At 35.4% G+C, this 45,276-nt stretch carries 37 protein-coding genes; 5 read left to right on the forward strand and 32 right to left on the reverse strand.

Annotated features, from left to right (window positions below):
• From CYJ57_RS04650 to CYJ57_RS04670, 5 genes are all read right to left on the reverse strand, one after another.
• On the reverse strand, positions 1-4,556 hold a 4,556-nt coding region (locus CYJ57_RS04650; protein ID WP_101954268.1), incomplete at its 3' end, for a S8 family serine peptidase.
• A 111-nt stretch (positions 4,557-4,667) separates the two neighbouring features.
• Complete coding sequence (locus CYJ57_RS04655) at positions 4,668-5,072, reverse strand: VOC family protein (protein ID WP_006701281.1); 405 nt, start codon at positions 5,070-5,072, stop codon at positions 4,668-4,670.
• 108 nt (positions 5,073-5,180) lie between these two features.
• Positions 5,181-7,865 (reverse strand): YfhO family protein, encoded by a 2,685-nt coding sequence (locus CYJ57_RS04660; RefSeq protein ID WP_180764394.1) that lies wholly within the window; start codon positions 7,863-7,865, stop codon positions 5,181-5,183.
• Positions 7,846-8,811 carry a glycosyltransferase PgfS gene (gene pgfS, locus CYJ57_RS04665; protein ID WP_006701283.1) on the reverse strand — a complete coding sequence of 322 codons (966 nt, stop codon included), beginning with the start codon at positions 8,809-8,811 and terminating at the stop codon, positions 7,846-7,848. The genes CYJ57_RS04660 and pgfS overlap by 20 nt, the downstream gene beginning before the upstream one ends.
• Before the next feature lie 9 nt (positions 8,812-8,820).
• Entirely contained in the window at positions 8,821-9,234 is a 414-nt protein-coding gene (locus CYJ57_RS04670; protein WP_101954270.1) for a GtrA family protein, read from the reverse strand.
• A gap of 105 nt (positions 9,235-9,339) precedes the next feature.
• Here CYJ57_RS04670 and CYJ57_RS04675 point away from each other — a divergent pair, with 105 nt between their 5' ends.
• Positions 9,340-10,344, forward strand: a complete 1,005-nt coding sequence (locus tag CYJ57_RS04675; RefSeq protein WP_180764395.1) for a DUF697 domain-containing protein — start codon at positions 9,340-9,342, stop codon at positions 10,342-10,344.
• Positions 10,345-10,405: 61 nt separating this feature from the next.
• Here CYJ57_RS04675 and CYJ57_RS04680 read toward each other — a convergent pair whose 3' ends face one another.
• From CYJ57_RS04680 to CYJ57_RS04690, 3 genes are read right to left on the reverse strand one after another with little or no spacing between them, the layout of a single operon-like run.
• Positions 10,406-11,239, reverse strand: a complete 834-nt coding sequence (locus tag CYJ57_RS04680; protein ID WP_101954272.1) for a MetQ/NlpA family ABC transporter substrate-binding protein — start codon at positions 11,237-11,239, stop codon at positions 10,406-10,408.
• Positions 11,240-11,268: 29 nt separating this feature from the next.
• Complete coding sequence (locus CYJ57_RS04685; protein ID WP_006701287.1) at positions 11,269-11,961, reverse strand: methionine ABC transporter permease; 693 nt, start codon at positions 11,959-11,961, stop codon at positions 11,269-11,271.
• Positions 11,943-12,692, reverse strand: a complete 750-nt coding sequence (locus CYJ57_RS04690; protein WP_101954273.1) for a methionine ABC transporter ATP-binding protein — start codon at positions 12,690-12,692, stop codon at positions 11,943-11,945. The genes CYJ57_RS04685 and CYJ57_RS04690 overlap by 19 nt, the downstream gene beginning before the upstream one ends.
• A 129-nt stretch (positions 12,693-12,821) precedes the next feature.
• Between CYJ57_RS04690 and nth the strand changes: the two genes are divergently transcribed.
• Entirely contained in the window at positions 12,822-13,472 is a 651-nt protein-coding gene (nth, locus tag CYJ57_RS04695) for an endonuclease III (protein WP_101954274.1), read from the forward strand.
• Positions 13,473-13,521: 49 nt separating this feature from the next.
• On the opposite strand, the gene CYJ57_RS04700 is transcribed toward nth, so the two are convergent.
• The 5 genes from CYJ57_RS04700 to lspA are packed head-to-tail and all read right to left on the reverse strand — an operon-like array spanning position 13,522 to position 16,670.
• A complete protein-coding gene (locus CYJ57_RS04700; RefSeq protein WP_101954275.1) occupies positions 13,522-13,803 on the reverse strand; it encodes a DUF503 family protein in 282 nt (93 codons plus the stop codon).
• 4 nt (positions 13,804-13,807) lie between these two features.
• Entirely contained in the window at positions 13,808-14,503 is a 696-nt protein-coding gene (locus tag CYJ57_RS04705) for a hypothetical protein (protein WP_101954276.1), read from the reverse strand.
• On the reverse strand, positions 14,503-15,222 hold the full coding sequence (locus CYJ57_RS04710) for a DUF2786 domain-containing protein (protein ID WP_101954277.1): 720 nt from the start codon (positions 15,220-15,222) through the stop codon (positions 14,503-14,505). Before CYJ57_RS04710 ends, CYJ57_RS04705 begins: the two co-directional genes overlap by 1 nt.
• 42 nt (positions 15,223-15,264) lie before the next feature.
• On the reverse strand, positions 15,265-16,212 hold the full coding sequence (locus CYJ57_RS04715; RefSeq protein ID WP_101954278.1) for an RluA family pseudouridine synthase: 948 nt from the start codon (positions 16,210-16,212) through the stop codon (positions 15,265-15,267).
• Positions 16,212-16,670: a signal peptidase II gene (gene lspA, locus CYJ57_RS04720; protein WP_101954279.1), complete on the reverse strand. Its 459-nt coding sequence runs from the start codon at positions 16,668-16,670 to the stop codon at positions 16,212-16,214. The genes CYJ57_RS04715 and lspA overlap by 1 nt, the downstream gene beginning before the upstream one ends.
• Before the next feature lie 138 nt (positions 16,671-16,808).
• Here lspA and CYJ57_RS04725 point away from each other — a divergent pair, with 138 nt between their 5' ends.
• Complete coding sequence (locus CYJ57_RS04725) at positions 16,809-17,450, forward strand: hypothetical protein (RefSeq protein WP_101954280.1); 642 nt, start codon at positions 16,809-16,811, stop codon at positions 17,448-17,450.
• 14 nt (positions 17,451-17,464) lie between these two features.
• Complete coding sequence (locus CYJ57_RS04730) at positions 17,465-18,805, forward strand: putative glycoside hydrolase (protein WP_101954281.1); 1,341 nt, start codon at positions 17,465-17,467, stop codon at positions 18,803-18,805.
• Between the two features lie 59 nt (positions 18,806-18,864).
• On the opposite strand, the gene addA is transcribed toward CYJ57_RS04730, so the two are convergent.
• From addA to tig, 10 genes are all read right to left on the reverse strand, one after another.
• Complete coding sequence (addA, locus tag CYJ57_RS04735; RefSeq protein ID WP_101954282.1) at positions 18,865-22,677, reverse strand: helicase-exonuclease AddAB subunit AddA; 3,813 nt, start codon at positions 22,675-22,677, stop codon at positions 18,865-18,867.
• Positions 22,674-26,255, reverse strand: a complete 3,582-nt coding sequence (locus tag CYJ57_RS04740; protein ID WP_101954283.1) for a PD-(D/E)XK nuclease family protein — start codon at positions 26,253-26,255, stop codon at positions 22,674-22,676. The genes addA and CYJ57_RS04740 overlap by 4 nt, the downstream gene beginning before the upstream one ends.
• Positions 26,256-26,276: 21 nt before the next feature.
• A complete protein-coding gene (pepT, locus tag CYJ57_RS04745; protein ID WP_101954284.1) occupies positions 26,277-27,512 on the reverse strand; it encodes a peptidase T in 1,236 nt (411 codons plus the stop codon).
• A 7-nt stretch (positions 27,513-27,519) separates the two neighbouring features.
• Positions 27,520-28,332 carry a Nif3-like dinuclear metal center hexameric protein gene (locus tag CYJ57_RS04750; RefSeq protein WP_006701302.1) on the reverse strand — a complete coding sequence of 271 codons (813 nt, stop codon included), beginning with the start codon at positions 28,330-28,332 and terminating at the stop codon, positions 27,520-27,522.
• A complete protein-coding gene (locus CYJ57_RS04755) occupies positions 28,332-29,042 on the reverse strand; it encodes a tRNA (adenine(22)-N(1))-methyltransferase (protein WP_101954285.1) in 711 nt (236 codons plus the stop codon). Before CYJ57_RS04755 ends, CYJ57_RS04750 begins: the two co-directional genes overlap by 1 nt.
• Before the next feature lie 89 nt (positions 29,043-29,131).
• Positions 29,132-30,289 (reverse strand): RNA polymerase sigma factor RpoD, encoded by a 1,158-nt coding sequence (gene rpoD / locus CYJ57_RS04760; RefSeq protein ID WP_006701304.1) that lies wholly within the window; start codon positions 30,287-30,289, stop codon positions 29,132-29,134.
• Positions 30,290-30,305: 16 nt separating this feature from the next.
• Positions 30,306-32,129, reverse strand: coding sequence for a DNA primase (gene dnaG, locus CYJ57_RS04765; RefSeq protein WP_101954286.1), 1,824 nt, complete (start codon positions 32,127-32,129; stop codon positions 30,306-30,308).
• A 41-nt stretch (positions 32,130-32,170) separates the two neighbouring features.
• Positions 32,171-32,755: a ribosome biogenesis GTP-binding protein YihA/YsxC gene (yihA, locus tag CYJ57_RS04770; RefSeq protein WP_101954287.1), complete on the reverse strand. Its 585-nt coding sequence runs from the start codon at positions 32,753-32,755 to the stop codon at positions 32,171-32,173.
• Between the two features lie 11 nt (positions 32,756-32,766).
• Positions 32,767-34,011 (reverse strand): ATP-dependent Clp protease ATP-binding subunit ClpX, encoded by a 1,245-nt coding sequence (clpX, locus tag CYJ57_RS04775; protein WP_101954288.1) that lies wholly within the window; start codon positions 34,009-34,011, stop codon positions 32,767-32,769.
• A 106-nt stretch (positions 34,012-34,117) separates the two neighbouring features.
• Positions 34,118-35,401 carry a trigger factor gene (gene tig, locus CYJ57_RS04780; protein WP_006701308.1) on the reverse strand — a complete coding sequence of 428 codons (1,284 nt, stop codon included), beginning with the start codon at positions 35,399-35,401 and terminating at the stop codon, positions 34,118-34,120.
• Positions 35,402-35,539: 138 nt separating this feature from the next.
• Between tig and recU the strand changes: the two genes are divergently transcribed.
• A complete protein-coding gene (gene recU, locus CYJ57_RS04785) occupies positions 35,540-36,139 on the forward strand; it encodes a Holliday junction resolvase RecU (RefSeq protein ID WP_101954289.1) in 600 nt (199 codons plus the stop codon).
• Positions 36,140-36,195: 56 nt separating this feature from the next.
• On the opposite strand, the gene CYJ57_RS04790 is transcribed toward recU, so the two are convergent.
• The 9 genes from CYJ57_RS04790 to CYJ57_RS04830 form a co-directional block, all read right to left on the reverse strand.
• A complete protein-coding gene (locus CYJ57_RS04790) occupies positions 36,196-36,873 on the reverse strand; it encodes a hypothetical protein (protein ID WP_101954290.1) in 678 nt (225 codons plus the stop codon).
• Positions 36,874-36,885: 12 nt separating this feature from the next.
• Positions 36,886-37,596, reverse strand: coding sequence for a DnaD domain-containing protein (locus CYJ57_RS04795; protein ID WP_006701311.1), 711 nt, complete (start codon positions 37,594-37,596; stop codon positions 36,886-36,888).
• Positions 37,597-37,635: 39 nt separating this feature from the next.
• Entirely contained in the window at positions 37,636-38,934 is a 1,299-nt protein-coding gene (asnS, locus tag CYJ57_RS04800) for an asparagine--tRNA ligase (protein ID WP_101954291.1), read from the reverse strand.
• Positions 38,935-38,949: 15 nt separating this feature from the next.
• Positions 38,950-39,426 (reverse strand): hypothetical protein, encoded by a 477-nt coding sequence (locus CYJ57_RS04805; protein ID WP_101954292.1) that lies wholly within the window; start codon positions 39,424-39,426, stop codon positions 38,950-38,952.
• A gap of 72 nt (positions 39,427-39,498) precedes the next feature.
• Positions 39,499-42,009: an exonuclease domain-containing protein gene (locus tag CYJ57_RS04810; RefSeq protein WP_101954293.1), complete on the reverse strand. Its 2,511-nt coding sequence runs from the start codon at positions 42,007-42,009 to the stop codon at positions 39,499-39,501.
• Complete coding sequence (locus CYJ57_RS04815; RefSeq protein WP_180764396.1) at positions 41,999-43,243, reverse strand: CCA tRNA nucleotidyltransferase; 1,245 nt, start codon at positions 43,241-43,243, stop codon at positions 41,999-42,001. The genes CYJ57_RS04810 and CYJ57_RS04815 overlap by 11 nt, the downstream gene beginning before the upstream one ends.
• The gene (locus CYJ57_RS04820) at positions 43,240-43,779 is read right to left on the reverse strand and encodes a YpiB family protein (RefSeq protein ID WP_101954295.1); all 540 of its coding nucleotides are present in this window, start codon (positions 43,777-43,779) and stop codon (positions 43,240-43,242) included. Before CYJ57_RS04820 ends, CYJ57_RS04815 begins: the two co-directional genes overlap by 4 nt.
• A gap of 1 nt (position 43,780) precedes the next feature.
• Positions 43,781-44,878 (reverse strand): tetratricopeptide repeat protein, encoded by a 1,098-nt coding sequence (locus CYJ57_RS04825; protein ID WP_101954296.1) that lies wholly within the window; start codon positions 44,876-44,878, stop codon positions 43,781-43,783.
• 23 nt (positions 44,879-44,901) lie between these two features.
• Complete coding sequence (locus CYJ57_RS04830) at positions 44,902-45,105, reverse strand: hypothetical protein (RefSeq protein WP_101954297.1); 204 nt, start codon at positions 45,103-45,105, stop codon at positions 44,902-44,904.
• Between the last annotated feature and the right edge of the window lie 171 nt (positions 45,106-45,276).

Here is a 45,276-nt window from a genome sequence, read left to right on the forward strand (position 1 = left end):
GTAGTTGTTTCACTCTCTTGAGTCGTTTCTTCCGAAGTTACTTCTTCGGTTGTTTCTTCGGTAGTTGTTTCACTCTCTTGAGTTGTTTCTTCCGAAGTTACTTCTTCCGTAGTTTCTTCAGTAGTTGTTTCACTCTCTTGAGTTGTTTCTTCCGAAGTTACTTCTTCCGTAGTTTCTTCGGTAGTTGTTTCACTCTCTTGAGTTGTTTCTTCCGAAGTTACTTCTTCGGTTGTTTCTTCGGTAGTTGTTTCACTCTCTTGAGTCGTTTCATCAGTAGTTGTTTCACTCTCTTGGGTCGTTTCTTCTGGTTGAGTTGGATCTTTCAACTCCATTTCAAAAATAGTCTGGTTTGCATCATCGTATGCACGAATTTGTACGGTTTTACCAATCAATACTTTAGGTAACTCAAATACTTTTTTACCTTTAATCATCTTAGGTAATAATGTATCATATGTAACATCTTCCCTGAGGATTTGATGATTATTGACAAAGATTTCGATATAGTTCATATCTTCTTCATAATCTACTTCAATCAATAAGCGTCCGTCTTGACTTTCAATTTGTTGAATATTAACTTTCGGTGCTTGACGATCAATTCTAAATGGACGTGAAATTTGTTGCTTCACAAGCTTATCATTATCAGATAAAGTGTAAACAATCAATTCTAAATTATATTGATCAGATTCTTGAATATCTTTAATATCATATTCACCGTAGACTTTTGTTAAGTCACCTAACTTTGATATTTCAGCAGGTGTAAGTTCTTTAATTACCTCACCTTTTGAGTTCCGAATTATGTATTCAGCTCGATGAATTTCCTTGAAGTTTTTCACTTCTGCATTGAAGCCAGCAATTTCATCATTTTCACCATAAATACCATAAACACCTGGGTGATTGATGGTAATGAGTGGCAATTCTTTCGTTGTTGCTCCCATCTCAAAAGTATAATCTTCAGGATCAATTTGCTGATTTTCAATTATAATGGGTTTATCTTCCGCTTCTTCAGAAGGATTCTCAGGTTGTTCTGGATTTTCAGGATTTTCTGGTTGATTCGGCTCTTCCGATTCCTCTGGTTGCTCATTTTCTTCAGTTTCATCTTGATTCTGATCTTCAGGCTGTTCCTCTGGAAGTTGACCACGAATTACTTTGCGCGTTACTTGACCTGAATTATCTCTTAAGTAGAGCATCAATACTTTTGCTTCTTGTAAATAATCTGGTAATTCAATGATTTGTTCAGTTTTTAACAACATTGGGGTTGCTTTGCGATCAATCGCAGGCCCTGAAATCCAGCCTCCTTCAGGGTTGTAAATTTCTATATAATCTATTCCTGATAAATTATCCGTTGCTTTTATGGTAACACGATGATCCTCAATTGTTACTTCTGCTTCAGGTGGTGTATTATCGACCACAATTTGATATTCATAGCGTTGGCGTTGTGCACCTTGGTAGTCGATTTCAGCTTCGATAACATATTTGTAAATACCATCTGCCACGTATTCGTTGTTCGCATCGCGCATATCCCAAGTAGCATTTCTCATTTGTTGAAGGAAATTATAGCGTCCATTATCCATATAGAGTTTACCAACTTTAACAATGCGATTTTCATGCATTAGGTTGCGAATGATTTGGTTATTCGCATCTTCAATTCTAAAATCAACATTGACTGCATCACGTAAGAAAGATAATACAGGTGTCAAATTATTTGTTTGTCCTTCAATATTGACTTGTGACACAAACACAGTTGGTTTATTGTCAACATTATAGGCTGTCCAATAGTTCCATCCATTGCCTTCATTTAAACGAACGAAAGCCGATTTATCAACACCAGTCAACTCCCCTTGTTCATTGAAATATTCCATAATTGGATAATTAACTTTATCCGGTCCTTCAAAATCGATCATATGGTCGATAATTCGAGGTTGATCCCATTGCCCTTTATAACCTAAGAATGGAACAGTAAGATTTGGTGTATCTTCCCCTTGAGCCTCTAAGATGAAGAAGCCATGGATATATTGATCTGCTGGAATACCATAAGTATTTAAGATTTTTTCAATACTCAATGTCTCGCCTGCTTTGACAGTAATTTCCCCTAAAGCAACGCGTTGAACATTTCGTGTTGTTTCTGTATAACGATTTGAATCTTGATCAACAGTTGAATGAATTAATTCATATTTTAGTTGATAGGTTTGATCGACATCCCCGTAGTTCTTAAGTTCGAGTTGAACATTAAATTCTTCGCCTACTTCGCGTAACTCTAGCTTACCATCTTTAAGCGTGTCACGTTCATTTGTAGCGGTTACCGTAACTTTATTCTTCATCGCATTAGCGATATTAACTAACCCAGCACCTTGCACAGTAGGACTATAGTATGTTTGGTCTTCACTATTAGGGTCTACCATCGGTACGGCAGTATTCATTAACATTAGCATCGTTAAGTCGTCTTGTTTTGGATCGGCCTTGCCATCTTCTTGACGCGTTAAGAAGTTATTTTCATATAGGTATTGCATTAATAGAACAGCAAGACCTGACATATGAGGTGTAGCCATCGAAGTTCCAGACATATCTTGGTAACGATTATCACTCATTAAGCTATAGATATGGCCACCTGGCGCTGTAATATCTGGTTTTAACCGTAAATCTGTTGTAGGGCCCCAAGATGAAAATTCACTAATATGCTTGAATTGTGGGTTTTCAAAGTATTCTTTACCGTGAGGAATTTTAACTTGCACAGGATTTCGATCCGATTGATTAATTAATTGTAAAATCTTTTCGCCATCTTTTTTACGAATAAACATGACTGGAACGTTAGGATTCTCTTCAATTCCTGTCATATTCATTGGGTAATCTTGTTCAATATTGTCAACGATAATTACCCCAGCTGCACCATGTTCTACCGCTCGGGCATATTTTTCACCAAAAGATATATCTCCACGATGTATCAATACATATTTGCCAGATAAATCTTCATTTTCGTTGTAATCACTTTGCAGACCTTTCCCTTTATCAACAATGGAATGATAATTTTCTGAGAAATTATCTTCAAATGGCGTCTTACCTAGTACATTGACGGTAACTTCTTCTTCACCGGTCTTAATTGACACGTAAGTTTCCATATACTGTCTATTTTCACTTGATGCAACGGCCATTGAGTCTTCTAATACTGCAGGATATCCGAGTACACCTTGGTCTGGATTGGCAGCAAGGTTAGGTGCATCTTGTCCCCATGCCGTATTTCGGTCATTCCCAGCGGCAACCATCGGAATAATTCCTGCTTCTCGTGCTTTTTTAAAGGCTAATGCGGTAGGTGAATTTCCATCAAGGGTAAATCCAGAGGCACTACCTAACGACATATTAATAACATCTGCTCCCAGTTTGATGGAGTCGTCGAAAGCTTTAAGCCAAGTATCTTCAAACACAGAACTATGAGCTTGGTCATTGGTAAATGCTTTCATAATTAGAAGTTGAACATGCGGTGCGACACCTTGAATTCCACCTTCTTCAATGTTCCCATTGGCTCCAATGGTTCCTGCAACGTGAAGCCCATGTTCATCGACGTCTTTAATCGTTTGAACATTATCTGCATAGTTAAATCCATAAGGAATTTTCGATGAGTAATATTTTCCTGGAAGTTTTAATAGTTCGATTAACGCTTGCATGGCTGCTTCATTGTAACGAACAGGTACGTCCGGATCTAAGTTAAAATCGCGGTGTTCTGGATCCGCACCAGTATCAATCACAGAGACAACCATCCCATCCCCTTTGTAACCAAATTGTTCGTAGTACGCTGGATCAAGGCCAACTAGACTACCACTCGAATGCATTTGAGGCGAAGCAGGTTGCTTGAATTGTTGCTGAATATTGACACTTTGAACTTGGTGATGCTTTAACAAAGCTTGATAAGTTGCTGAATCAACTTTAGCTGAAAATCCTGTGAAGGAAGCAGAAAAATATTGATTTGTCTGGATATCAAACCCTTGTTCTTTTAAGGAAGCGATAATTTCATCAACTGTTGACTGAACTTCATTCTCAGCCTCGATTAATGATTCTTTAAATCTTGCGTCATGGCGATCAATTCCACGTTGAAGCGCTGCAATGTTTTTTGTTTGAACAATAATTGAAATAAGATCTTCTGATGCTTCATTTTGTGAAGATTCATCGCTTATTCGTGAGTTTACTTCAGTCGTTTCAGTTGAAATCTTATCATCATCAACTTCAATTTCATTATTATTCACGTCTTTATCAAGATTGTTTGTCACTTCCCCTGAAACTTCTTCTGTTTCAACATCAAAAATTTCGGTTTCAGTGCTTTCTGAAAAGTCATGGAAACCTTCTTCAATATTTTCATCCAATGCATCGACTTGTGCTTCATCCGAATCAATTTCTGAGTGTTCCTCGATATTTTCAAGGGTGCTCTCTTCAATCGAATCTATCACATGCGATATGACTTGTGATGTATCACCAGTTTCATTTGATAGCTCTGTAGCCATCGCAACGGATGGGCTTAATACTCCTGCAAGAAGCAGCCAAATTAATAACCAATTGCGTAACTTTTTCAAGTTAATTTCCTCCTCAATATTTTAATTTAATAATATAATTCTAATATTAATCACTTATTAAAACGCTGTCAATACAAAAATGAAAAAGACCTGAAAATTTCAGGTCAAAAATTAAATATGGATTAATATTTCCCAAGTGATTCCAAATTTGTCAATAAATTTACTATATTGTACACCATCGATGAGCGTATCTAAAGGTTCAATAATGGTGCCACCGTCGGATAAATCTTGGTATAGTGCCTCCCCTACTAAAGAGCTGTCGAAATCTAAATTAATTATCGTATTCGTCCGGTCTAAGAAACTTCCGGAAAGTGCTTCATCCTGTCCTCTTAAAGTAAAGTCGCCAAATGATAACTCAGTATAGTAAATTTTGTCTTTCAGTTCATCGGATATTTCAGGATCAATTTCTCCATATGTAATCGTTGGATTAAATGCTTCCCCACCTAATATCTGATGGTAAAATTCAAAAGCTTCTTGACAATTTCCATTAAATAGTAAATTAATATTAAAAAACATATTAGCCCCCTTCTCACATCAATTAATTATTTATAGTAAGTATACAAAATATTACTGAATAAGAAAAATTATCGCCTCTAACCTAAACAGTTAAAGGCGAATTGAGGATTATTTGGCTTTGATAAAATGTCGATTGTAATACATAATCCACACCACTAATGCAATAATAGATACAATAGATATCCCAATTCCAGCTATTAATCCTACCGGTCGATATACCATTTTAATTTGATGTTCTCCGGATTGAATCGGAAATGCGAGCAACCCTTCCCATATTTCACGAGTATCAACGGATTTTCCGTCTACTTGAATGCGCCATCCTCGATCATATGGAATTGAAGTAAACATCCATGATGAGTCATCGGTAATATTTACATTTCCTTCAATTGAGTTACTACTGCTATGTTTTACTTGAAGTCCGCTTGGTTGACGCTCTGCGACCAGTTTTTCGACCAAACTTTCATCCAATCTAGCAAAGCGTAATTGACTTAAATCAATCGGATGATTAGCTTCAGTCCGAATTGAAAAAGTTTGTTCAATTCCTTTCGCATGACTAGCAATGTTGACTAATTGTGTTTCACTATAACTTGAAATCATCGGTAACCGCTGACCATTTAATAGGAATCGATTGTTATTACTATCCATAAAGCGAATGGAATCAGGTAATTGTACATAATAATCATCATCAGTAGTTGGAGTGAACCGATATGTGATCACACCTTCTTCATAATCATTTTGACGTTTAACCGTAAAATTATTTTGATCTTCTGTGATGACTTCGAGGTTTTCCATCGAATCAAGCTCAGCTTCAATATCTTGTAGAAAGATATCATCTCTTTCTATTATTGCTTGGCCAATGGCATTATGATTATTCATTGGTCGATTTTTGATCAATTCGAGTTGAATAACGGATTCATTCACACCAAAAGCAATCGGTAAGACGTTTGGATTACGGTAAATTTCAAATCGATCGGTAGAGTCGATTAAGTTTTCACTTGTTAAGACACCTGGACGCGAAAAATCTTCTCTGAAATGATATTGTGGTTGGTCGGAATCACCTGTGTACGGTAAATCCTTAATATGATATTGAATATTAAAGATGGCATCCGTAATTTTACTACCATTATAGGTTGTAGCAGCATTAATTCCATTACTTCCAATACGATAAAATAAATTACGGGTATTATTTTCTAAGTTCGAGCTAAAGTTTGTAAAACCAGCGAAGTCTTGCATAAAGGGATCATTTTTATCCCGATAGAATAAAGGATTAATTCGGTAAAACTCATCGTCATCTGGTCGAATTTTATCAACATATTCTTGGGAAATTGCGATTGAATTTTTAAACAAGCTTAAACTAGGATAATTCATACGTGATTGGGATAAATACATATTAGATCCTAACTCAGCAGCTAGAATCACGGCGATGGCAGCCCATTTATATCGATGTTTTGAAACTAATAAAATCCCTACTAAGGCAAAACAAAAAGCAGAAGCTTGAAGCTGAGCCGATGTTAAGAACGTATGATCTTGTAACATCACAAAACTCAACACAAATAATAATACCGCTGCAATAAAGAATAATTCTGTTGTTTTAATTCGATTATTTTTCTCAAAGTAGCGGTACGCTAATAAAATAATGAAAAATGAGATTAACCAAGAAAAACGATAGAAGAATCCTGCTGGAGATTGTCCCATATGCCACAGTTGGTTGGTAAATTTATGGACAATCGAAATAAGGAAAATTATAAAGATGCCTGTTGCTCCAATTTTTTCATATTTAGTAATACGGGGTTCAAAGAAATATAATATTAAACCGATTAAAGGTAATGAGCTGACAAAAATATTTGGTAGATTAGGCCCGGCAGACCAGGAATTATTATCAAAAGAACCAATCATAAACTTCGAAAATATTTCTAATGGGTTGATTTGTAATTCCCAAGCGAAACGCATTCCCGAGTTTAATTCCCCTTTACTATAAAGTAAGTTGAAAAATAATGGGACGATAAAAAATGCAATTAATCCAACCGATAAGATTCCACTCAAAGCAACTGGATAAAGTCGCTTCCATAAAATTTCAAAACGTTTTTCACGAGATTCACTGACTTGCCATTGATGCGCCATAATGTAGTAAATCGCGTAAAAGACAATAAAAATACAAATCATAAATGACATATAGAAGTTGATAAAAATCGTAAATGCGAGTAGTCCAATAAACTTAAATGGTCTTCCGCCATCGAGCAATTCTTCCAGTCCAATTAAGATAAGCGGAAGCATAATTAAAGCATCCATAAATAGAGGATTCATTTGATAGGATACGCTAAATCCACATAATGCGTATGCAGTACTGAATAAAACAATCTTTAAATTAGCATTATCTTTACTTTGGCGTTTTGATAAATAATAAGCCATGGCTAAGCTCATACAGCCATATCTTAAGAAGATTCCTAAATGTGCCGCGCTGACAATTTCTAATTTTGGAAATAATAAATAAATTAAATTGAATGGACTTAATAAGTAATAAGCCCAAATCCCAACGGTTGAACCGCCCATTGATTTATTGAATGAATAGACCAACGCGCCAAAATCACGTTCTAAAATGGTTCGACGCATAAATGCAAATAAATCAATGTATTGGTTACCAAAGTCAATTGCCATTACAGTATTATCCCCGAACGGATAGAATTCATTGAAATACCAAGTAATCGTTACAATCGAAAGTGGCATTAAAAAGCTGAGCAGTAGCATCATACTGTGTTGAGGATTAAAAGATTTTTTAGTTTGTCTCTTCAACATATGGCTCCCCTTTCTCCGACGGATAACAATTCGTCTCATCCACAATGTAATGCGGTCGGTGTTTCGTTTCATAATAGATTTTACCGATATATTCTCCTAATACTCCTAGTGATAAAAGCTGAATTCCTCCAAAGAATATAATTGTAAAAATTGTCGTGAAATAACCACTGACGATTCGATCTTTAAACATAAAGAATTCAATTAATAGCCAAATTAAATAACAGATTGAAAGTCCAACCAATCCGATTCCAATATGGATAATAAGTCTCAACGGTTGACTATTAAATGAAATCAAACCTTGAATCGCATAGTTCATGGACTTTGAAAAATTAAACTTCGTTTGACCTTGTTTACGAATTTCATTTTTATAGGGAATCACTTTCTCTTTAAACCCTACCCAACTGAAAATGCCTTTTGAAAATCGATTGTATTCTCTTAAAGATAAGATCGCGTTAAGTGCTTTACGGCTAAAACCTCTAAAATCCGAGACCCCGTCTTGAAGTGAAATATCCATCGACTGGTTTGCCACGCGATAGAACATCCGGGCAAAAAACGAAGGGATTTTCTTCTCTCCTTCTCTCGTCCGCTTTGCACTTATAATATCGTAACCCTCATGATAGGCTTCAATCATTTGTTTTACGACATAGGGAGGATGTTGTAAATCTCCATCCATTAAGACAGTTAAATCTCCCGTTGCGTGTTCAAGTCCAGCAAGAATCGCAGCTTCTTTGCCAAAATTTCGACTAAAACTAATATACTTTACACGTGAGTCTAACTCGGCAAAATGTTGAATATATTGGAGTGTTTTATCTGAACTGCCATCATTAACATAGACTAATTCTAATTCAATTGAACTCAATTCTCCTAATTCTTGAGCAATTGTATCGTGGGTTAACTCGATAGCTTCTGCTTCATTATAAAATGGAATGACAATGGATAACTTCATAGTTTACTCCTACTCTGCTTGCTCTAAAAATATTTTTCGTGTAACAAAATTAAAAATCATCACAAAAACCCCTACAATTATTTTGGATAGCATCACCGGTTGCTGGAAACCATCGACTAAGATAGCTAAACCGATAATTGTTAGTATGAGACCACACACACTTAAAGTATAAAAAATAATCATTTCTTTGCGCTTACCTGTTTCATCGTATCGACTTTTAAAAACAAAACGCATGGATAAGTAATAATTATAAAATGTTGCTATGATAAAAGCGATTGTTGCAGCAATCAAATGGTGGATTCCTAATACACTATTAGCAATATACAAAATCACCATATCTACTAACGTGGCGCTTCCACCCACTAAAACAAATTTTGATAATTGTAGTATTAATTCCTTATTTAATGTGAAACATTTATTCAATTCTAAACTCCTTCAATCTTATTAGATGAGCTATACGCTATTATTATGCTATAATAAAACAAGTTTTTCAAACACCGTAAGCTAACAAATGAAAGGATGGATAGTATGTCAAGTTGGTTACAAGATATACAGCGTTTATTTCGATTAATAACCCATATCTTTGGCGTCATTGCCACACTATTTTTAATCAATCAATTTATGTTATTCTACCGATTATTGGCTTCAATTCATACGTATCTTGCTTTGGCAGTGACTTTGATTATTTTACTCTTACTTAGTTATTTATTTTATCGTGTTTGGCGAATTTATCACGGACCCAAAGCAATGAAAACTTTACCGCACAATTATACACGTCAGGAGTTGTTAAAATATTTAATTCAAATGGAGCGAATTTTACGTCATAACCCGAATATCAGTGTTGTACCTGAAAAGTTACCTGAAGTTGAGATTGCTTCAATTATCGATGAGGATGAAGTTGAACAACAGATTCAACTTTATCAAACACAGATTGAATCGATGTTATCGCAATTAGAATCGGAATCTAATCAAATTATTCAAGAAAATGCGAATGCGTTATTTATAAGTACTGCGATCAGTCAAAATGGTGTTTTAGATAGTGCAATGGTCTTGTATACATTAGGGCGTATGATCTATCAATTAGCTAGGTTATATGAGACCTATCCGACCTTACAGAGCTTGTTTCGCCTATATAGTCAGGTAATTACAGCTGTTTTAGCAGCACGTTCCATTGAGGATTATGATCTTATTGAATCACAGCTTGAGCCGGTCATTACATCGGTTGTTGGTGAGAGCTTAGCTTCAATGATTCCTGGGATGGTTCCGATAACGAATTTAATTATTAGTTCAGTTCTAGAAGGCTCGATTAATGCATTCTTAACTTTACGTGTTGGCTATATTACCCAATCATACTTAGGACAATATGAAGAGCGTGAGCAACGACAGCTTCGTACATTTGCTTCTAATTATGCGATTAAACAGATGACGGCGATTTTAAATAAAAATTCAAAATATATTGTCAAATCGCTTGCGAAAGCTACAAAAAATGCGAGTATCAATTCTGCTCGCAAGTGGTTTAACTTTGATTCATAAATAAAAATAAAAGATGAATTATCATTATGAGGTGAGAATTCATCTTTTTTAATATAATAAATTATTCTGCGGTCGTTTCGTCGCTTTCAAGCTCGAATGCTGGACGAAGGTGTCCTTCTTCGGATAATTTTTCTAAAAATTCATAGACTTCTGGAGAAGTGAATGCATCTTTTAATGCTTTCGTAGCTTCACTATCAACGTTTTCTTTACGAACAACTACTGTAATTGCAAAAGTATTGTCTTCTTCATCTTCTAAGAAAAGTGCATCTTCTGGTGTTAAGTCAATTTTTGCAATATAAGTTGGATAGTTAAATACTAATTCTACTCCATCTTCATAAGCTCCAGTTAAATTTAGTAGATCGACTGAAGTAAATTTAAGGTTTTTAGGGTTTTCTTTAATATCATCCACTGTTGGTAATGCATCTTTTTCTTCAAGTGTAATTAGACCTTGTTGTGCTAAAACTAATAGTGCACGAGCTTCGTTGGTTGGATCTGATGGAATGGCAACTTCAGCCCCGTCTTCAATATCTTCAATTGATTGATAAACCGGTGAATAAAAACCTACAACCGCATTATAGATAGGCTGAATTGCTTCTAAATCAGCATCACGTTCTTCGTTAAACATTGCCATAAATGGTTGATGTTGAGCAAAACTTGCATAAGCTTCATCATGGAATACTGCTTCGTTATATTGAATGTTATCAGAAACTTCTACTAACTCAATTGAATAAGGCTCTGCGATGTTTTTAGCTGCTAATTCGACAATATCTGTCATTGGTGGTAAGTGTGAAGCAACGCGTAATACATGCTCTTCTTCTGCTTGGGCTGTTAGTAAGCTAGAAGCAGTCGATAATGCAAGTGCTGAAATAGATAAAGTTTTTACTAATTTTTTCATTACTAAAAAATCTCCTTTTCGAATGTGTTTTATCGTTTATCAATTTTTTGAGCGAGCTTTAACCCAAAGTATTGAAAAATTTGTACTAGAATAATAATTAGTACAATTGCAAAGTACATGATATCTGATTCGTATCGCTGATAGCCGTAACGAATCGCAAAGTCGCCAATACCACCTCCCCCAATAACGCCCATAATCGTTGAATATGATAAGAAGCTAACAAATGCAGTTGTAAATCCAATAATTAATGAACTGCGAGCTTCTACGTATAAAAATTTAAACACAATTTGCCAGATCGTTGCTCCCATGGCTTGAGCTGTCTCGATAATTCCGATCGGGACATCAAATAAGGACTGTTCTACAAAACGAGCGTATAAAGCTGATGCAATCACCATCATTGAAAATGATGCTGCAACCGGATTTCCAGTAGCCCGTCCATAAAGCATCCGAACTACGGGTTGTAGCGCTACAACGAGTAGTAAGAATGGGAATGAGCGAATGATATTAATAACTAAACTCAAGAGAGAATGAGCTATTCGTGCCCAACGTTTTTGACCAAGTAAATCTTGTTTGGCTGCTAAAAATAAGAAAGTGCCTAAAGGTAATCCAACACCAACTGCAGCTAAGGTACTAAATCCCATCATAATCATTGTTTCTTTTAAACTGATAAATAATTTCGGCCAATATTCAGTAATTCGTTCGATTAGATATGACCATTCCATTGACCTAACTCCTCTCTAACACGTTGACGATAGTTATGTCGAGGCATTTTATGTTCCACATTTTGATGGTGAAATTGATCCACAATTTGTCCACGTTCCATAACGACTACGCGAGAGCTCAATTGTTTAATCACATCCAACTCATGCGTTACAATCACCATTGTCGTATCAAATTGCTTTTGAGCTTGTCTAAGTAAATCAACAATCTCTTCTGTCGTTGTTTGATCTAAGGCAGAAGTGGGTTCGTCACACAATAATATTTTAGGTTGATTAATTAAAGCACGTGCAATACCTACTCGCTGCTTTTGCCCGCCGGATAATTGACTTGGATACGCATGTCGATAATCGGATAATCCAACGAACTCAAGCAATTCTTCTAGCGGTGTATAATGTTTAGAATGGGCAATATGAACAGGCAATAAAATATTTTCAGCAACGGTTTTATTTGCTAAAAGATTAAATTGTTGGAAGATCATCCCAATCTGTTGTCTCAATAGACGTAACTCCTGATGCTTAAGTGACATGACATCTTGTTGATTTACTTTAATGGTTCCTTGATCAGGTTTTTCTAATAAATTGATGCACCGGAGTAAAGTTGATTTACCTGCCCCACTCTCACCTACAATTCCTACAATTTCTGAAGGATTAATAGTTAAAGATACATCATCGAGCGCTTTGATATGTCGATGTTTTGTGCGATAAGATTTTGTAAGATGACTTAGTTCAATCAATTTACTTCCCCCATCATTATGATATAGTAGATGTATCTATTTAATGACCTAAAAAATAATTATAGCCACAAATTATTATATCAGACTCAAAAGATGTGTCTAGTATTAAGTTAGTGAAGGAGCAAAATAATGTTAACACAAGATAGTGCTTGTTATGTTATCCAAGAGATTATTAAGTTATATCCCGATGTTGAAACTATTTTAGAGTATGACACCCCTTTTCAACTATTAATTGCTGTCATGCTGAGTGCTCAGACGACGGATATCGCAGTTAACAAAGTGACACGAAAATTATTCAAAGATTATCCAACCGCTTTAGATTTATCCAAAGCAACCCCAAAAGAAATCGAACCTTACTTGAAATCAATTGGATTGTTTCGGAATAAATCAAAATTTATCGTTGAGTGTAGTCAACAAATTATGTCTGATTTTGATGGAGTGGTGCCCAAAGAGCGGAAAGAACTTGAAAGTCTTTCTGGAGTAGGTCGTAAAACTGCCAATGTTGTCATGAGCATTGCCTTTGATATCCCAGCCTTTGCGGTAGATACCCATGTGAGTCGTGTATGTAAACACCATGAAATCGTTCCGGAAAATGCGACCGTACGACAAATTGAAGACTATATTGTATCAATCTTACCTGCGGAAGATTTAACACAGGCACATCAATCCATCATCTATTTTGGCCGAAATGTTTGTCACCCACGTAATCCAATTTGTCATCAGTATCCTCAACTCTACCAGAATCTAGAATATATGGATAATCAAAATTTTTATGCATAAAAATAAGGTTAAAGTCTGTTGGATAAACAAACTTTAACCTTTTAATTTATTATCGCTCTTCAATAATATAGTGTTGCAATTGAACAGGATAGTATGAAATGATACGTTCAAGCCATTGCTCTAGCATATCTTTAGCTAAATTTCGTTGATTACTGATCGTGACAAATCCTAAACGAGTTAGATTATAAGTATCATGATTGGATATTTCACAACTAGAAATTTTGAGTTGATCACGGGCATAATCTAAAATTGAACGAATTATGCGACGCTTATCTTTTAATGAATAACAATCTTCTAATAATAGCTCGACTTCAAGTAAATAAATAAACATACTTCTACCAAATCCGATGTCCGATATTCGTAATTAATAGGCCTAATTCAATGTCCCAGCGGCAATATTGAATATAGACTAATTCTTCCCCTGTCCCATTATAAGCCATCTGTGGCATATAATAATCACCATAAAATTGCTGACCTTGATTGGCATGAAGAAATTCAATGGTTTGCGTAATATAGTACCCTTTACTTAATCCTTCTTCATTCGTCACAATTACTTCAGAACCAATATGTAACAAATCTTGATCGTGGAGTGGATTAAAAACGCCATTATCTGATAAATTATAATAATGCCCAAAAAAAGTTTCAATCCCGCGCTTACCGACTCGGACAGCTTCATTACGTCCAAGTGCTTCATTAAGGGTTTCAAAATCTTCTCCATATCCGCGATTCCCTTTTAAGTCAGTATAGTAAAAGGGATGACCGTTCACGACCAATGTATTGGGTTCAAATCCTCTCGCTTCTCCTACGGGATACTTAATATTTACCTCGCCTTGATAAACATTTTCCAGAGGAATCGGTTGATGGATTACTGCACCTTCAATCAAACTTGGATCTGGGAATCGATAGACATCATTCCAATGCAGATAGCTATAAGTAGCCAGCTCCGCTATCGGTTCGATTGTTTCACTGACAGAGGGTGGCATCATGTTCAACAAGCCAGCTAAGAGCGAGAAAATGAATAACAATGACATTATGAATTCCTCCGAGGTTCACTTGAATTTTGTTCAATATGACGTGCCATCAAATCAACTGTATTTCCCTTATGATATCCATCACTATACGCTTGACTCGATTCGTTATACTCAGGCGCTTTAAATTTCAAACGGCCATTAATCTCATGTTCAAATTTTTCTTTCACGGCAGAAGGTGTTTGAATCACTAAATCATAAATTGGATTATCTTCTGAAAACTCATGACGTTGGCGATCAAACTTATCTTTCAGGCCATCTAAGAACCCTTGGTAATAAGATCTTCGTGTAATTGCAATTGTTGTATCAGAATCAATTTCTTTTAATGCTATAGACGCATAGTGTTTCATCATTTGTGCTGCCAAATGATAAACTTCGTACGCTAATTCAACGTCTTCCTCAAACCCCATAAGGACTAATTTGCGCTGAACACTTTCTTGGTGAGGTAGACGATGACTTTGGATGTAAAACATTACACGGAAATTTTTAGCAATAATCTTTACCAAAACTTTTTCCCACCAATAAATCCGTTTATAAACCGATAGGGATTTAATAACAATCTCTTGAGGATTTGATGCATCCACTTCTTGTTGTGAAATTTTATATTTTAGCATTAATTTTTGAGCCATGAGTAAGGCAGTCTGACCTTCAGTATCCGAGGCATCTTCGGCTAAAGTTAATAAATTTCGAATTTTATCAAGAATTTTTTGATTGTTTGACATTCGCACCCCTCCTCAGATAATACTTATTTATTATATCATAAATCATGGATTAAGGGGTGTTAAGCTGCCTAACAGGTGGCGCATCGAATCTGGCATGGGTGCTTCGAACTTCATTTCTTGCTGAGTGACCGGATGAATTAAATGTAATCTCGAGGCATGTAAGTATTGGCCATCCTTTAAAGAATTTAGCGATGTGGCGCTGCCGTGTATTGCAGATCGATATAAAGGGTCACCAACAATGGGATGTCCGATATAATCAAAATGAGCTCGAATTTGGTGCGTTCGCCCAGTATCGAGTTTTGCTTCTACAAGTGTGGCTCCCACATACCGTTCAATTACTTTGAAATGCGTGATGGCTTCCTTCCCTGCTGCATCGCCCGTATATTTCAAACGGTTCTTAGGATCGCGCCGCAATGGAATATCGATAATTCCGGTTTGAGGACCAATTTCACCGAGAACTAACGCTGTATAAATTCGCCCCATCGTCCGATCCATTAATTGCTGCGCAAGAACTCGGTGTGCTGAGTTATTTTTAGCAATTGCTATTAATCCAGAAGTTTCTTTATCAATTCGATGAACAATTCCCGGTCGAAATAATCCCGCCTCATCACTCAATGCGTTTTGAAAATGATAGACTAGACGGTTTACTAAAGTTCCATTCGGATGTCCTTTTGAAGGGTGAACCACCAATCCTTGCGGTTTATTAACAATAATCAGCTCAGAATCTTCAAAAATGATATCAAGCGGCGAATTATCAGGTGTAAGCTCAATTGGGTCCTCATTATCAATCGGAATTTGAATTGTGACTGTCTCATCTCCGTTGGTCACATAATTTGCCTTTACTTGTTTACCGTTCACGGTTACTTGTTGGTCTTTAATCCATTTTTGAATGGTTGAGCGACTCTCTTTCGGAAAATAATTTAAAAGTACTCGATCTAGTCGATCTTGTTCGCCGTCTAGCACATAAGTGAATTCTTCATATTTTATCATTATAGATAATCCTTTCCTTCTTGATCGGTAAAAATGATGAGTATTAAAGCGATACACCCTAGTGTTAAGGCCGCATCAGCAATATTAAAAACCGGAAAATTTATAAAGTCTAATTGAATCATATCAATGACATAACCTAATCGTACGCGATCAATCAAATTACCTACTGCTCCACCAAGTAACAATCCATAGGTGCATCGAACGATTAGCGAATCATTTTGATGTTTATAAATTAAATAACATAAATATCCAACAACAAACATCGTGATAAAAATAAAAAATAATGTTCTCCCTTGCATCATTCCCCACCCAGCGCCGTAGTTATGAAGATACGTCAAATTTATAAAGTTGGGTATGAAGACTTGAGGCTGTTGGAATGGTAAATTCATCACACACCAATATTTAATCAATTGATCAAATATGATGACAAATATTGCGATTAAAAAAGAAAATAACATCTTCGTTTCCTCTCATATTTATGATTTGACTCGTTTGAATCTGTCCTTTAGATATTATATACTAAACTATGTTATAAAGAAATTTCCAATGATATTAAGGGCCCCTTAATATCTATTTTTAAAAATTAGGAGAAAACCATGAAAAAAATAACAAAATATCTATCAATTTTATTGATTTCAACCCTATTATTTGGTTGTGACAATTCACTCGAACGCTCAAAACGAACAATTGATGCCTTGCAAGATAATATGACTCAAATCATCAATATTTTAAATGAGATTCAAAATGAAGAAGAGAATATCCAGCGTGACTTTGAAGCAACGCTTAATTCTGAAGATGGACTCACAGCATTTGGTGATGAAAATTCTGCTATTCAAATCAATGTTTCGGAACGTGAATATCAATTAGGTCTTTTATCAGAACAAGTTGGTGCTTTAGAAAAGTATATTGAAGAATTTACGACATTTACAGATGCAGAATTACTTGATCGTCAAGAAGTGATTCAACAGATTGATTTGTTGAATCAGCTACAAGAAAATTTAGCGGTTTATAGCAAGGACTATCAAGCGAATATCCAAAGCGAACAACAAATCTATCATTCGCTATCTGACCCAGAAATTGATTACAATCGCTTTTATCAAATTTTTGAACAAGTTGAAACATTAATGACAACAAACCATATTAACTTAGAGAAAATTTTAGGTTATTTTGAACCAATCAATACTCAATTAATTAATTTCAAAATCTACCTAGTCAATTTATCGGAATCTAAAGAATAGTTTGTGAGGGAAATATGACGTTAAAAATTTTAAAGCGTTGCTTACTTTTATTGGGTGCCATGGCAATTATCGTTGGATGCGATACCTTATTATCATCTCAAAATAATAGCGACAATTCTGAATCCACCGAATCGCTCTCGGAAGTTACCTATTCTCCAGAAGAATTGAAAGAATTTCAAGATCGCGTTCAAAAAAATGCTGTCAATCGTTATAAAGATTTACAAATACCAACCGAACCTTTGCTCGTAAAACCAGATAGTCTCCCGGCTGATTTATTATATGTTAGTCAAATCGATATCCCCTACCCAGTAGATGGAGTTAAGGGTATCTACTTAACAGAGTCAAATGTTTCCAATCCAGAATATTTTGACGAAATCATTAATTATATTGATCAAACAGAACTTAATGCTGTCGTCTTAAACTTTAAAGATGATTGGGGAAATATTTTACAATCTTTTGAGACAGATAATCCAAATATTGAGGCAAATATTACTGCTACAGTGGATTACCATAAGATTTTAGAAAAGTTAGCATCGAAGCAAATTTATCCAATTGCACGAATTGTTACCTTTAAAGATTCAAGATTAGCCGAACTCAGACCGGATTTATCATTCCATGACATTTCAACCGGAGAAATTTGGTCGGACGGTGGCGGATCTAAATTCATTAATCCTTTTTTGCAAGAAACATGGGATTATATTATTTCAATTGCTGAGGAAGCGGCAAAACTAGGATTTAAAGAAATTCAATTTGACTATATTCGATTTCCAGAAGGTTTTCATGTTTTTAGTCAAGATTTGGAATATGAACTGGGAGGATATGCCGCTTATGTCAGTGAAGATCCAGAATTAGAAGGACAAGAAAGAACTCAAGCGATTGCAGATTTTTTAGATTATGCACGTGAAAAGTTAGCGCCTTACGATGTAGAGATTAGTGCCGATGTCTTCGGTTACACTGCAGTTGCGGGAAATGCCCCAGATGTACGTGGTATTGGGCAAGACTTCAAAATGATGGCTGAACGAGTAGATGTGGTCTCATCAATGATTTATCCGTCACATTGGAGTGAAGGATTCTTTGGTTTTAACTATCCGGATTTATATCCTTATGACTTTACTAAAGCCTATATGCACGAAGAAGCGAATGTGCTCGCAGAAGTAGTGAACCCTGTGAAAACACGCCCTTGGTTGCAAGATTTTACAGCAGATTACCTTCCTGAAGGAACCTATATGTACTACGGACCTCAAGAAGTCGAAGACCAAATTCGTGCCTTGAAAGAATTAGGGGTCCATGAATTCCTATTATGGAATGCAGCTGGAAATTACAGTCGCCCGGTTAATTATGACCCTCCCCTATAAAATAAATTCAAAAGAACGTCCACTTCCATCTTCAAGATTGGATTGGACGTTCTTTATATTTAAAATTGATATAAATCTGTTAAAAGGACCACTTCTTCAAAATCAATTAATACTAAATAAACTTCTGTAACATCAATTGAATGAACGAGTGATAGCGCATGTGCATAAAGACTTAGTTGGAAACGATAAGTATTAGACAAGTGTTCAATTTGTTCTCGTTTACTTTGGTTAGAGTACGCTTGATATCGGTTGGTTTTATAATCTAATAGAATAACTCGTTGATCCACAATTAGATAGGCATCAATGACTCCGTGAATTAGAATTTGATCTTCTGGGTGATATTTCAAATAATCTTCCTGGCCCTTTGATGAAAGATATAATTTTGATGCAGGAATAATCATTGAAAATGCTTGTTCCACCTTCACCTTGTCATAATGTTGAATAGTGAATTGTCCTAACTCAGAAGTTAGATAAGAAATAATTTTATTTAACATTTCTAAATCAATTAATGAAAATTTTGAATCAATCGTTTGGCTTAATATTTGAACTTGTCGCACTAACTCTGTGGAATAGTGTGTAATCTCAATATCACTAAAGGATTGATAGCTCAAGGATTGCATTAAATGATGAATCAATGTCCCCTTTTCCGTTGGAGTTAAAGATTGACTTTTATTCGATTGAATTAGTTTTGGTTCATTAAAAGTTCCTTGCGTATATCGAATTCCAGCTAACTCACTTTCAATATCAGATAAATTCAAAGTTGTTGGATTTTCCGTTAAGTAATTGGCTTTATCAATCAAAGGTTCTTCAAATAGACGTTTTAATTCAGAAACTGATTGGTAACTAGCTGTTTTGGTACTGAGTGGAAATGAATATTGAAATAGCATTGACTCCATTAATGTATCATCTGGTGTCTCATGCGCTGTTGACGCAAAGTTTTTCTGATAATATTGCATCAAATTATCTTTCTGATCATTATTTTCTTCTACCATCTTTGAAAGCAATTGGTCCATCGTATAAATATGAATAGCATGGGATGAATTTGAGGACCGATAATAGAGAGCTTGTTGCAGCCAATCTAACCAACTTGAAGCTTTAAGCCGATGCATTAAGGGGATGGTTTTTGATTGATCATCAAGATCTAATAAAAGCTGCTGCATTTCTTCCCATTTATTTTGACTTGCAATGGTTCCAACGATATATATCTTTTGTTCCGCTCGGGTCAAAGCGACATAAAGTTTCCGCATTTCTTCAGATTTTAATTGACGTTCCCTAATTTTTTTAATTGCTTCTTTATGAATGGTCGGATACTTTAAATGATACTCCGTGTCAATATAGTCTATCCCAATACCGTGTTCCTTGGAAAGCACCATCGTCTCACGCAATTCTTTGAGATTCATTTTTTGTCCAGTATTCATTAAAAACACAATTGGAAACTCCAACCCTTTACTTGCATGAACAGTCATCATGCGAACGTAATTTTGGCCATGATCTAATAAGACCGGTTCTTGAAGATCCTTATCTCGATCGATTACCTTCTCAATATAGCGAATGAATCCAAAGATACCGCGGAAATAATGTGATTCAAAATCTGAAGCCCGTTGATATAATCCGTGTAAATTAGACGTACGCTGCAGACCATTGCTTAATCCAGCGTTATAACTGAGAAAATCTGTTTCCATATATATTTGCCAGATTAATTCTGCTAATGAAATTTCATCAGCTAGACGCTGCCAATGTCTTAATTGACTTAAGAATTCTTGTATTTTACCTTGTAGAGTTTGATCAATCGTGGTCGTATCTTCTGCATTCGCATACGCAAGGACTGCTTGAAAATAACTTGTTGTTTGACTATAAATTCGAATCAAACTTAATTGTTCATCGGATAAACCGACAAAATAAGAGCGTAGAATGGCGACCAGCGGAATATCTTGATGCGGATTATCAATAATCTTAAGTAAAGCTAACATCAGTTGGATTTCTTGACGTTGGAAATAACTTTCAATTTTTTGAGATAACAAAGGAATCTCATAATGATCAAAAATACGCTGAAGTGTCAAGAAAGAATTTTTTGTGGATGATAAGATAACAATGTCATTGTACTCAATCTTACGGTAAAATCCGCCATTAGATTTATCATAAATTTGCTGATTTGAATCAATTAAATAGCGAATTTTTTGAGCAATTAGATGGGCTTCTGCTTCTCGACTGGTGTCGAATTCCCCTTCTAAATCTTCATTTGACTCCATCATAGTGTCTTTATTAAAGAGTAAAAATTCAGCATTATAATCGGAATCAGCTTGTTGCTCAATAAAATAAGGAAAGCCCGTCTTGAGTGATTCTGCTTCAGCATATATCATCTCGCCAAGATTTTTATCCATGATTCGTTCAAAAACGTCATTCGTATACCCCAAAACATTATCCCTTGAACGATAATTTGTATCTAAAATAATCAATTGTTGATCTGTGGATGTTTGATAGCGTTCGTATTTTGAAAGAAAAAGACTTGGATCGGCCATGCGGAATCCATAGATTGATTGTTTCACATCCCCTACCATGAAAAGATTACCCGTTGATTTCGTTTCATGTGATAAATAATGTAAGATTAATCCTTGTAATTCGTTAATATCTTGATATTCATCGACCATTACTTCTTTAAATTGATTTTGATAGAAATGAGCTGCAATGCTCGGCTGACGTTCTCTTGTCTTCGGATCCATTGGTGCTAATAATTGCAGCGTAATATGTTCTAAATCATTATAATCGATCAATTTATTTTGACGTTTTAAGCGTTGAAACTGATGGTAGAATCCGATGGCTAAATGAGATAACGAATTGACAATGACTTGACTTCCCTCTAGATGTGTTTGCATCTGTGAGTAGGAGTAAGGGAAAACATTTGTTAATTCTTTAATTCGTTGGACTGCTTGATCACGATATTTTTTAGCGAGTTGAATAATTTCTTTGTCTTCATCATCACGCCGGTAACTCGCCCAACGTTTCCATGAATGTTGATGAATAAGGTTGATGGCTTCTTCATATTGGTTATTTTCAAAATGTTGTATCAATGATTCTGCAATATGTGCATCTTCTTGAATAAACGTCGCATACTTTTCAAGGGTAGCTTCACTTAACGATTCTGTCAATTGCAGTGCCAGTTGCCATTGATGTTTTGCCTCTTTGATTAGTTGCATCGAATATTCAATAAGACTGCTTTGATAGAATGGGGTTGAAAAATCTAGCAAGAAATGATCTGGATGACTTATATTTTCCATCCAGCCGAGTGGATCAGGATTACTTCGAGCGAACTCACAGAGTTGATTGATCATTTGATACAGACGATCATCATTACGCCCTTTGCTAAATGACCTTAGGAGTGTTAAATATTCATCTGAACTCACTTTAATCGAAGGTGAATCATCGATAATTAATTCAAGTAATGCCGCCCAGGCTTCTTCTTTTAACAATTCAATTTGGGTTGCGTCTGTGAGTAACGTAAATTCTGGATCAATATCATCTAGATAGAAAAATTGTTGTATTACCGTCAAGCAAAATGAATGTAACGTACGAATATGTGCTTCAGGTAAAATACTCAGTTGTCTCATTAAATTACGTTTGAGTTCCGGATCTTTTGAATGATTAATTTGTTGTTTTAAGGCCATTTCTAGCCGTTCTTTCATCTCATTCGCTGCCATCTCAGTAAAAGTGACCACTAATAGTTGATCCAAACTCGCATAATCAGAGAGTACGTGACGAATGATTCGTTCAATTAAAACGGTTGTTTTACCTGAGCCGGCTGATGCGGATACTAGAATATTTGACCCCTTCGCTTCAATTGCTGCTAATTGTTGTTGATTAAATTGACGGCTCATTCGCTCACCTCCTCTTGTTGAGATTGTAATATTTGTTCAATTTTCTGAATGATATCTTTTTTCCGTAATTGTTTGTGACGGTACAGATGGTAATGTTTAGTGGCGTCAAAACCAGTAATTGTTCTAAATCCAGGTTGTAATGAGGTCGTAAAGCGCTCATCACGATATGGAGTGAGTGCAATATTTCCTGATTGAATTTGGTTTGCAGCTTCAACAAATAAATAATCAACATAGTTCGACAGCAACTGAAAGTCAGTTTCATTAAAACAATTTGAGTAGGCATCATATGAACCATCTTTCTTTAATTTAACAGGATAAATTAAACTTGCTGTCTGTGGCTCTAAAGTTGAGTCGATTTGTTGCATCTTCACTTCTGGTAGCGTAATAAAACCACGATATGTATAATCCGCTAAACTTTGCTCTTTTTCATCTTTTACGTCATGTGTTGCTAACTCATTTATATGGGTAATCGGTTGATAGAAAGCACCTAACGGGAAAGCGTTCGGATAATTTTGGTGAATCACTTTTAAATACGTTAATATTTGCATATCTAATCCGTAAAATAGCTCAACTAAGTTAAATTCTTTTTGTGACGATTTATAATCGACAACTTGATAATAAGTATCCTCCCCTAATTGAAGACGGTCAATTCGGTCAATCTTTCCTGTCACTTGCAGTGTCCGTTGAGAATCAAGTTGATAGTACAGCCCTCTAAGAGGTAGTATTGGATTCAAGCCAAAAATTGCTTCTGTCAGGACTGGTTCTAATTGGGTTATTTGAACTTTTTTGATTAAATTGTTCAACACTTGACGCATCTCCTGGTTCATCAATTGATGAATAAATTTCATACGTGCCGAACTATGTAAAATTTGAAATTTGAAATGATGACTTAATTGATTTTCAATCAAGTGAATGATATCCAACAGCGCCGCGTCATCTAAGGTCAATAGCGACCGTTGATAGTGATTTGTTGCCTGTTGGGTCACTTGATCTAAATATTCGTGGAAGAAGTCTCCCGTTCGAGCTGGATCTAATTCAAACTCAATGCGTTCTTTTAATTTCAATCCATAAAGTAGAAAGTGCGAATAAGCATCTCGATAATATTCTTCAATTTTCGAGACAGATAATGAAAGTTGATCTCCATATAATTGACGAGCCGTTTCAGGATTAATTGACACGGGTTGGATAAAATCTTCAACTGATCTTTTCACCAAATTATCGATTCGTCCAGCATCAGGAATGCTATGTTGCAATTCATATTCTTTCATACTTGCAATTAATTTACGCAAAGGTGGTAAATAATTAACCGATTGTTGCCAATAGAACCGATTTAAATACATCACTTTACTTCGTTCAATAGAATAACGCCCATATGAACTTGGATGGGGTTGAGTCAATTCTTCAGTCGGATCTACTTTAAAATGATAAGTAGGCAATTCAACCCAATTTAACAATTCTTGTATATATGGACTTCGTTCGACCGTTTGGTCCTCGACGACTTGAGCATAGCTTAAATATAATCGTTCGGTACTAGCTAAAAGTAATTTATAAAATAAAAATGATTCTGCTTGATACTGAACAGCTGGTGTATGTTGAATGGATTGATGCGGCATTAAATCCATAGAAAGTAGTAACTCACGTTCTTGTCGAGTCATTAATGAGTCCTCTTGAATGGATTGTGGTAAGGTTTGATGGTTCATTCCAATAACAAATGTGATTTTGGTTGGCTGAGTGCGTGGACTAATCATACTTGAAATCATCACTTGATCCATTGTCGGTGGAATAATGAGGAAACTCGCTTCATTCATTCCAGCCAATAAAATTTGGACAAATGTTTCATAACTTTCAGTTTGGTTTTGATAAATTAAACAAAATTCATCGAGTAAATCAACCATTGTATTCCACACTTGTTCTTCTTCCATTGACTGTTCAATTCGGCCCTGTTGGATTAAATAATCTCTTTCAAAAATTAACTGTTCTTTTAGTTTCAGATGGTCCATCACTTGATAGACCCATTTTGCAAATGATTCGCCAGTTAATTCTGCGGGACGTTTTAGTATTTGCGAGAGTTGATGGAGCCAGTTACGCCAAGGTTGTACCATCTCTTCAATCGTTTGCTCCGTTTTCTCGCCTTTCGCATTATAGTAAGGTAAAGATTCATTACTATAATGCCATGGATAGTCGATTTGGTATAATCGGTAACCAAACAACCCATTTTCAATTAAAATATTTTCTAATTGATTGACTTGATGTTGTTTTTCAATCCGTAATTCTTCTGGACTTAACTGATCATTTTGCAAAAATGAGGGTAAAATAAAACTTGAATTTAAAACGGCCATAATTGAGGTATAATTCCATTGTTGAATGGATAAGTTTAATAATCCCTCTAATAATAATACAAAGGGATGATGTTGCATTTCTTGTGTATTATCAATAAAACAAGGAATATCATTCATATTAAAATAAGGTTCGATTAAAGAGCCATAACAATCAAAATTTCGTGTTAATACGCGTATATCACGGTAACGATATTTTTTTTGACTGACTAAATAATGAATTTGATTGACCACGTGCTTCATTTCCGTCTGGATTGTATCGTTATTCCATAATTCAATGTGTTCGGATTGCACTAACCTCAATTTTTCAACCGGTTTAAATTCATTCAAGGCTTGATAAGTTTTCGCAACGACTAAAATATCTGAATGATATGGATATATTGGTTCATTGATGTGCCAATCATCCAACTGATTCAGCCCATTAACCTGACATAAACGTTTTAATTGAAAATAGGTATTTTTTGCAACTTGTTCAAATGAATAATGAGATGTATTTAAAAGGTGATTCGAATCAATCGGTAATTGAATCCATACTGTATGTGCTACACGGATTAATTGATTTATAATATAAAGCTGTTCCCCCGTAAAATACTCATAATGATCAATGATAATGTATAAGTTATCTCGAGGATGTAAATTTTCTAAATAATCGATTAATTCGAAGTAATCATTACGGTAGTTAATATTTAATTGATTAAGTTTATCAATATAAGTCGTATAAATTGTGTTAATTTCATTTAATCTTTGGCTGGATTGATATTGGTTGAGCGTTCCGATTTCTTCCTCATCTATTGCCTCAATCAATTTTTCGAGTGTTACTTGATCAATATTTCCTTGAATAAACTCCTCGAATTGGTTATAAAGCTTATCTATAAAACCTTGATAAGTGACTTGAGTGCGATATATGACAAGTTGAGATTTCAATTCGCTCAAAACACTTCTTAAAATCATCTTTTTACCCACACTAGATATAGAAGGAGCCTCATTATGATAATGAGGCATCATAAACCAGCTAATTCGCGAAAAACTGGCAACTTGTATATTTAGCATCGCGGCTTGATTTCCACCTTGAATTTGCTTTAATTGATCCAGCATCGTTGTTTCCATATCAAATTTAATATGATCTGGAATAATATAGTAAATCTCAGCAGATGGATTGTGGGTAAAAATTTGATGCAAATGGTTGATCATCACAGCTTTTTTATTAATAGCGTGATCCCCTGTAATAATTTGAAGTGCCATCTTTCGCTCCTTCTATAGCTTTTAAGCTTTGGCGTTTAACTCAATGATATTTAAAATTGTTTCTGTGGCTTTCACCATTACTTCAACGGCTACATACTCATAGCGTCCATGCATATTCTCGCCGCCCGCAAAAATGTTTGGCGTTGGAATCCCCATAAAGCTAATTTTTGAGCCATCGGTACCACCTCGAATTGGTTTAATATCTGGGGTGATATTGGCTTTTTCCATGGCTGCTTTCGCTAAATTTACCGGTGCCATATCTTTTTCGATGACTTCTGCCATATTATAGTATTGATCAAATTGATTTAACGCAATCGGTTGAGTAGGATATTGACCATTAATTGATTCTACTAGTTGTTTGACATGTTCTTTACGTGCTTCAAATGATGTTCGATCAAAGTCACGAATAATTAACTTAACTTGCGCTTCATCTACAGAGCCTTCGAGTAACAACACATGATAAAATCCTTCACGATCACTTGTATATTCAGGAACCTCTTCTTGTGGTAAGCCATTCATAAATTCATTCGCAATCGTAATCGCATTGATCATTTTTCCTTTGGCGGTACCTGGATGGATGTTTCGACCTGTTATTGTTAATTCCGCTTGAGCAGCGTTAAAGCTTTCATATTGCAGTTCTCCGAGTGGACCCCCATCCATTGTATAGGCAAAATCTGCACCAAATCCTTCTGCATCAAAATGATCAGCGCCTCGTCCTATTTCCTCATCTGGACCAAAAGCAACTCGAACTTTTCCATGCGGAATTTCCGGATGTTGAATGAAATACTCCATTGCGGTCATAATTTCAGCAATTCCTGATTTATCATCTGCACCTAGTAAGGTAGTTCCATCTGTTGTAATCAATGTTTGCCCCAGATAATTTTTCAAACTTGGGAAGTCTTCTGGTGTCATAACAATATTTTCTGCTTCATTTAAAACAACCGTTGATCCGTCGTAGTTTTCATGAATTAGCGGTGTAACATTTTCTGAATTAAAATCAGCTGTATCAACATGGGCAATAAAACCAATCGTTGGAACGTCGTGTTCAACATTTGATGGTAACGTTGCTGTGACAAAAGCATTCTCTGGATTCAATTCGACTTCTGACATCCCGATTTCTTTCAATTCTTCTACTAATAGATTCAATAAATCGAATTGAATCTCCGTGGAAGGAATCGTTGGCGAGCTTTCATCGGAACAAGTATTAATCTTAGCGTAACGAATTAGTCTCTCTTGAGTTTTAGCAAATAAATCCATAATAAAATTAGACATCCTTTCTGATTATAAGTTGACGAGGGTCCCGATTTGTTTGACTCTCTATTATTGTAACATGTTCAGGAACAAGATGATGGAGTATTTGAGCCATTTCTTTAATAAAACACTGTTCAATAAAATGACCTGCATCAATCGTTGTAATCGGTAGTGTTGAAGCTTCTAATACTTTATGATAAGTCACATCTCCTGTAATAAATGCATCCGCACCACATTTTATTGCAGCTTCAATTGATTCATAAGCAGAGCCACCTACGATTGCAATGCGGTGATATAAATCGGTAGACGGATTTACAACTTGTAAGTAAGGTGCGCCAAGTTGTTTTAAAATATGTTGATATAATTCATTATGGGATAATGCTTCTGGAAGGTCTCCTACTCTTCCTAGTTCTGGAGTCATTTCTGTATTGAGAGGTTGATTAGCTAAGTCTCTTACATTGATTAATCCTAGTCGGTTCGCTAACCAGTCATTCATTCCATTTTGCTGACGATCTACATTCGTATGCATTGCATAAACATTGATACGATTTGATAAAAGCGTCCGATACAATTCGATATTCATTTGTCCATCGTCTAAACGTTTAATCGATGAAAAAATCAATGGATGATGTGCTACAATCGTATCGACATTTTGCGAGATAGCCTCTTCAACGACTGATTCAGTGACATCCAAGGTAGTCATAATTCTAGAAACAGTTGAATTTAAATTTCCAAAATGTAAGCCAACAGGATCCCATTCCTCTGCTAAGTCTAAAGGATAAATAGCTTCAATTTGATGGATAAAATTTGATAATAAAAATTCCATTAAGAAATCACCTCTTCGATTGCTTTAATTGTTTGTTTGACTTCTAATTCTTTAGTATGGTCACCCTTTTTACTCAACTGCAAGGAGGTTAAGATATATTTCATTTTCTCTAATTCATTGCGCCATTTTTCGATAAAGGTATCATTTCGTTCCTGTAAAAGAAATGGACCAAACATTAATTCTTTGTCTGATATAGTTATTTTAGTATTCGGATTAGATTGGGCGATAATCATCTCATAAAAGTGCCCTTTTTCTTCAATAATGTATTCATCAATGATTTGATAATGATGATCCTTTAGCCATTGGCGAACGATTTTTTCGCCCACATTAGGTTGAAGTGCTAATAGCTTAGGTTGATGACCGGTTTGTTGTCCTCGTGTTAAAATATCTACAATGAGCCCACCGCCCATCCCGCATATACTAACCGTATTAATCTTATCCTCAAAATGAATGACATCATAGCCATCACCTAATCTTACATCAATTCGATCATTTAATTGGTGTTGATTCACTTCTTGGATGGCTGATTGATAGGGACCTTTAACCACCTCTCCTGCAATAGCAAACTCGATGTAGTTTCCTTGAGCTAAGTAAGATGGTAAATAAGCGTGGTCACTACCGATATCTGCTAAACGGGTTGGTTTAGGTGCATATTTAATAATACTATCTGCAATCCATTGCAACCGCTTAGATAATTGTTTTGAATTCATAACGTCATCCTTTATTAATAATATGACTTTATTTTACCTGATAAAAAAACAACATCAAGTGATGTAGTCTACTTGATGTTGTCAAATAATTATTCTAAAAAATCTTTTAATTGTTTAGAACGACTTGGATGGCGTAATTTACGAAGAGCTTTAGCTTCAATTTGACGAATGCGTTCACGAGTTACACCAAATACTTTTCCAACTTGTTCTAAAGTGCGAATATTGCCATCATCCAGTCCGAAGCGTAATCTTAAAACATTTTCTTCTCGGTCTGTTAATGTATCTAAAACTTCCTCTAACTGTTCTCTTAAAAGAGAACCTGCTGTAAATGCTTCGGGACTTAAAGCTCCTTCATCTTCAATGAAGTCTCCTAAATGAGAATCATCCTCTTCACCGATTGGCGTTTCGAGTGAGACAGGCTCTTGAGCAATCTTTAAGATTTCACGCACTTTTTCTGCAGGTAAATCCATCTCTGCTCCAATTTCTTCAGGTGTCGGTTCTCGTCCAAGCTCTTGTAATAGTGTACGTTGAATACGAACTAATTTGTTAATTGTCTCAACCATATGAACCGGAATCCGAATCGTACGTGCTTGGTCGGCAATCGCACGTGTAATGGCTTGTCGAATCCACCAAGTAGCATAAGTCGAGAATTTAAACCCTTTATGATAATCGAACTTTTCGACGGCTTTCATCAGGCCCATATTTCCTTCTTGGATCAAGTCAAGAAATGATAGCCCCCGTCCGACATAGCGTTTAGCTATCGAAACAACTAAACGCAAGTTTGCTTCTGCGAGTTCTTGTTTAGCTATTTCATCTCCTGCTTCAATTCGTTTTGCGATTTCCACTTCTTCTTCAGCTGTTAGTAAGTCAACTCGACCGATTTCCTTCAAATACATCCGAACTGGATCGCTAACTTTCATTTTAGTTGGATCTTCGTCTGGTTCTTCTACTTCCTGAAGTTCCGATGAACGTTCATCTTCTTTAACCATTTGCGCTTTCGTAGGACCGCCGTCGTCCCCTACAACCGCAATGCCATTATCTTCAATTTTTTGAATTAACAAATCAATCTGATCTGAATCTAGTTCATATGGACTGGCAATTCGTTTTGTAAGCTCGTCATAATGAATTTGACCGAGTCCAGATTTTTCAGCAATAATTTGTTCCGTTGCTTGATTTACCGTCACTTTTAATTCTTTGGTAGATTTTTCTGACCCTTTATCTGAAGATGTTGCTTTATCTTTTGTCATACATATCCACTCCTTCTTATTTATATTCTTTCATTAATAGAAAAATTTGTTGGAAAATTTCTTGACTCGTTGTTTGATTATTTTCTTGTTTGGCTTGTTTTAACTTTGTTCGTAGTTCATCAATTTTTTGACCGATAAATTCCTTTTTTAAAATTCCAAAACAATCTGCCATCTCTTGTTCATTAAAATCAAACACCTCATCTGACCACATAATATCTTGAAGCCACTGATTTAATTCACCGTCATCAATTTGATGGACAATTTGCGTCATGGGAAAATGATTTCCTTCATAATAATATCGATCTAGCGCTAAGAATGCCCGATTACTTAAATCATGGTACATAATCGGTATTTCATCTAGTTGCTGGATATATTTCCATGCTGCTTCGTGATAGATAAGATTGAATAAAATTGTGCGTTCTGCCTGATATGCTTTTTTAGATTCGACCGTTATTTTTGAAGTCACAAAAGATTCAGCAGGTATATCTGTTTTGGTTATTTTTGACGAATGGGATTGTTGTTTAATTTCCTTTTCATGATATCGCGTTGCTCGAGTTAATTGCTCTTGGACAATCGCTTCATTTAACTGAAATTCTGCAACAATCTCTTGGACTCTCAACTGTTGTTCGATTGAAGATGGAATGAGCGCCACCGTTTTAATGAGTTGCTCGATGTATTGGGCTTTTTCATTATCTAAAGACAAATTATATGAGTATGCTAAGTACGCTTTTTTAAAATCATAGTATGATTTACTCTTATCTAAGAGAGTCTGAAAACCAGCCTTTCCAGAGCGCTTAATCCAATCATCGGGATCTCTTCCTTCCGGAATGATTACCGCTTCTGTGGATAGAGATGATTCGTCAATTAAACGATCCATTGCACGACTCATCGCATCTTGACCCGCACGGTCACCATCAAAAACTAATTTTACGTGACGAGTGATTCGTTTAATTTGTCGGAGATGATCTGAGGTAAAAGCCGTCCCCATCGTAGCAACACTATTGAGAAACCCTGCTTGACTTAATGAAATCACATCCATATAGCCTTCTGTTATTAATAATTCTTCACTTTGTCGTACCGCTTGTCGAGCTAAATCCATATTAAATAGAAAGCGACTTTTCACAAATATATCTGTCTCGGGTGAATTAATATACTTTGCTAAGGATGGATTGTCTTCAATCAAGCGACCCGATAAAGCGATGGTTCGCCCTTGTTCATCTCTCAATGGAATAATTAATCGATTTTTAAACCGATCAATCATTTGTTTTCGATCATTTTGATAGAAAATCCCAGATTGAATCAACTGTTCATCCGTGAAATCTTCATTTTGTAATATTTGGTAGATCAACTCAGAATTATTTGGAGCATACCCGATATTAAACCGTTCAATTGTTTCTGCATTTATGCCGCGTTGTGTTAAATAATCTAGCGCTTTCTCCCCGTGATGTGTCTGTGTTAAATAATAATGATAAAATTCAACGACTTTTTGGTGAATTTGATATAAAATTTCTATTTTAGGATTTACCTTCGTTGATTGGGTTACTATATCCGGTAGTTTGATATTAGCAAATTCAGCTGCTTTGATGACCGCATCGACAAAGCCAACGTGTTCGTATTCTTGAATAAAACTGTAAATATTTCCTGCCCGTCCGCAACTAAAGCATTTAAAAATTTGTTTTGTTTCTGACACGGAAAAGGAAGGATTATTATCTTCATGGAAAGGACAAGCGCATAAATAGTTATTTCCTCGTTTTTGTAATGGAATATAAGAATTAATCAAATCGACAATATTCACTTCAGACAAAATTTGATTCACGATTTCATTTGGAATACGTGCCATAAGATCCCCTTCTTAATTATAAAAATCTTTTCAAGTCACTATCACTCAACTAGTGAGTAGACTACATCCCAAAGGTCTGCAGCACCTGTTCGGTCTTCCGATGAAAATAAAAATAATGCTTCATCACTTGGTAAATCTAACAATTGAACGAAAGAATGAATATGTTTTGAATATTGACTACGTTTAATTTTGTCAATTTTTGTTGTCACAATCGCGTAGGGGATTTCAAGTTCATCCGCAAATTCCTTCATGCCAAGGTCTAAAACTGTAGGCGGATGACGAAAATCCATTAATAATAGTAAAGCAACTAGATTCTCACGTTGATGTAAATAGTCCGAGATAAATTGGTTAAACCGTTCGCGTTCTCGTTTCGAAACACGAGCATAACCATAACCAGGCAAGTCAACAAAACGGAATTGGTGATCAATTTCATAAAAATTTAATGTTTGAGTTTTACCAGGTTGACTTGATGTACGAGCCACGCCTTGTCGCCCGACCATTGCGTTAATAAAGGATGATTTCCCGACATTGGATCGACCAGCTAAAGCTATTTCAGGCAAATTTGGCGCCGGATACTGAGCGGGTGATACCGCACTGGTCAACATTTCAATTGTATGATATTTCATAAGATCCCCCTTTATGAAGAGAGTTTTTTATTGTTTTCGTCATAATATTCAGGTAATGAAATTCCTTCGACATTTTCTTTTGTAATAATGATTTTATGTACGTCATCACGACTCGGGACTTCATACATAACTTCAAGCATCACATGCTCAATAATTGATCGGAGTCCACGTGCACCTGTACCACGCTCATTTGCCATTTGAGCAATCAACTTCAATGCTTCCGGTTCAAATTCTAATTCAACATCATCTAATGCCAGTTGCTTTTTATATTGCTTCACTAAAGCATTTTTTGGTTCAACTAAAATTTTCACAAGATCATCGACTGTTAACTGTTCAAGGGCGGCTGTTAAGGGGATTCGACCAATAAATTCTGGGATTAATCCAAATTTAAGTAAGTCTTCTGACGTCACTTGTTGCATGAGACTCTTATCTGGATCTAAGTGTCCTGAGTTAGAACCAAAACCAATCACTTTGCTTCCTAACCGTTCTTTAACAATTGTTTCGATACCCGCAAAGGCACCTCCAACAATAAATAAAATATTTGAAGTATCCAGTTTAATAAACTCTTGATTCGGATGTTTTCTACCACCTTGAGGCGGGATATTCGCCTCTGTCCCCTCAAGAATTTTAAGCAAAGCTTGTTGGACTCCTTCACCACTGACATCTCGAGTAATCGAAACATTTTCACTTTTACGAGAAATTTTATCGATTTCATCAATATAAATAATTCCTTTTTCCGCCATGTCAATATCATAGTCTGCTGCTTGAACAAGTTTTAGTAGAACATTTTCTACGTCCTCTCCAACATAACCTGCTTCGGTTAACGTGGTTGCATCAGCAATTGCAAATGGAACATTTAAAATACGTGCTAAAGTCTGAGCTAAAAAGGTCTTTCCTGAGCCAGTTGGCCCAATCAGAGCGATATTTGTTTTTTGTAATTCGACACCATCGTCATCAACTTCTTGCTGAATGCGCTTATAATGATTGTAGACTGCGACAGCTAAAGTTTTTTTCGCTTGTTCTTGACCAATCACGTATTCATCTAAAATTGCCTTGATTTCATGTGGTGTATGAATCGTAATTTCAGTTGATGAATAATTTTGATTAATATCTTCTTTAATAATCATTCGACATAATTCCACGCATTCATCACAAATATAGACATCTGGGCCGGCTACGATTTTATTAACTTCATCTTGAGATTTTCCACAAAAAGAACAAAAAAATTCTTCTTGATCATGTATGTTTCGGCTCATATAATAAAGAACTCCTTTCCAAATTGATAGATATAAAAGAGGACGCAATAAAGTCATCGTTTAATTGACTTTTGCATCCCCTTATCTATATTACAATTGCCTTTAATTATTTTTCTTCAACAGAATCAATAATTAAATTCATTGCTTTCTTCATCTTGATATCATTTGATAGCATTTCTTCTGTTACAAATTGACGAACTTTGCTTGTTTCCATACCATATTGAGCTGCTAAGCTTTCAATTTCTTCGTTAATTTCGTCTTCGTTGACATCTAATTCTTCAACGTTCACAATTTCTTCGAGGACTAAGTTCGTCTTAGTACGTAATTCAGCCTCTTCAGCAAATTGATTACGTAAATCTTCCTCAGTTGATCCAGTAATTTGGTAGTACATTTCTGGATTAATGCCTTGACGACTTAAATTATTCAAGAAGTATTCTACTTGACGATTGATTTCTTCGTCAATCATTGCTTGTGGAATACCTCCATCAATTTCAGCATTCTCAACAGCTTGACGAAGTGCTAAATCTTCAACGACTTCTTTGGCAGCTTCTTCTTTTGATTCTTGAAGTTCTTGACGAACTTTCTCTTCCCATTCTTTAAATGATTCAACTTCATCATCGATATCTTTCGCGAATTCATCATCTAATTCTGGAAGTTGTTTTGTCTTAACTTCATGCACTTTTACTTTGAAGATAGCTTCCTTACCAGCTAAATCTTCAGCGTGGTATTGTTCAGGGAAAGTAACCTTGACTTCCACATCTTCGCCAGGTTTTGCACCAATTAATTGGTCTTCAAATCCAGGAATAAATTGGCCAGATCCTAATTCAAGTGAATAATTTTCATCTTTACCACCATCAAATGCAACTTCATCAACGAAACCTTCATAATCGATGACAACCGTGTCTCCTGACTCAGCGGCATCTTCCTTAACTACAAGTTCAGCTAAACTTTCACGACGTGTCTCGATATATTGATTTACTTCATCGTCGGTTAATTCACGATCTTGTTTTTCAACGGTTAAGCCTTTATAGTCCCCTAATTTAACCGCAGGTTTTGTTTGAACTTGTGCTTTAATAACCCAAGGCTTCCCTTTTTCTAATGATTCAATATCAAATTTAGGTTGTCCTACTGCATCTACTTCTACTTCTTCAAGAGCTTCTGCATAGGCTGATGGAATTAATGCATTAAGCACGTCGTCGTATAATGCTTCTTCACCATATAGATTATTAAAGATTTGACGTGGCACTTTGCCCTTACGAAATCCAGGTACATTGATGTTTTTACGAGCCTTTTTAAATGCGCTGTCAAGGGCAGTGTTAACGGCCTCAATCGGTAATTCAAATGTTAATGTTCCTTCATTCGTTGATGTTTTTTCAAATTTTGCAGTCATATATAACCTCCGAAATTTATCTTGTTTAGTACATACTCTATTATTTTATATGATTTTATTGTATTTGTAAACATAAGTGGACTATAATATAGACAAAATCAATATTTGTTTAATATTTTTAAGAAGAGGAATGATTGAATGATCCAATATCCATCCGGGCATGGACCGAAAACATCCTCCCCTAATAATTTAAATCAGCGAATACGCTATGGCAATCGCGGGATGTCTCTGGAAGAAATGCTCAATCAAAGTAATACATACTATTTACAACGTAATCTTGCTGTCATCCATAAAAAGCCTACCCCCATTCAAGTTGTTAAGGTAGATTACCCTCGTCGCAGCGCTGCACGCATTACGGAAGCATATTATCGTCGAGCTTCAACTACTGACTATAATGGTGTCTATCAAGGAAAATACATTGATTTTGAAGCAAAAGAAACCAATCATTTGAGATTTCCCTTGGCCAACTTACCTGAACATCAAGTTCAACATATGCAACAATGCGTTAAACAATGTGGGATAATTTTCCTGCTCGTCTTTTTTAAGCAAGTCAATGAAGTGTACTTGTTACCTTTTGTCACTGCATATGACTTTATTAAAAATACCCAGCGTAAAAGTATTCCATATGATTTTTTTCATGAAAATGGCTATCTTTGCCCGATTTCATATAATCCACCCATCGATTATCTTAAAGCAGTCGATGATTGGTTAGCTAGCGGTACTTCTTCTGAAAATTAAATTGAATGCATTAAAAAAAATCTGTAATCGCTCAGACGTTACAGATTTTTTCATTTTTAAGGCGTTAACCACCCTGAAATATTATCACGGGATTGATAGATTGCTTTGGATTTTATTTCATCATCAATAGTTAAACCTTTCATTTTTTCAGGGACAGCATAGTATCTAAAATATTTTCGCGACTCTGGTACAAACCCAATTTGCTCAAATTGACTATCTGTTAATGTAAAATAAGCACCGATACGATATGTTTCATCCGTGGATAGGAATTCAACAAACCGATTCCCAACGTAATAAATAATCCCATTATCATATTCAAAATAATAATATTGGCCATCCGTTCCCCGATAGGTCACATTCGATTGCTGAAGTTCGTTTTCATTATACATCGGTAATCGATGGTAGGAATTATATAAATAACTACTCCGATAAAAACTTCGCTCTACGGAACCGTAGGCAAAATCATTAAAAATTTTCTTTTGGTAATCTCGTGTTCCTGGATTTGTTAAAAAAGAAGTTTCAATCATTTCTCCATATTGCTGATAACCATTTCTGGCAAATACAACCGTGTAGCCAATTAGAAGTATTGAGATAAAAATATAAAATTGTACGATTCGTTTTTTGTAATAAGAAATAGAAGCAAATAAAATCACGGCTGCGATACAAGATAAAATTACTCGTATCCACAAATCATGATAATAAAATTGTTCCATTGCTAGCCATTTTTGATACATTGGTATCCTCCGCTATGAAGATGACGATGAATTCCAATAATCCATCGGTATCTGGATATGTTCGTATTGTTTGGATTGTTGAGATACATCGGTTGTTTGAGTTCGATTTCGTTCAAATTGTTCAATTTCTCGTTCTGCTTCTTGGGCAGTTAGAATGTTCTTTTTGGACCAATTGAGTAAAATACGATCGATATATTTCAAATTATACGCTCGGTTTAACACAGCTTGTCTTAAGGCAACAATAATCAAATCTTCATCGTATCCATCTTTGACTAGCCAATTTTGTAAATATTCAATCTCGATGGGCGATAAAGGTCGACCAAATTCAAGCTCAAAGATTTGATAAAGTGATTTTTCGTTCGTATTACTTTGGGTATCAGCAGAAGGTTCTGCAGTTCTTGTTACTTCTAACTTAGCAAAGAGAGGACGTATCGTGTAATGATCCGTCTTTTTTCCATAATCATTTTCAACAAGTTCAATTTCCATATAGTCTTTCTGGACTAATTGATTAATCGTCTCTAACACAAGATGGTCGCTCCAGCCCAAGTGCTGACTTATCCTTTGGATATCTTCAACCCGATTCCCTTGAGATATTTGCGATAAAATATAAAGAAGAATTACCATTTCATCACTTGAAATATCAAATTCATGATAATGATTGAATAAATAATTCGGAATACTCGTAAATCCATCTTTATACCAATCATAAAATGATTCATACATTAACGTCCCCTCCTTCCTTTAATGATTCATTCTCTCAAATTATGGGTATAGGCGATTCAATAGACGTGGGAATGGTGAAGTTTCTCGAATATGTTCAATACCACTTAACCAAGCTACACAACGCTCTAATCCCATTCCAAAACCACTATGGACTACTGCACCATATTTATTCGTATCTAAGTACCAAGCGTAAGCGTCTAAGTCTAAATTGAAATCAATAATATTTTGTTTCATAATTTCGTAATTATCTTCACGCTGCGATCCGCCAATAATTTCACCATATCCCTCAGGTGCAATCATGTCTGCACATAGAACAGTGCGTGGGTCTTCCGGATTTACCTTCATATAGAATGGCTTAATTGATTTTGGATAATTTACGATAAAGATGGGTTGTTCGTATTGGCTTGCGATAAACGTTTCATGCGGTGATCCAAAGTCATCACCCCACTCAATATCATCAAAACCATTATTATTTAATAAAGTAATCGCATCGGTATATGAAATTCGTGGATATGGTGTTTCAGTATATTTTTCAAGTAAGGATACATCACGGCCTAAACGCTCTAAGGCTTGAGGACAATGATCGATGACATTACGCACTAAGTATGCTACGTATTCTTCTTGAACTTTTAAACTTTGCTCATGATCTGTATGGGCCATCTCAGGTTCCATCATCCAGAACTCAATTAAATGGCGACGTGTCTTAGATTTTTCCGCACGGAAAGTCGGTCCGAAAGAAAATACTTTGCCAAAAGCCATTGCTGCAGCTTCTAGATAAAGTTGACCACTTTGTGATAAGTAAGCTTCTTCATCAAAATATTCTGTATGGAATAATTCAGTCGTTCCTTCTGGTGCACTGCCTGTTAAAATCGGTGGATCAATCTTAATAAATCCACGGTCATTAAAGAATTCAAACGTTGCGCGAATAATTTCGTTACGGATTAACATAATCGCATGTTGTCTTGACGTTCTTAACCATAAGTGACGGTGATCCATTAAGAAATCAGTTCCATGTTCTTTCGGTGTAATCGGATAATCGTGACTTTCACCTAATACTTTAATATCTTTAACTAATAATTCGTACCCCAGACTTGAACGGGTATCCTCTTGAACAACCCCAGTTAATTCGACACTACTTTCTTGAGAAAGATGTTTTGTAATGTCAAAAACTTCTTCACTTACATCTGATTTTAAAACGACACCTTGGAAGTAAGCTGTTCCGTCTCTTAATTGAATAAAAGCGATTTTACCACTGTTTCTTGTATTTGTAACCCAAGCTTTTACGGTCACAGTTTGATCAACGTAATCTTTAGCTTGATTCATTGTAATGATATCCATCTTTATTCCTCTTTCTTATAAATTCGCAATCGTTTGAATCCATTCCCCATCGGTCGCATCCAAATAATAATATGACATAATACCAGATTGATCTTTAAAAGTAACTTCCCAAACAGGTCGATTATCCATTTTTCCTAGACGAGCCTGCATAACCTTATCAATCTCATTATCATATTTTGTAATTCCAATGGCATCTTCGCGTGAGATAATATCTTCGTTCGTATAATAATCCGTATCGCCCCCATCTTGTTTAATAATGGCATACCGTTCTACTCCTTCATTATCGGTAAAGAACATAGAAAAATACGATTCTTTCATCGTAACCATATTAAATTGATGGACTTGTTCAATCGGATAATCAACTTCAATAATATCCTTTGCTTCCACTTCAGCTTGTGCTAATCTGCTGACACTACTTGCATAAATGAAAATAAAAAACATCATTAATGACAAGAGTATCATGGATGTAACAGGAATCCATTTTTGACTCAAAATGATTGCCCTCCTTTTAGTATAACAACATAATAATACCATAAACTGGCAGAAGATAAACCTATTATTCCTCTATTCAATTTCAAATTGAGCTAATTTATTTAACTGGGCAAAGACTGTTTGGCTGTACTCTTTAGTCATAATTCGTTGATCCCATAAATAAATAGCATACTCAGGGTAGTCTTCATTGAACCGCATCAATAATCTTTTCATATTTAGGATCATTTGAGGTAGTTGTACCGCTTTGAAATTATCATAATTTTGATTTGGGTGTTGTGCATTAAATAGCGATATTTGACCTTGTAACCAAACATGATTCATTGCTACAAATGGAAGATTAAATAAGATAATTACACCCTCATGATTGAACTGCTGCCATTCTTCACTTAAGAATCCTTTGCGCGTTAGAATAATAATATTTTTATCTTGCTCGATCATTCGCCGACGAATTTTATGTCGATTACTCGTAACGGACTGAGCTTGGATTAAATAGGAATCCAGAGAAGGTCGATCCATCAATATATGATATAAAGATTTCGCTTGTTGTTTATTACTAACAATAATGATGATTGTTGCATGATCCATAAGATGCTTACTCATATATTCTGCTAAGTCTTCCATTCGTTCTATGTCTTGCACTCTTGCTAAATATTCGATTGGAAGTGAGACACGCACCCCTGGTGGATAGAATGAGAGCGGAAGCTTCAAGTAATCGAAACCATCGAGATCAACCCAGCGATGGTATCCCCGTTGTTGTTGATAATCTTGATATCCCCCCAAACTAATTAACAATACTTGGTTGAATTGGTTCAAATATTTTAAATATTTGGACTGGAGAATGAGAGGTTTCTTTCGTAAAACTAAGCGATAAAACTCATTTCGAATTCGAGTCGCTGTTAAATACAACAACTGATTAGAATCCTTCATGATAAAACCAGTTAATCGTTGTTGCCATTGATTAATCACTTCGTTGGCATCTTGATCTATTATTGAAAGACTATCAAGCTGAATAAGCTCATTAACGATTCGGACCATCCTCTGAACTGTCTGATGAATTTTTTCTACCAAGTGATCTGTAGCATCAATCGTTAAGCTCACTGATTCTTGCTGTTTCGAACTTGAATCGAATTGCTTTAAGACTCTAATAAGCGAATCTGTCAATTGATATCCAGATTGGATTAATTGATCTAATAATTGATAACTATAATCTAGCCCCGCTTCTGAAAACAAATGGAGCCAACGAGACCACAAAGTTAAACCTTCACTGATGGGTAATTTCAGTTCTGAATAATCAGAAATCGAATTAAAATAGTCGAAAGCATCTAAAATAATTACAGAACGATCCATAAATGATTCATATAAATCTGATGGGCTACTAAATAAAAAATGAAAATCAACGGGTGTCATCATAATAATGTCTGCTTTTTTGGCTTTTTCAATCGCATCGTAGTACGAATTAGAAAAAATTGAGGATTCACTCTTATGGTAACGTTGTAACACACCAACGATATCCAGTTCTTGATTCAACGTTGTAAGATCTAATATGGTTCGTGTCGTTTGCCAATAGTAGGTAGCAGCTACAATCGTGAGATCATGTGAATTAATTTTGATTTGATCTAACAGATGTACCAACTTTATTAATTGTTCTCGACAAAGATATCTTCGTGGATGTCTTAAATGGACAACATTACATTGCTGGTGACACGCAATCATCTTAATTTTTAATTGGGTTGATTCTTGTTCTGTCACGATGATTGTTGCTTGATGTTCCAAAAATCGATCAATCAATGTCATCAATGTAGCTGTGTCGATGGGTCGAATTGGATCTTCTAAAATGGAATGCGGATTTTGATTCCATTGATTCAGAATATAATCAACTTTCGATGACGACAACGCATCATGATGAATAATATCTAAAGATTCTGTTGGCTCTAACTCAGGCAGTTGTGTAACTTCTAAATTTGGTTTAATGATAAAGTGCTCAGGTTCACTCACGAAAAAACTGGTACCAAAATCAATTTTTTGGGTAATTGATTGTAATATTGATCTTTCAGTAGGCTCAAGGTTAAGACATCTTTGCGCAAGCTCTGTTATTAAATACCGTGTCATTCTTGCATCTTCAATGGCTTGATGAGCATCTGTGAATGGAATCCCTAATTCCATCGATAATTCCATTAAGTTAAATCCCTTAGCTTCAGGTAAAAATATTTTAGACAATTTTACGGTATCGATTGATTTCGGATTAAACGTTAAATGATATTTCGCAAATTCTTCTTGCAATACTTTTAAATCAAATGCTGTATTATGAGCCACAAAATAACAGTCGTACAGTAAGTCATACCATTCTTTAGCAATCTCTTCAAAGGATGGACACCCTGCTACATCTTGGTCCGTAATTCCTGTTAGCTTTTGAATGGGTTCAGGAATCGAGCGTCCAGGGTTTATGGTTTGGGAATGTTCTTCAACGACCTGATTGTTTTCAATAATTAAAGCGGCAAGCTGAATAATTTCATCTCCATCTTCAATATTGGGGCCGGTTGCCTCTAAATCAACAATCGCAATTCGTGGATATTTATTTGACATTCATATCACCTACTACTGAATAATGTTGTCTTACATAATCTTCAAGTACTCGGCTTTTATTTTCAAGTTGTCTATTAATAACGCGCATTTCAAGGTTGGCTAATATATCGCCAATCATCGGTCCTCCACGATTCAAATTAAACATGTCCATCAAACGCTTACCATCGATTGCTAATTCTTTACGTGTTTGGATGGGCAATTGCTCTTTTTGTAAAAGATAATTTTCTACACTTAGATGATGTGCATCAAGATAATCTTGAACTTGTCGAATCACACCCGTATCAAGCGTATAGATTGCCATTGCAGTCACTTGATTCTTTTGTATCAAATCTAGGAATTCACGGATTTGAAGAACTAGACGAATAAAATCATTACTATGTGTCCAATCTTTCAAATAGCGCATCGTCTCCTGTTCACTATATCCCAATAACTGTGTAATAAAAGCCCAGATGAGTTCGCGGTATTGAGATCTTGGTGTTAGGAGAGGTTCTACTTTTTCAATTAGTCGATCGAGTAATCGTTTTACATTGACCTGATTGAATCCAGGTAATTGAGCTGATAAGTGTGTTGTTTCTAGCAAATGCGCAGTTTGCGTAAAATAATCCCCTTCTAAAAACTTAATAAACTCAATCCGAATTCGTTCGATCGCAATATGCGCTAAACTTGGACTTAACGATTCAATGGCTAGCAGTGTATTATCTTCAATCTTAAAACCTAATTGACTGGCAAAACGGATAGCTCGCATCATTCGAAGCGCATCTTCATTAAATCGTTCATAAGGTTGCCCCACACAACGAATTATTTTTTGCTGAAGATCATCTAATCCACCATGATAATCGTACAGATTCCCCTGTCCATCAAATGCTAATGCATTAATCGTGAAGTCACGTCTTAAGGTGTCTTCTTCCAAACTTCGGATAAAAGTTACTTCATCCGGACGACGGTGATCCGTATACGTTGATTCGCTTCGAAAGGTAGTAACTTCATACAATTCACCATGATAGACGATTCCAATCGTCCCATGTTCGATGCCTACGTCAACGGTATGCGAAAATATTTCTGCAATCTCTTGCGGAAACGCACTGGTCGCAATATCAATATCATTAATTGGGCGATTTAACAATGTATCCCGCACACAGCCACCAATAAAATAAGCCTCATAACCATGAGACTCAATTTGTTGAATAAGTGGCAATGCACTTTGAAATAAAGGATGATTTAGCGTTAATTTCACGATAATTCACCCCTTATGGCATGGATTTGTTTCAGTAATACTTCCGCCTCTTCGAAAGAAGAACGTTCGATTGCCTGATCAAATTGTTGTTCTAAATCTTTTAACTTAGTCTGAGAACTTAATTGCGATAAATAATGATCGAGTTGATCCAGTTGATGATCTTCTGCTGGGATATATGGATTATTTTTATAAATATCAAATGAAAAAACTTCCTGATAATAATTAGGTATATCGAGTTCAATATAATAGGTAATATCATCCCGTAACTGATTTAACCGAATATCATGGAATGCTTGATTACTATCCGTATATTTATGGGGCCCTTTGTAATAGACAAACGGGTTCATTGGATTTTCCTGATATGAGATAAATAAGCCATTTGGGGCATATTTCGATGCATCTGAAAATTCAATCCGATCCAATAATTCTGGATGAGAAGCCAAATATTTCATTAAGAAATTTACCGTTGGGTGTACATGCTTGAAATTTTTAATGAGCCATTCAATAAATTGACGTTTATTTTCATTTGACGCCATTCTATCCCCCCTTTTCGCTGGTACATCTTTTAGTATACTGCATTTGATTCAAAATATCTTCATAAATCCGTTCAAATTCAAGTCGATCATAATAAGTTAGACGATAACGGTCAATTGTTTCAAGTACTTTATCATATATTTCAAGTTTTTGGTAGCAATTCACTAATCGTAACACTGCATCTTGATGTGGTGTTTGTTGATTGATTGCATTGTTAAAATATTCTGCGGTTTGTTCAATATTTGGATGATCAAAAGCTTGGTAAAGTATACCATAAAGATAATCAAAAGTTCCTTCAGGCATGCTGCCATCATCCATACAGCGTAAATAGTGTAAACCGTCCTTTGGCTTTTTAAGTCGACAACATAAATGGATTAAGTGACTCGCAATTTGATAAGCTAAGCTATCTGAATTCGCAACTTGATAACTCTTTAGTAAGATGGGAATAAAATCAGGATGGTCAAAAGAGATATATTCAAAATAAGTTGCCACCTCAATTATAAGTTTTGAATACTGATAATCATTAGGCTCGATGGCTTCTAAAAGTAGTTCCGGGTTTGGTTTTAATGCTTTACCATTCAAGAGTTGATGCTTCAACAACTCTACCTCAAGTGAATGATCCTTAGTGATCAATCGATTTAAAGTTAACAAACCATTATCATACTGATGTTGTAAGTAATAAATTTTTGCGAGATTTAAGATATCGGTTGGATGATTGACATTTTTTATTAATGGGTGATTTAATAACAACTCATTTAAAGAAAAGGACGAAGTAAGAGTATCTGCTGCAAAATTTAATAATTTTTGGTAAATAAATTTTTGTTTTGGCGAATTGATCAAAAGTTGAGTGTAACAAATCACTGATTGTTTGTAATCACCCATCCTGTCGTATAATTGTGCTAATTCTAATTTGATTGAAAAGTTATTGGGATAATCATTGATGCTTTTTATTAAAACTTGAATAGCTTTTTCGTATTGAAGCTGTTTAAGATATAACTCATATTCTACGAGTCGATATTTTAAAATGGGTGGCTGATTGGCTGGGGCAAATAATTTTGAAAGCCAGTAATTTTCAATCTCTGCATAATTTTCAAGCGTCAATAAACATTGACAGATATTATAAATTATTTTTTTGATGGGTATGCTTGATAAGCAAGTTGTGCTAAATCTAAACATTTTTCTGGATTAAGATACTGATGTATTACAAGGTAATCCCGTACTTGTTTACGTAACTGCGTATTCTGACGATAATACCTTATAAATTCATTGCGTTTTGATGATTCATCTAACGCATTCGACTCAATAATATCTTCCAACAGGGTTTTCATATTACCACCTCCATTTATATTATACTATATAGCCATTTACAAAAACACTCAAAAGACGAACATTCGATTAAATTTTTAAATATCTTGAGTTGTAAAGTTAAATGCAACACTTTCTGTTACATGATTCGATGAACTTAAAATCTCTTTACTTCTTCCCCTAGGAGAAGAAAA

The organism is Falseniella ignava, from assembly GCF_002847645.1.
GTDB classification, from domain to species: domain Bacteria; phylum Bacillota; class Bacilli; order Lactobacillales; family Aerococcaceae; genus Falseniella; species Falseniella ignava.

Excerpts from the sequence above, each read along its gene's own strand:
- CYJ57_RS04655 (WP_006701281.1), bottom strand. The coding sequence starts at position 5,072 with ATGTTTTTTAATATTAATTTACTATTTAATGGAAATTGTCAAGAAGCT.
- CYJ57_RS04660 (WP_180764394.1), bottom strand. The coding sequence starts at position 7,865 with ATGTTGAAGAGACAAACTAAAAAATCTTTTAATCCTCAACACAGTATG.
- pgfS (WP_006701283.1), bottom strand. The coding sequence starts at position 8,811 with ATGAAGTTATCCATTGTCATTCCATTTTATAATGAAGCAGAAGCTATC.
- CYJ57_RS04675 (WP_180764395.1), top strand. The coding sequence starts at position 9,340 with ATGTCAAGTTGGTTACAAGATATACAGCGTTTATTTCGATTAATAACC.
- CYJ57_RS04680 (WP_101954272.1), bottom strand. The coding sequence starts at position 11,239 with ATGAAAAAATTAGTAAAAACTTTATCTATTTCAGCACTTGCATTATCG.
- CYJ57_RS04685 (WP_006701287.1), bottom strand. The coding sequence starts at position 11,961 with ATGGAATGGTCATATCTAATCGAACGAATTACTGAATATTGGCCGAAA.
- nth (WP_101954274.1), top strand. The coding sequence starts at position 12,822 with ATGTTAACACAAGATAGTGCTTGTTATGTTATCCAAGAGATTATTAAG.
- CYJ57_RS04700 (WP_101954275.1), bottom strand. The coding sequence starts at position 13,803 with ATGTTTATTTATTTACTTGAAGTCGAGCTATTATTAGAAGATTGTTAT.
- CYJ57_RS04705 (WP_101954276.1), bottom strand. The coding sequence starts at position 14,503 with ATGTCATTGTTATTCATTTTCTCGCTCTTAGCTGGCTTGTTGAACATG.
- CYJ57_RS04710 (WP_101954277.1), bottom strand. The coding sequence starts at position 15,222 with ATGTCAAACAATCAAAAAATTCTTGATAAAATTCGAAATTTATTAACT.
- CYJ57_RS04715 (WP_101954278.1), bottom strand. The coding sequence starts at position 16,212 with ATGATAAAATATGAAGAATTCACTTATGTGCTAGACGGCGAACAAGAT.
- lspA (WP_101954279.1), bottom strand. The coding sequence starts at position 16,670 with ATGTTATTTTCTTTTTTAATCGCAATATTTGTCATCATATTTGATCAA.
- CYJ57_RS04725 (WP_101954280.1), top strand. The coding sequence starts at position 16,809 with ATGAAAAAAATAACAAAATATCTATCAATTTTATTGATTTCAACCCTA.
- CYJ57_RS04730 (WP_101954281.1), top strand. The coding sequence starts at position 17,465 with ATGACGTTAAAAATTTTAAAGCGTTGCTTACTTTTATTGGGTGCCATG.
- addA (WP_101954282.1), bottom strand. The coding sequence starts at position 22,677 with ATGAGCCGTCAATTTAATCAACAACAATTAGCAGCAATTGAAGCGAAG.
- CYJ57_RS04740 (WP_101954283.1), bottom strand. The coding sequence starts at position 26,255 with ATGGCACTTCAAATTATTACAGGGGATCACGCTATTAATAAAAAAGCT.
- pepT (WP_101954284.1), bottom strand. The coding sequence starts at position 27,512 with ATGGATTTATTTGCTAAAACTCAAGAGAGACTAATTCGTTACGCTAAG.
- CYJ57_RS04750 (WP_006701302.1), bottom strand. The coding sequence starts at position 28,332 with ATGGAATTTTTATTATCAAATTTTATCCATCAAATTGAAGCTATTTAT.
- CYJ57_RS04755 (WP_101954285.1), bottom strand. The coding sequence starts at position 29,042 with ATGAATTCAAAACAATTATCTAAGCGGTTGCAATGGATTGCAGATAGT.
- rpoD (WP_006701304.1), bottom strand. The coding sequence starts at position 30,289 with ATGACAAAAGATAAAGCAACATCTTCAGATAAAGGGTCAGAAAAATCT.
- dnaG (WP_101954286.1), bottom strand. The coding sequence starts at position 32,129 with ATGGCACGTATTCCAAATGAAATCGTGAATCAAATTTTGTCTGAAGTG.
- yihA (WP_101954287.1), bottom strand. The coding sequence starts at position 32,755 with ATGAAATATCATACAATTGAAATGTTGACCAGTGCGGTATCACCCGCT.
- clpX (WP_101954288.1), bottom strand. The coding sequence starts at position 34,011 with ATGAGCCGAAACATACATGATCAAGAAGAATTTTTTTGTTCTTTTTGT.
- tig (WP_006701308.1), bottom strand. The coding sequence starts at position 35,401 with ATGACTGCAAAATTTGAAAAAACATCAACGAATGAAGGAACATTAACA.
- recU (WP_101954289.1), top strand. The coding sequence starts at position 35,540 with ATGATCCAATATCCATCCGGGCATGGACCGAAAACATCCTCCCCTAAT.
- CYJ57_RS04790 (WP_101954290.1), bottom strand. The coding sequence starts at position 36,873 with ATGTATCAAAAATGGCTAGCAATGGAACAATTTTATTATCATGATTTG.
- CYJ57_RS04795 (WP_006701311.1), bottom strand. The coding sequence starts at position 37,596 with ATGTATGAATCATTTTATGATTGGTATAAAGATGGATTTACGAGTATT.
- asnS (WP_101954291.1), bottom strand. The coding sequence starts at position 38,934 with ATGGATATCATTACAATGAATCAAGCTAAAGATTACGTTGATCAAACT.
- CYJ57_RS04810 (WP_101954293.1), bottom strand. The coding sequence starts at position 42,009 with ATGTCAAATAAATATCCACGAATTGCGATTGTTGATTTAGAGGCAACC.
- CYJ57_RS04820 (WP_101954295.1), bottom strand. The coding sequence starts at position 43,779 with ATGGCGTCAAATGAAAATAAACGTCAATTTATTGAATGGCTCATTAAA.
- CYJ57_RS04830 (WP_101954297.1), bottom strand. The coding sequence starts at position 45,105 with ATGAAAACCCTGTTGGAAGATATTATTGAGTCGAATGCGTTAGATGAA.